The organism is Enterococcus sp. DIV1726a (genome assembly GCF_051710985.1).
Taxonomy (GTDB): domain Bacteria; phylum Bacillota; class Bacilli; order Lactobacillales; family Enterococcaceae; genus Enterococcus_B; species Enterococcus_B hirae.
Genome location: NZ_JBIOLS010000001.1, coordinates 2,677,672 through 2,735,342, shown reverse-complemented (window position 1 = coordinate 2,735,342; position 57,671 = coordinate 2,677,672). Strand labels below are relative to the sequence as shown.

The following is a 57,671-nucleotide window of genomic DNA, read 5'->3' as shown; positions in this document are numbered from 1 at the left end:
TACAGAAGTTAATTACGATGTTTCAAAAAAAAGAGGTGGTTCAAAAGCTTCGAGCTGTAAATAATACTGAGGAGTATTATCACATTATTGAAAAAGAAGGATTCGTTTAATAACCATTTTGAGGGGGAGCATTATGTTAGATTTATTACAAAAATTTGTTGATCTCGGATCAATCGTTGTATTGCCAATCTTAATTTTTGTTTTTGGTTTGATTTTAGGAACGAAACCGAGTAAGGCTTTTATTTCAGCATTAACGGTTGGTGTTGGATTTGTCGGGTTGAATTTAGTTATCGATTTATTGACCAATAGCTTAGGACCAGCAGCACAAGCGATGGTTGAACGTTTTGGACTAAACTTAACAACCATTGACGTTGGTTGGCCGGCAGCAGCTGCGATTTCTTATGGAACCGTTTTAGGTAGTTTGGCGATTCCAGTAGCTATCGTAGTCAATGTGTTATTAATTATTGTTGGCTTAACAAAAACACTGAATGTTGATATTTGGAATATCTGGCATGCAGCATTTGTTGCTTCACTTGTCTACGCAGTAACGAATGACTTTGCAATGGGCATGTTGGCAACGGTTATTTATACAATGATGATTTTATTGTTTGGCGATATTTTAGGACCAATCATCAATAAATTCTATGGATTTCCAAATATCACCTTCCCACACGGAACCGCAGCACCCGGGTTTGTTTTTGCCTTACCTTTAAATTGGTTATTCGATAGGATTCCAGGATTGAAAGATTGGCATGCAGATCCAGAAACGATTCAAAAACGGTTTGGCATCTTTGGTGATTCAACAGTCATGGGCTTTTTAATTGGTTTGGTTATGGGGATTTTAGCTGGCTATGATGTTGCGGGAATTGGACAATTAGCGGTGAAAACTGGTGCTGTAATGGTCTTAATGCCTAAAATGGTGGCACTTTTAATGGAAGGCTTAACGCCTATTTCAGAATCAGCAAATTCATTTGTTCAAAAACGTTTCCCAGGAAGAGAATTATATATCGGAATGGATGCCGCATTGTCAGTAGGACACCCAGCTGTATTGTCTTCTTCGTTAATCTTAGTCCCAATCACGATTTTATTAGCAGTGATTTTACCAGGTAACACAACCTTGCCTTTCGGTGATTTGGCAACTATTCCATTCTTAGTTTGTTTGATGGCAGCTGTCTTTGGTGGCAACATTATTCGAACAATCTTAGGTGGGACGATCTACATGGTCACCATTTTATACATCACTTCATGGGTGGCACCATTTTTAACAAAAGCAGCACAAGCGGCAAACTTTGATTTACAAGGACATTCATCAGTAACTGCGATGGCAGAAGGTGGACTGTGGACAACACTTCTATACGTGGGTGGTGCAAAACTATTTGGTTACTTTGCCCTAGTCGGAATTGGTCTGGTTATTACAGGTTTACTATTCTACGTGAATCGCATTTTACCTAAAAGAGCAGCTAAACAAACTGAAGCTTAATACAAAATAGGAGAGATGACAGATGAAAAAATTATTAATTATGTGTGGAACAGGTGTGGCTACTTCAACAGTGGTAACAGGAAAAGTAAAAGAATGGTTGAAATCAAAAGGACTCGAAAATGAAGTGAAACTATATCAATCAAAAGTTGCTGATGAGATTGGCAAAATTGATGACTACGATATTGTGGTCAGTACGACCGTGGTTCCTGACAACATTAAAGATAAAGTAATTATGGGTCTTCCTTTATTAACCGGAATTGGCATTGATGGGTTGTTTGACGAAATTGAAGCGAAGATTAAAGCCTAAAAAATACTTGAAAAGAAGGTAATCAAATGTTAGTTACAACGAAAGAGATGTTTGAAAAAGCGCAAAAAGAAAACTATGCGATTCCGGCAGCAAACTTTTTTGATTTAGATTCTGCAAGAACCTTTGTAGAGGTTGCAGAAAAAATGCAAAAGCCATTAATTTTAGCCTTTGCACAAGCGCATATTGAAGAATGTCCTCTTGAAGAAGCAGCATTAATTGCAACATATTTAGCCAAAAAAGCAAGTGTGCCAGTAGCACTTCATTTGGATCATGGACAAGATGAAGAAATCATCAAGCAAGCAATCGAGCTTGGGTTCACTTCTGTGATGATAGATGCTTCGCAGGATGAGATTGAAACAAATATTCGTCGTTCAAAGGCGGTTGCGGAATATGCTCATGAAAGAGGCGTTGTGGTAGAGGCTGAGATTGGACACGTGGGAACGGGAAATAGTTATGAATTTAAGGAAACCACGGACACCATTTATACCGAAGTGGAGGAAGCAGCACGTTTTGCGAAAGAAACCGGCGTCGATTCATTGGCAGTTTCGATAGGCACGGCTCATGGGCAATACAAAGGAACACCGAAAATCAGCTTTGAGCGGTTGGAAGAAATTAAAAATGAAGTTTCAATTCCATTAGTGTTGCATGGGGGCTCATCATCTGGTGATGAAAATCTCCACAAATGTGCTGTTTCAGGGATCAATAAAATTAATATCTTTACTGATTTTATCACAGCAGCAATGGATGTAATTAACGAAGAAAAACCTGAGGATTATTTTACACTTAAACGATTAGCGAACCAAGCGATTGCGGATACGTTATCGCATTATTACGAAGTATTTGCAACAAAATAGAGGAGGGTTCTCATGAGAACAGTAAGAAAACCATTTTTTGTGGTTAATCCTAAATCTTATTTGTATGGTGAACAGGCATTGGAACTAGCAAAAACAGCGGATCAATTAGCTGCAGCATACGACATCGATATCATTTTTACTTGTCAACATGTTGATGTTCGGCTGATTAAGGAAGAGACAACGCGGTTGATTGTGAGTGTTCAACATATCGATGGGATAGTCCCTGGTAGAGGGATGGGACACGTTTTACCTGAAGGCGTTGTAGCGGCTGGAGCAGAAGCGACCTTCCTTAATCACACAGAACGTCCTTTATCGGTTAGTGAGCTGTGTGATGCCGTCAAGCGAGCAAAGGAACTTGGTCTATTGACTATTGTCTGTGCGAATTCTTTAGAAGAGGCGAAGCTCGTAGCTTCCTTGAAACCTGATGTAATGGTTTGTGAGCCTACGGAATTAATAGGCACAGGTCAAGCAAGTGACATTTCTTATATGATTCAAACCAATGAAGCTGTACGCAAGATGGATCCTGAAATTTTTGTTCTGCAGGCAGCAGGGATTTCAACGGTAGCAGATGTTCGCAAAGCACTTGATTCGGGGGCTGATGCAACGGGTGGAACCAGCGGGATTGTTTGTGCCAAAGATCCTGTGGACACATTGAAAGCGATGATTGAAGAAGTAAGTAAATGGAAAAAGGAGCAATCGACAAAATGATAACTTATACTGAGCAACTTGTTTTGACTTCAAATGGACAGCGAGTGACGTATCATAATATTACCGAACAAGTAAAAGAAATTGTGGCAAAAAGTGGGATAAAAAATGGCATTTGTCTTGTTCAGTCGCCACATACTACTTGTTCAGTTATTTTTGAGGAATTCATGCACGATTTGGATTTTAATGGGGATGAATTTTTACAGGTTGATTTAAATCGGATTCTTGATCGGATCATTCCTCGAGAATTAACGGAAAATACCGATTATCGTTATCCTGGTCCGAAGCATCTTGATTTCTTGCTGTCCTTAGATGATCCAGACTATGCTGGTGATGCTGGAACGATTTTAAATGGAGATGCACATATCCGAGCATCATTCTTCGGAGCAAGTGAAAATTTCATTGTCAAAGAGGAAACATTAATGACAGGAGCTGTCGGCTCGATTTATTTCATTGATTTTGATCAAAACCGTGTTAGAAATCGAAAATGCCATATTTTAGTAATGGGTGAATAGAAAAGTAATAAGAAACAAACATTTGGGAAACTAATTGAATGATCACACCTATAAAAATTAATACGAAAGATAATAGTTAGTTCATTCCGTTTTTTTGGTTAAACTACTAAAATTCATCATAGAAAACACTATAGGGAAACAAAAACTATTTAGTTTAGAAAAAGTATAGCCAGTTATCTGATCGGTAAATAAGATCATTGGGAAGACCTTGCTTAAGGCGTTCTTCTCAGTGATCTTAATTTATTGTTATTTAAATCCATCCTTGCTTTATTGCAAAATTTATCGCTTCAATTCGTGAACGTGATGCTGTTTTGCTTAGAATAGCAGAGATGTAATTACGTACAGTTCCCTCACTCAAAAATAGAGTTTGGGCAATTTGTTGGGTGCTGATGCCGGTTTTTAACAACGTTAAAATTTCAAGCTCTCTTGGGGTTAAAGGGTTTTTTTGAGTAATGAATGATTGAATAACCAATTCAGGTGAAAAAATCGTATCACCCGCCATGATTGAGCGGATCGAACGAATAAGTTCTTCACTGGGACTATCTTTTAGCATATAACCGTTGACATTGTTCTGTAAAGCTTGCTGAAAATAGTGTTCTTGCGCAAAGGTAGTCAGAACCATAATTTTCACATCCTGTTTTAATAAACGAAGCTGCTTAGCAATTTCCAAGCCAGTCAACTTAGGCATTTCAATGTCTAATAAAACGATATTTGGTTTCAATTTGATGATGTCAGATAATGCCGTATCACCATCTGTTGCAGAACCAATAACTTCAAAATCTGTTTCAAGATTCAAAATCATCGTTAATGCAGTGTTCAATAATTGTTGATCCTCTGCCAAATACAATTTAATCATGCTCATTCTCCTTAGGCAACGAAATGACAATCTTTACTCCTTGTGTTCCAGTGATCGTCAACTGTCCTTTTTCAGTTTGAATCCGTTCTTTCATTCCGCTGATTCCATAGCCGGTTGATTTTAGTTGAGTGAATCCTTGTCCATTATCTTGAATGGTAATAAAATAGGTGTCTATATTCTCGGTAAAATCAATCATCGCAATACTAGCTTTGCTGTGACGAATCATATTTGTGATGGCTTCTTTAATAACTGCGGATACTGTATGTTGAATGTTCGTCGGCCATTTTTCGGCTAGTTCCTCTCCTACAGAATGAAGCTGAATATTGGTAAGAACTAAATTTTTTTCTTCTTCTAGCATCGTTTGGGCAATTGTTCGCTCTTGTAAATTTGAAACGATCCCACGAACTAATGATAAGTTTTTTCGGGAAGTCTCAGCAATATCATGTAATTCATTGGTTGCTTGGCGTGAATCAATTGCTATTAATTTCTCCGCTAATTCAGCCTTTAATGAAATGATGGAAAACGCTTGGCCTAAATGATCATGGAGATCACGAGCAATACGATCTCGTTCATTTTGGCGCACAACTGCTTCTAAACGTTTATTTTGTTGGTTGAGGCGATAGATCCGCCGATAAGATTCCCCTACCGACTTAGCTGCTAGTGGTGTAATAATAGCAGCTATGATAGTGATACCTACATTAATGTAACTGGATGAATGGGTGAAACGAGTGGTCCACAACATAGCGCCAAGACTAATCATGACGCTTACATAATAACCAGTCAAATAATGATAGAATAAACGTTTGGTTACTGGCAGGGAGCCAATCTCCCAGGCAACGAAAATAAAGAGATAGCCATTTTTTTGAAAGATACCAAATAAGCAGGCAATCAATAATTGAAGGAAAACATCCCATGTTAAAAATTTATGAACTTCATAGCCATCTCGGTAAGCTTTTAAAAAAATAACTAAAAGTAATATAAATAACCAGTCAAACCAAGAATTAAGGGGGAACAATGAATAGATCGTCGGTATTAAAAATACTAACCAGAAATAAGGTGCAATGCCGAATCGTTTTGGGAAAAATATGTGCTTTTCGAAAAAACTCATATGGTAGAAACCTCACTTTTACTTTGAAAAAAGACGACTACTTTGAACAGTACGAATAAAATAATCGTCCAAACTAAGAGTACCCCAAAACTAACAAAATTAAAACGTTGATAATTGATAAATCTTCTTAAAATTACAGCTGTTTGATAAGTTGGTAGCCAGTGTCCAACCTTTTGTACCCATGGGGGCATTATGCTAAGTGGCCACCATAGTCCGCTTAAAATTGCCATGGGAAAAACGATGAGATTACTAAGCAAATTTACTACGTTATCTGAACCTAATAGAGAGATGATCATTCCAATCAATATAAGTGGGAATGATAACAATGGAACGAGGAATAAAAGACCTATTAAATGAAACCAATTAATTGTTAGCTGATTTACTAAAAGTCCAGTCATTATTAGTGCCAAAACCGAAAGTATATTTAACGATAGAAAGACGATTAACATTGATAGATAATATTGTGATTTTGAAACTGGACGTAGTGCTACAAATAAATCGAACTTTCTAGTATGATCTTCTAACAGAGTATGTGCGACTGTCATAACAGAACTAATCAATGAGCTATACACAATCATACTAATCATATAAGCGATATTCCATGTTTTCGAAGCTGCTGGTTGTGTTATTACCTGGGTAAATATAAGGTAAAAGCCTGTTGGCATGGCGATACTGAATAAGAGGAAGCGCAAGTTACGGAATACGATGCGTTTATAGTTGATTTGAACTTGAAACAAGAATTTTTTCATTTACCGCTACCTCCAATTACTTTTTGAAATAAAGAAGCCAACGAATTTTGCTGAATGGCTAATTCGTCTAATTGATTAAGATAAGGAATTAAAGCTTCCATCACTACGTTTGGCTCATCAGTGATTAATTGAAGATGCTGATTAGTTTTTAAACATTCTTTAACAGCTGAAATGGATGTGAATGTTTCTTTTGGTAATGGAGTGGTAAATTGGATGGTTATATGACCACTTTTTTTCCGCAATGATTTCAAGGTACCATCGTATACTAACCTAGTATCTTTTAAAATAAGGATTCAATCTGCAATCTGATCTAGTTCCTCCAGATAATGGTTAGTGATAAAAAAAGTCTTTCCATTTTGCTTCAAACGGTCAATACTTTCCCAGAATGATTGTCGACTATTACTATCCATTCCAGCAGTCGGCTCATCTAAAAAAATTAGTTGAGGGTTTCCTGCCATAGTTGTTGCAAAAGTCAACCGACGTTTTTGTCCGCCAGACAATTGATCTAAGTAACACTTCTCTTTTTCTTTTAAGTTGGCTAAGCGAATCAAGGCTTCATAAGATAATGGGTTGTGATAGTAACTACGAGCAAGATTTAAACACTCTTTGACGGTGACTCGTTCGAGTGATAAGTTTTGTTGCAACATTACACCGACTTTGTCACGGACTTTCCTGATATCTTGGGTTCCCATCACATAAGTAGTTCCTGAATTTGGTTGAATCAATTGGTTAAGTAGATTGATCAGAGTGGATTTTCCTGCACCATTTTTTCCTAATAGTGCGACAGTCTCTCCGGGTGCAATCTGAAATGAGATGTTATCTAAAACGGTTGTCCTGTTATACACCTTCGATAAGTTTTGTACATCGATTATTGGATTCATATTCTTTCCTCCTGCTGATGTTATCTTAGCTATTTTTTGAGTTGTAAAACAGTCATGGATGTCATCAGTTGGACATGACAATTGTCATGTCTAAAGAACACAGAAATGTAGACTGCTGATTGAATAGTCAAAAAGTTGTTATTATTAATTAAGAAGTGGAGAAAAGCTAAAACTACCTTGTTGATTGTTCATTATGGAAACTCTTTTCACTTATATCTACTATTAAATTTCGCTAATTTTGATGTGGGGGAGGACTTTTGTTACTTGGCAACCAACTGATTTTTTTTTGGAAGTTTGTGATTCATGGGGCACGTAAATTACTTTTATCAGACGTTCTACGGTATAATAAATGACGAACATGTTTCATTCATTTTCCTCTTACAACCAATTGAAAGCGTTTGTATTTTTGATTCAAGAAAGATACTTAGATGCTTGGAGTATACTTTCGTTGATATCATTGATTGGAAAACGATACCTGATGCGCTTGTCACTAAAGTTTTTCCTGACAAGTGTGCATTTGGTGGTGTTCTAACTTCGTTTACTAAAGCAATTGAAATAAATTTGAGATGAAAAAGGAGCGGATAGGATGGCTTTTCCAGAGAATTTTTTATGGGGCGGTGCATTAGCAGCCCATCAATTTGAAGGTGGTGTAATTGGAACGTCAAAAGGGCTTTCGGTGGCTGACGTGATGACAGCTGGCTCACATGGTGTACCTCGAGTAATTACAGATGGAGTTGTGGAAGGTAATTATTATCCCAATCATGTAGGGATTGATTTTTATCATCGCTATAAAGAAGATATTGCACTGTTCGCTGATCTTGGGTTCAAATGTTTTCGTACATCGATTGCTTGGTCACGTATTTTTCCAAATGGAGATGAGCTGGAACCTAATGAAGAAGGTCTTCAATTTTATGACGATGTCTTTGACGAGCTGTTGAAATATGGGATCGAACCGGTTATTACATTGTCCCATTTTGAAATGCCCTATCATATTGCCAAAGAATATGGTGGATTTATGAATCGTCAAACGATCGATTTCTTTCTTAAGTTTGCAGAAGTGGTATTTGAGCGCTATCAAAATAAGGTGAAATACTGGATGACATTCAACGAGATCAACAACCAAATGAACTATTCAAATGATATTTTTGGTTGGACCAACTCAGGTGTTCATTTTGGCGATTATGAAAATCCAGAGGAGGCGATGTACATTTGTGGCCATCATACGTTAGTTGCTTCTGCTAAGGCGGTTAAACTAGGAAAATCAATCAATCCAGATTTCGAGATTGGGAATATGATTGCGATGGTGCCTATTTATCCATTTTCTTCTCGACCAGCGGATCAAATCTTAGCGCAACAGATGATGCATGATCGTTGGTTTTTCTGTGATGTACAAGTTCGTGGACACTATCCAAATTATGCCCTTAAAATGTTTGAGCGTAAAGGGTACCAGATCGATATAACAGAAGCAGATCGACAAGCACTCGCTGAAGGTACAGTGGATTATATCGGTTTTTCATACTACATGAGTAATACGGTCGATTCGCAAGTCCATCAAGATGTTTCAACGAATGTTAGTGGTGGAAGTACGTACTCCGTAACGAATCCATTTATTAAGGAATCTGACTGGGGGTGGGCGATCGATCCAGAAGGTCTCCGCTATTCATTGAATGCTTTTTATGAGCGTTATGAACTCCCATTATTTATTGTTGAAAATGGGTTTGGTGCCATTGATGTTCTGGAGGCGGATCACACGATTCATGATCCTTACCGTATCGAATATTTACGTAGTCATATCCAAGAGATGGAAAAGGCGATCAATGAAGATGGTGTCGTGCTTTTGGGTTACACGCCGTGGGGTTGTATTGATTGCGTGTCATTTACAACAGGGGAGATGAAAAAGCGTTACGGTTTTATCTATGTTGATCGGAACAATGATGGTTCTGGTACGCTAGAAAGGTATAAAAAAGACTCCTATGATTGGTATAAGCGGGTAACAACCTCTAATGGAACAGAGCTTTAGACGAGCAAACATGTAAATAGACCACAAAAAATCAGCTGGTTGTTTTCAAATCAGCTGATTTACTATTTATTTGTATTAAATTGAAAGAGAGTAAAAAGTTTATGAAAGTTGACCAACCTTATTTATAGAACCGTTTTTATTTTTTCCCATAAGTGATCCAGATCCATTGTTCCGTACTCTGCTTTAGAAATAGCTATCACTGGTATCTGAGGGAATTTCTTTTCAATTTCTTCTTTGGCATAGGCAAACGTTGGGGTTAGTAAAATAATATCTGCTTCCGAGGCGTGTTCGTCTATCTGACTTGCTTCATATATTTTAAGAGCCCAAGATTGATTTTTTTCTCTTAAAAACTTCGCTAATTTCATTTCTAAGAACTGGGTTTGCAAACTACCATTGGTAGAAATAAAATTAAAAGACAGATCAAAAATGACAATAGTTTTCATTTTTTGTTCCGCATATTTTTGAGAATTGTTCATCGAAGTAGTAGCCATTTGTTTTCTTCCTTTCGTTTCACCTATTCGTTATCTCTAGTATACGACAATTATTTTGTAAGCGCTATTTTAAGTTGGTGGAAATAAGTGTGCTTTTTCTTTTAATTTCATTTCATATAGCTACATAGTGAATAAATTGAATAAATATGAATAAACAGCTATTTTATGTTGAACTTTCATTATTCAGCTCATAAAAGGGGTCAAACAATGCTATACTTTATCCAATGGAAAACAGAATAGGAGAAAAATGTATGGATCAAAAAACATTTATTGTGCTATTGATTTGTGGCGTGATCGTTTTGCTCATTGCTCTAGATTTCAATGCGCGTCGAAAATTAAAAGAAAGTGTCCATCAGAAGTGGGGAAGAGTGCCTTATCAACCTCGATTTGATAAAGAAAAAAGTTTAAAGGAAGCGTGGCTCACAGAAAAAGAATTTCGTTCATGGTCAAGTGAAGTGGATGACTTGACGTGGTACGATTTGGATATGTTTGAAGTTTTTGAAGGCATCAACCTGACATACTCTAGTATTGGTTCGGAAGCTTTATATCAACGGCTGAGGAGCTTTAACTTTGGGGAAGATCAACGATTAGAAAAGTTAATTGCTTTTTACCAAGAAAACCCTCAAACAAGAGAAAAAATCCAATATCAATTTGCACGACTAGGGAAAAAAGATGGTAATTTTACGAAGCAATATTTAGCGGATGGCCAAAGTAAACAGATCGGACATGTCGGCTTTTATACTTTTTTAGGTCTCTTACCGATCATTGGTTTAATTTTATTATTATTTGGACAAGTCTTAGGTATCTATCTAGCGATTGGTAGTTTGATTTTTAACACACTTTATTATCAAGTCAAGAAACAGACATTAGAAACTGAGATTAATAGTATGGGTTACCTAGTCTCAACGATCTCAACAGCGAATCAAGTAGCAAAGATTGCTACACCGGTTCAAGATGAATTACGGCAAAATGTTAAACCGTTAAAAGATATTCCTAAATTTGGTTTTTCTTTTCGAGTTAAGAGTGGTTCGGAAGCAGAAATTTTATTTGATTATGTCAATATGATGTTCATGTTGCCGTTTATTTCTTATCACTTTGTTATTAGTAGGTTAGAGAAAAAAACGAAAGAAGCAATGAAGGTTTGGGAATTATTGGGAGAAATGGAAGTAGCGGCTGCGGTTCTCAACTACCGTACCTACATGCCTATTACCTGTCAGCCAGAATTTACGGATAATGGCGTAGAGGCAGAAGACCTCTATCATCCTCTCTTGAAAGAAGCGGTAGTGAACCCGGTAGATTGGCATCAGAACATCTTAGTGACGGGCTCGAATGCTTCAGGTAAATCTACTTATGTAAAAAGTATTGCGATCAATTGTATCTTAGCACAGACGATCCAAACAGCCCTCGCAGAAAAATTCACCTTGCAGCACGGTCACGTACTGACTTCTATGGCGATCGAAGATGACTTGTTTGCAGGAGATAGTTATTTTGTTTCAGAAATCAAATCGATTAAACGTCTACTAGATCAAGTGGAAAAAGGGGAAAGATGTTATTGTTTTGTGGATGAGATTTTAAAGGGAACTAATACGATCGAACGGATTGCTTCTTCTGCAGCAGTAGTAAGATGGTTGGCAGATTACCCTTCACTAGCTTTTGTGGCAACTCACGATATTGAATTGACTGAGATCTTGAAAAATGAATGTGAGAATGTCCATTTTGAGGAACAGGTCACAGCAGAAAAAGGAATCAGTTTTGATTTTAAATTAAAGCAAGGTCCAGCAAAAACCAGAAATGCGATTGCATTATTGAAAGTCTTAAATTATCCGGAAAAACTAGTTGCGGATGCAAAAGAAGCAGCAACATTTTTTGATCAACATCGAAAATGGGAGATTTTTGACTAAAACGTACGGACTTAATATGTCAGGCTTGAATGGTCTGTCGCAAACTCATTTTAAAGCAAAAAAGGAAGAAAGCGTACCTTTTCCTGATGGAGAAATCATGCTTTCTTCCTTTTTGGACATGGATAAAAGGATTCGATTTATTTTAGTAGAACAACTGATCGAAAGAAGATGAAATGATTGATTTTATATTGGATGCTCGAATACATAAAATTCTATTTTTATTTTGAAAACTTTATTCATTTTCTTTCAATCATTCCATGTTACAATAGAGAATCAGATGGAAAAAAGGAGATCGTTAAAAAAATGACACAGGCTCTTGAAATAAAGAATTTAAAAAAAGTATACGCAACGGGAGTTGAAGCGTTGCGAGGGATTGATTTAACGGTGGAAGAGGGCGATTTTTATGCCTTGCTTGGTCCTAATGGTGCGGGGAAATCTACGACAATTGGGATCATCACTTCACTTGTGAATAAAACTTCTGGTGAAGTAAAAGTGTTTGGTTATGACTTGGATACTGATTTGGTTCGTGCCAAACAACAAATCGGATTAGTACCGCAAGAATTCAATTTTAATCCTTTTGAAACAGTTCAACAGATCGTAGTGAATCAAGCAGGATATTATGGTGTTTCACGACAAGAAGCAATCAAGCGTAGTGAAAAATACCTTAAGCAATCCAATCTATGGGAAAAAAGAAATGTTCGTGCACGCATGCTTTCTGGTGGGATGAAACGGCGACTGATGATTGCTAGAGCATTGATGCATGAACCGAAACTATTGATTTTAGATGAACCTACTGCAGGTGTAGATATTGAACTAAGACGTGAAATGTGGGAGTTCTTGCGAGAATTAAATGAACAAGGTACCACGATTATTCTAACGACTCATTATTTGGAAGAAGCCGAAATGTTGTGTCGGAATATCGGGATTATCCAATCAGGTGAATTGATTGAAAATACAAGTATGAAATCATTACTTTCTAAATTACAATTTGAAACGTTTATTTTTGACTTAGCACCGTATGAACAAGCGCCAGTTCTACAAGGGTACACTAGTACGTTTGAAGATGATCGGACCCTTGCTGTTGAAGTAGAACGGGATCAAGGGGTCAACGGAATCTTTGATCAATTAAGTGAACAAGGGATAAAAGTGCTTTCGATGAGAAATAAATCGAATCGCTTAGAAGAATTATTCTTGAAAATCACGGAAGAAAATGGTCATGTGGAGGAAAAAAATGTTTAGTCTTTATTTTACAGCTTTAAAAAGTTTAGCCATCAAGGAAACCAATCGCTACTTGCGGATTTGGGTCCAAACACTGGTTCCACCAGTGATTACCACCTCACTTTATTTTGTGATCTTTGGGAAAATGATTGGCGGACGTATTGGTGATATGGGTGGATTTTCCTACATGGAATTTATTGTTCCAGGGTTGATCATGATGTCCGTTATCACTAGTTCTTATTCCAATGTTTCGTCCTCATTTTTTTCTCAAAAATTCCAGAAAAATATTGAAGAAATTTTAGTTGCGCCCGTTCCCACACATGTGATTATTTGGGGATTTGTGATTGGTGGACTGGGACGTAGTATCTTGGTCGGGGCGTTGGTAACGATGATTTCGCTATTCTTCGTTCCGCTAAATGTCTTCTCTTGGGGCATCGTGATTGTTACTTTGCTGATGACCTCGATTTTATTTTCACTAGCGGGTTTGATCAATGGTATTTTCGCACAGTCGTATGATGATGTGTCGATCGTGCCGACCTTTGTCCTTCAGCCATTGACATACCTCGGTGGTGTCTTTTATTCGATCTCTATGTTGCCACCAATCTGGCAGGCAATTTCTAAAGTTAATCCGATCGTTTACATGATTTCAGGATTTCGTTATGGGTTCCTTGGAACGACAGATGTACCCATCATGGTTTCGATCACGATTCTTGTGTTATTTAGTTTAGTGCTTTATTCACTATGCTGGTATTTAATCAATAAAGGTAGAGGGTTAAGAAGCTAGAGTTTGTGGAATGATCAAAAAAACTTATTCTATTTTCTACAGAAACGGATTGACTTGATCAAATTTTTGGTAATAGACAAGAAATAGTTGAGTCTAGGATAGATGCTTATCCTAGACTTTTTTTGTTCGATTAAAGGACTTCCTCATACAAATTTAGACGATCTACTCTTAAATTAACTAAATATAATATGTTAAAATGATAACTAAACTTTAGTTTTTAGTGTTTTATCTAGTATAGAAAAATAAAAAGGGGATATGGAATGACAATTGAATTTCGCGAAACGACGTTAGCTGATGTGCCAGCCGTCATGAAAATCATTAATGAAGCAAAACGGTTATTAGCTTCCGCTGATAGTCCGCAATGGCAAAATGGTTATCCAAATGAAGAAACGATCAGGCAAGATATCGAAAAAACATGGTCTTATGTTTTGGTAGTCGATGGAATCATTGCTGGAACATTAGCCTTACAAAAAACACCTGATAAAAATTATCAAGAAATCTTTGAAGGAAGTTGGGAAAAAGCTGATGCGCCCTATACAACAATCCATCGCATTGCACTAGCTGATGCATTTCGCGGACAAAAGCTGGCTTACCGACTCGTTGAGTATGCAGAAGCAGAAACAAAGGCCTTAGGAATGGCACAAGTAAGAGTTGATACGCACAAAAAGAATACTAGTATGCAACGTATCATGGCTCATTGTGGGTTTGAGTTACGTGGTATCGTCTATGTCGACGATGAAATAGACAATGAACGATTGGCGTATCAAAAATTGCTTTAGTAAAGGAAGCAGTGGTTTTGCTTCTTTTGTTGATTCCTAGTATAATGACTCTGTTTTTTAGAATAGCGAACGAAGAGTATTACATGGCGAAACTACAATGAAATGGAGAGTTATCAGTGAAAGAAAATTTTTGGGCAGAATTACCGAAGCCCTTTTTTATATTAGCACCAATGGAGGATGTCACAGATGTGGTGTTTCGACATGTTGTGCAGGCGGCAGGAGCGCCCGATGTGTTTTTTACAGAATTTACAAATTCCGATAGTTTCTGCCATCCTGATGGTAAAGAAAGTGTCAGAGGTCGCTTGACATTTACCGAAGATGAACAGCCGATGGTTGCTCATATCTGGGGTGATAAACCAGAATTTTTTAGACAAATGAGTATCGAACTAGCAGAAATGGGTTTTAAAGGGATCGATTTGAATATGGGATGTCCGGTTCCTAACGTTGCTGAACGTGGGAAAGGGAGTGGCTTGATTCTTCGTCCGGAAGTTGCAGCGGAACTAATCGAAGCAGCGAAAGCAGGAGGATTACCTGTAAGCGTCAAGACAAGAATCGGCTATACAGAACAAGAAGAGTTGGAAGGTTGGTTGAGTCATTTATTGAAACAAGATATCGCCAATCTTTCTGTTCATTTACGTACGAGAAAAGAAATGAGTAAAGTAGATGCTCATTGGGAGTTGATCCCTCAAATCGTAGCATTAAGAGATCAGCTTGCGCCACAAACGTTGCTTACGATCAATGGCGACATTCCTGATCGGCAAACGGGCTTGGAATTAGTTGAAAAATATGGTGTAGACGGGATTATGATCGGTCGTGGGATCTTTAAAAATCCTTTTGCTTTTGAAAAAGAACCAAGGGAACATTCAGCAACTGAATTGATTGATCTTTTACGTCTGCAATTAGATCTCCAAGACCAATATGCCAAAGAAATCCCCCGTTCAATGACTGGGCTACATCGTTTCTTTAAAATCTATGTCAAAGGATTTCCGGGCGCAAGTGACTTACGTGTTCAATTAATGAATACTAAATCGACCGACGAAGTCAGAGCGCTTTTAAATGCTTTTTCTAATCAAGAGTAACCGATGAAAATTTCAAGAATACTGTATTCTGTTTGTATTTTTGAATCTTATAAAAGAAATCAGAGGTAGATAAAACGCCGAATGATCCGAATGAATTTTCGTGATCATTGGGCTTTTTTTTGTAAAAGTAGTTATTTAATGAGAAAATTGAATGGCAAATGAGACAAAACTTGTCACAGTCTCTTCTAGTATCTCTAAAAACGAATAAACGGCGTTCAAGAAGCAACTCCTCAAGAATAAGCGATGATTTTCTAAAATATGAGGAGCTATTTAAAAAAATCCTCTCTTATTCGCTCGGGGCTAAACGCTTCTTTCACAGCCTCTTGCTAAACGGCGTTCAAACATCAGCTCCTTGAAATAAGCCTGAAATTTTCAAAACATGAGGAGCTGTTTCAAAAAATTCTTTCTTATTGTCATCAGAGCTACCCGATGTTTTCACGACCTCTGATTCACGGTGTTCAAAGAGCTGACCTTCGGCGATAAGTCAAAAAATCTCAAAACATGGGAAGCTGTTTCGAGATTTCCATCCTTAATGCTCCTGCGATTACTCGTCGCAGTTTTTACTTGGTGAGCGCTCAGGTCAAAACACTCTTTTCACGACCTCTTGTTCACGGTGAGACAAAAGTAGCATCTTCGGAAAATTTGCTGAAATTTACCAAAAATTTGAGAAGCACCAAGTAGGTAACAATCAACATCAAAAACTAGTTTTTGTGTTTCTTGTCAATTTTCGGAAATTCCTTCTTATTTCTTGATGCTAAACACTTTTGTCTCAACCTCTTTGAGCATATTAGTTTATCACTTGATAAATTTTGCGTTATCATTAAATTTATCAAGTGATAAAAAAGGTAAGTAGGTGATCCCATGAAAAAAATTATTGTCATTGGGGCGGGAGTAGCTGGATTAAGTGCCGCAGTTCGGTTGCAAAAGCTAGGATATGAAGTCACACTGTACGAAAAAGATCGTCAAGTTGGCGGGAAAATGAATCAAATCAAAACGGCAGGATTTACCTTTGATTTAGGACCAACGATTGTGATGATGCCAGAAATTTATCGGGAAGTATTTGAATTTTGTGGGAAAGACCCCGATGACTACATTCCAATGAAAAAAGTTGATCCAATGTTAAAACTGTATTTCAACAAAGAGGAACCAATCGAGTTTTCCAATGATTTAATTGAATTGACAAAGACGTTGGAAAACATTTCGCCAGAAGATACACAAGGTTATTTCTCATTTTTAGCAGATATCTATCAGCGATATACGATTGCAAAAGAAGCCTTTATCACGAAATCATTTCGTGGTTTTTGGGATTTTTATAATCCTAAATCATTATGGGCAGGGATCCGCTTGCGGACATTCAGCGATGCGTATACGTCTATTTCTAAATTTGTGAAGGATGACCGTTTGCGTAAATCATTGGCTTTTCAAACACTTTATATCGGGGTATCGCCTTATCAAGGACCCTCTTTATATACGATTATTCCAATGATCGAATTATTTTATGGTGTTTATTTTATTGAAGGTGGAATGTATACGTTAGCGACTTCATTGGCTCGATTGTTTGAAGAATTAGGTGGAAAGATCGTTTACGAAACATCAGTAGATGAAATCCTAATTGACAATAAGATTGCTAAAGGGATCCGAATCGGGACAGAACAAGTGATGGCTGATGCTATTGTATGTGGCGCTGATTTTCCTTATGCGATGAAGGAATTAATTCCTGATGAAAGAAAACGGGGAAAGTATACAAATAAAAAAATCGCTAAATTTGAATATTCATGTTCTTGTTTTTTGATGTATCTTGGCTTAGACAAGAAATACCCAGAGGAACACTTGCATAGTATTTATTTTGCAGAAGACTTTAAACAAAATGTTGATGATCTCTTTGAACGAGGAAAGTTACCAGATGATCCATCTTTTTATTTGTACCGACCGTCATTGATGGATGATTCGCTTGCACCTGAGGGTCAGGAAGGCTTATATGTCTTAGTACCAGTGCCAGAATTGTCAAAATATGAGAAGTGGACGGAACAAACGATGCAAGCCTATCGCCAAAAAATCATCCGATTGCTCAAAGAAAAGACGATTTTTAAGGATATCGATGAGCATATCGTATCCGAAACATTGATCACGCCCAAAGATTTTTCTGAACGTTTCAATGCTTATAATGGAGCGACTTTTGGCTTAAAACCGACATTGAAACAAAGTAATTATTACCGCCCGCATAACAAATTTTCTGCAGCAGAAAATTTATATTTTTGTGGGAGTAGTACCCATCCTGGCGCAGGGGTACCAATTGTTATGCAAAGCGCAAAATTAGCGGTAGAGGAGCTGTTGAGAGATGATAACCATTAACAATGATCCTTTTCAAGAATACCAAAAAGATTTTGCCTATTGTGAATCAATCATCAAAAAAAATTCAAAATCGTTTTACCTGGCTTTCTCACAGTTGCCTAAACGAAAAGCTCAAAGTGTATATGCCGTGTATGCGTTTTGCCGTCGTGCAGATGATTTGATTGATCGTGACAACAATCAAGCGGGATTGAGGCAGTTAGAACGGCAATTGCTAGATTTTAATGAGGGAAAGGTTCCCAACGATCCAGTCTGGCGTGCGCTATCAGTGGTCTTTGACAATTTCCCCATGGTAACCGCTCCTTTTTTTGATATGCTGACTGGTCAACGAAAAGATGCTGATTTTAAGCAACCAGAAACAAGAAAAGATCTTGAAGAATATTGTTATTACGTTGCAGGTAGTGTAGGTTTGATGTTGCTTCCGCTTTTAACTGAGCGCCCAGCTGACATCGTTGTACCAGCTAAAAAATTAGGAGAAGCGATGCAGTTAACGAATATTTTACGAGATGTTGGAGAAGATTATCAAATGGGGCGAATCTACCTGACAAAAGAAGACATGACTAGATTTGGGGTGGCAACTACCATGTTAAAAGAAAAGCAAGCCCAAACACAATTAGTCGCTTTATGGGAATCACTGGCTAAGCAGGCTGAAAACTTATATGAAGAATCATTTGAAATGTTTCCTCTTATTACAGAAGATTGTCGTCAAGCACTTGCCAGTGCTGCGTTTATTTATCGTGAGCAATTAAATATCGTGAGAAAACAGCATTATTCTTTATTTGATAATAAGAATAAAGTTAGTCATTATCGAAAAGTACAGCTTTTAAAAGAGGTCAAAAGTTATCTCAAAAGCTATTGAACCGTCTGATTATTAAAGAACCGAATATAAATTCAATATTGTTGTTTTCAAACGATCATTAGTTGAAAAAATTGAAAGCAATGAGCCCGAGACCAAAAAGGTTGTCGGGCTTTTTATCACTGTTTTGTTACATAGGTCTTTCTATGCGAGAAAAATTTTCAGATAAAAATAAAGATTTAGCGGAATATTTTAGAACTTGTCGTATATTATTCATGACCAAGGTAATAGTTTTACCAACTAAATGCTAGGAGGATGGAAGAATGGGACCAATTGCAGTTACGCCTGATCAATTAAAATCACAAGCGAAGATCTATCAGCAATCAGCGCTCCAAATACAAGAGGCTATCCGAAAAGTAAATACGATGAACCAGCAAATTGCTCATAATTGGAAAGGACAAGCTTTTCAAGCATATCTTGATCAGTATCACCAGTTAGAAGGTAGCGTTAAACAAATGACACAATTATTTGAAAGTATTTATGAGCAACTCAACAACTATGCGAATACCGTCTCAGAACGGGATCGTCAAGATGCTCGGAATTTTGGGTTGCTATAGCGTTTATCAGTAAAAACCAATCTTCGTTTGACTTGTACCCATTAAAGCAGCAAATGTCAGTTGTTTTTTAGCTATTTTCATTTGGTTTTTGTTTTGATTCCTTGACTTTGAATGTAAAAAATAAGCCATACATGAAAAAAGGGGTAACTCAATGAAACAGGGAATAGTCATTGATATTTGTTTGCAAATCGAACAGCAAACGATCGACTTGCAAATACCTAGGGAAATAACCATTAGGCGCTTAAAGGAATTATTTGTGAACGCACTTCAGGTTTCTTCGATCGTGCTACCGGCTGCGTTCGATTTAGAAGTGACAAATAAATCAATACGATTGAATGAAGAATTTCTTTTATCAGATTATCCAATTAGTCATGGTGACCAACTGTTAATCAAGCCACGTATTCTTAATGGTGGTGACAACAAGTAATTGAAGAACGAAAAGGATGTATTTGAAAAAGAAGGTATTAAAATAACCGATGAACGAGTGGAAATTCAGCTACAAGCGAATCAATATGCGCTGGATCAGATCGAACAATATACATTTTTTTTAAAACCTAAAAGAAATTTACTGGCAGGTGACGTTAGCCATTTATCTACAGAAAAATTAATTATTCAATACAAAAAAACAAGTCAAATGAAGTGTTTCTCACAGGTTTTGATTAAATTAGATTTTTACCAACGATTATTGCTTGCCCAAAAAGTCAATCAATTGTGTGATTTTATGAATGGACCGATCCAACCATTGTTTCATCCCGATAATTTGTTTCTGTTTGGAGAAGAGATTTTTCTTGCACATCGAGGGTTTATGCAAGTTATCGCTCCATATACGGTCACTGAAAATGATTTTCTGAAGCAATATCGGGCACTGGTGTTTGCTATCTTATATCCTAATTTGAGTTATGAGAGTTTAAATGGAGGAAGTGAAGGATTAACAGATGACTTGTCGAAATTGCTCCATGGAGCAAAAAATGTAACAGAAATCAATCAGATTATTAGCGACCAAATCGAAACACAAAAGGAGATTCGAGCGACAGAATTACGTGTGGTCAGTAGGAAAAATTACTTTATTTTTAAATGGGGTAGCCTTTTATTCAGCTTGTCAACCATCCTTTTTGCTTTATTAACAGGAAATTATGCGTTTTATCAATTACCACAGATAGAACGGAGCGTGGATGCACAAGCAAAATATATAGCCAAGGATTATGCAGGTGTTTTAACGGCTTTAGCAGATGTATCCCCCAGTTTGTTTTCTCAAAGTATCAAATATATAGTGGCTGTTAGTGTCATTCAATTAGATCATTTAACTTCATTAGAAAAAACAGCTATTTTAAATCAATTATCTCAAGAGTCAAGTGAGAATCGTTTGCTTTATTGGATTTACATTGACAGAAATAATCTCCAACAGGCATTGGATATCGCTCAAAACATTGGAGATGAGCAGTATCTTTTGCATGTCTATACTAAGTTATATCTGACAGTAAAAATGAACGATCAAATGAGTGGTGAAAAAAAGCAAAAATTACTAAAAAACTATCAAGAAAAAATTAGTCAATATAGCAAAAAGCCAGGAGAGAATAAATCTGAAAATCCCACAAAATAAGACACTATGCACCGAAAATCAGATGAATATCAGTCTTTCCATCCTTTTTGATCTCTTTTATTTTGGGGAGATGTTTATTCATGAAGTATTTACTCAAAATGATAAAGAGCTGGTGATCGCCGGCAAAAAAATCTGTTATATCAAACAGCATATAAATTTTTCAGACTCTTCGATCAAAGATGATCCGAGGTTTCTGATATTAAAGCATGAAACATTGCAGAGAAAGTGGATCGATCCACCGAAGCAATTGATTGATATTTCATGTGCAACAACCTCTGCCTTGATGATTGAATCAGATGCAATGATTGCGATAGATTATCAGGATAATAACTATCAATTGAGTATATATCCTAGTAAAGCACCCGTTTATTATAACCAGCTACTTGTAACAAAAGGTGTATTTACTTTCCAAGTAGGTGATCAGATCGTAGTGGATCAGTGGATTATCGAAAGGCGGGAAAAGCAGTGGCAGATCATCGGTTTAGGTCAAGCGATCCAATTAAATCCATGGGTACTTTCTGAAGTCCCTTATATACCTGAATATCCTAAGCACTTCCCCTTTTTTAGAAGAAGCCCTAGAATCTATCTGGAAGAGCCAAAAGTACAAGTGGAGGTTCGATTACCGAGACACGAAGCAGCTCAGGAGAAACAATCCTTTTTTAAATTGGTTCTCCCCTCTTTAGGCATATTTATCTTAAGCGGAATGTTTCTGTTTTTTAGCAATCGAAACCTTCTTCTGATACTAGGTATGTATGGACTTAATTTATTGACGTCCAGTATCTCTACTATCAATTATTTATTAAATAAAAAGAAAATAAAACGAAAAAAAAGTGAACAAAAAATAACTATCCAACAATATAGAATCAAAAAAGCTTTTGAATTAAACAGGTTACAGCAAAGACAAAAAGAAGTTTTACAGTACATGTATCCTTCTAATAATCAATTAGCACGAATGACAAAGGAATGTCATCCAAGAATCTATGAACGTCGACCAAAGGATAAAGATTTTTTAACCGTTCGCTTAGGAATAGGCGAACGTCCATCCAGTTTTAAAATTGTTAGTTCTCATTTGGATGAGGATCAATGGAACGATGAAGTTCTATCCGATTTTATTCGTCCTTATCAAAAATTAAAGAACGCACCTATTGCGATTTCGTTTGCAACTCAGTCAGTGGGGCTTGTCGGTCCATCGAATGTTTTGCAGGAAGCTCTTCAATCTTTACTATTTCAAATTTCTGTCTTGCACTCTTACCAAGAGGTTGAGTTTATCACTCTTCTTCAAGAAAAAGAATATGAAAAAACATGGAAAAATTGGCGTTGGTTACCACATCATACGTTGCGATCCTTTCCACTTAAACAAAGAGGGCTCCTATTCAATTTAAAAAATCGAGAGTTGGTTTTGAGTGCATTTTATAAGATCCTTTCTAAAAGGAAGCAGCAACTACAACATGCTGATTATCAGAAGATAGCTTTTAAACCAACTTATGTTTTTTCAATTATCACAGAAGAAGGCTTGTGGGAGCATGAAATCAGAGAGTTTTTAACGGAAGAATTAAATCGGTATGGTGTCGTAGTTATTTGGGCGAAGGAATCTATCGATCAGTTGCCTGAAACTGTAACGACGTTAATAGCGTATCAAAGTCAAGATATTGCTATGCTGATCAATCATAAAGAACAACACATTAATCAACCATTTACACCTAATCGTTTACCAACTAGTTATCCACTTGAACAAGCAATTTTTCGCTTAGCTAACTTATTCCATGAAGAAATTGAAAATCAAAATCTGCCAGAAAAAATCAATTTATTAGAGCAATATCAAGTTCAGACTGTTGAGGAGTTAATGATTTCTAAGCGCTGGTTGAACGCAGAGCCAAGTAAGACATTGCGTTCATTGATCGGCTGGCAGAGAAAAAATCAGGGGATCTACTGGGATCTCCATGAACAGGCACATGGACCTCATGCTTTAATTGGTGGCACGACTGGTTCAGGGAAGTCAGAATTTCTGATTACTTATTTAGTGGGATTAGCCATCAATTTTTCTCCTGAAGATGTAGGGATTCTAGTGATTGATTGGAAAGGTGGTGGCCTCGCACAAACAGTAAGTAAGTTGCCACATTTTATGGGTGCGATCACTAATTTAGACCGAGTTGGTACGTCCCGTGCATTGATCAGTATCAAAGCGGAGCTGGAAAAGCGACAAAGGTTACTTGCGACCTATGAAGTAAACAACATCAATGAGTATATGCAGTTATACAAACAACGAAAACAAAGGAACGTTTCTGCGTACCCTGATCAGCCGCTGCCTCATCTTTTTCTAGTATCCGATGAGTTTGCCGAATTAAAAGTCAATGTGCCAGAATTTTTGGAGGAGCTGACTTCAGTAGCGCGGATTGGTCGTTCACTTGGCGTCCATTTAATTTTAGCTACCCAAAAACCAGCCGGAGTAGTCAACGACCAAATCGAGGCGAATAGTAAAAGTAAAGTGGCATTGAAAATGGCAAGTGTTCAAGACTCAAAGGAACTTTTACAAACAACAGATGCAGCTTATGTGTCAAGACCAGGGAGGGGTTATCTTAAGGTAGGAGAAAATGACGTCTATGAATTGTTCCAAAGTGGTTATACAAAAGCACCCTACGCACCAAACCAATCTCTTGAAGATGAACGGATCGTTGTTGTGAATGAATTTGGTCAAAAGGAGGTCCTCTTTGCTCCTACAGAAAAAGATTCGAGGAAAGCAGCGGGCAGTATAGTTACGCAATATGAGGCAGTCAGAAGGTTGATTGTACAAACTTTTCAACAATCAACATTCAGCCAACCATCACAACCTTGGTTACCAGAATTACCAACGTGGTTAGTAATGCCTGTCTTTAAAGGAAATGAACGGAATACATTAAAGGTTCCCATAGGCTTGTTAGATGTACCTCACGAGCAAAAGCAAAGTCATTATTACTATGATTGCGAGAAAAGTAGTCATACCGTTGTATTCGCTAGTTCTGGATATGGAAAATCTACGTTACTACAAACAATTGTTTTAAGTCTTGCAAGACAAAATACTCCAAATCAAGTATGGTTTCATCTAGTTGATTTTGGTACTAATGGCCTTTTACCGTTGAAGAAGTTGCCACATGTCGTTGACATCGTCACTTTAGAAGAAGAAGAAAAAAGACAAAAAATGTTTGTGAGAATCAATCGATCATTGGCGGAGAGAAAACAACTGTTTAAAGAAAAGGGTGCCACAAATCTCTACCAATACCAAGAAAAAACGAGCATCCAATTACCGATCATTTTTATTATATTAGATAGCTACGAGAGTTTGGGGATAGAGGATAAACGAAAAGATTCCATCGATGAAACAATCGTGCATTTACTAAGAGATGGTGCAAGTTTAGGGATTTATCTTATTCTATCTGCAAATCGTGTCGGGAGTATTCGCCTAAATATGATGAGTCAATTTGCAACAAAGCTGTTTATGTATTTACATGATGAAAGTGAAATCAAACAAGTGCTGGGAAGAGAAGCGATTGTTGCGTTGCCTATTAAAGGAAGAGGGCAAGTGATGCTTGACCGACCAACGATATTACAATTTTATTTACCCACTAATGGTCAAAATGAATCAGAAATATTCGAAAAAATGGCAGAAGAAATAACAAATATAGATCAAGACTGGGTAGGAAAACGTCCTGAAAAAATCCTGATGGTGCCCGAACGGTTAACGCCAAAAATTTTCAGTCAGTTTGTGCGCAATAAAGAAAAAGACTTGGTGTATCTAGGTTTGAATAAGCAAACAGTTGAGGTGGAATCATTTGCATTTTTTCTTGGAAAGCAGCTAGGTTTATTTTTTACTTCCAATGTAAAATTGCAGAGGATGTTTTCATGGTGGCTATCACAAATGATGGATGTGGAAGAAAATGTTATTTTAATCGATGTTTCTGGAACATTGGAGCAAATAAAAAACGAAGTGACTTCGTATTTTAGCTTGCATGATGTCGCAAAACGAAGTGAGAAATTTACTCATTTCTGGGATGAACTGTGGTTCATGCCAAAAACGAGAAAAATCGTGGTTCTTAATGGACTGGCTGATTTCGTGGAAGAAATGGGGTTACTCTCGGGAGAAGTGGGCAAGTTATTAAATAGAGGAAATTCGTGTTTTCAATTCATTTTTATTGATCTGTTAGCGAAAACTGGCAACTTTTATGGTGGAATGACTCAAATAGTAAAAGAAAATGTTTCTCAGATCCTTTTTGATGGGAGTCTCCAAACTCAAGGATTTGTTGATGATTTTACATTTACAAGAGAAAATAACCCAAATAATAAAAATAGTTTTTACAGTTTAAAGGATGGAAAGTTGGAAATCATAGTAGTTCCTGTCGAAGAAGAGTGAGGGTAAAAATGATACCGCTCTAAAAATAATGTACCCGAACAAGAGGGCACGGGTGCAAGGGTTAGCTCCAACAACAGAAGGAAGAATTTTTTGTAATAGCTTCTCAAGTGTTCGAAAATTCATGCGATTTCGAGGAATTAATTCTGGAATGTCTATTTGGTAAGAAGGTATGCTCACCATTTATTCATTTTTACACCTAAAAGAGTCTGGGAAGTCCTTTTTTGTCCCAGACTCTTAACGGTAATTTTTTTGAAAACTTCTTCTTATTATTGAAGTTTAAAGCGTTTTTTTCTGTCTTTGGCAAAAAACTCAGGATCACTCGTAAATAACGTTGGCATAATAAATAGTTACATTTTTTTTTCGAGTAATTTTAATTCTTGGATCATTGCTTTTTTTCGCGGGTATTTTTCTTTTAATTCTTTGATCAACAATTGAACTGAGATCATGCTGTTTGGTAAAGTAGCCATTTCTTCAATATATCTCACCAGTTTATGATAATGATTCCGAGTAGTCATAGTGTGGGCTATTTTCCGCAATTCATATTCATATTTCTGTAATAGTGCTTCGGGAGTCTGTTTTTTTAAAATATTGAAATAACGATTAGCTTCTTTGATTCCAGAGGTCTCTAACACACGATTCAATAATAGATCATAGCATTTTTCCTGTGAATAAAGTAAGCCAATGTCTTGATGATTATGTAATTCTTGGAACAAACGGTTTCGCAACGATATCCATTCATCTTTTGAACAAGTTTTTTTCAATTGGTGAACTAGATTCATATCTAATGCATCATTCTCAATCAATAACTTAAAAACTTGATTTATGTATGCTTCTTTTTTTCCTAATTTATAATAGAGTTTTTTTAGAGAATAACGATGAAGTTGAACGAGATCAGGAGATTGACGATCCAAAAGCAGACTCTCCTGTAATACTTTTTCTGCTTCTTTGTATATTCTATTTTTAAGTAAGTAATTAACATATTGTGTCCTGATAGTAGGGGAGTGCCAGTTTTCTTGGATAGTATGTTGAATTTTTTGCTTGGAATAGTTTAAGTACTCCATTTGTTTAACAGATAAAATTTGTTTCTTTTTTTTCAATCCTCTTTTTTTGTCTGCGGGTTCTTTCTTCAACGAGGAAGCAGATTGTTTCTCATAGTATGCTTGATATTTATTAATATCAAAAGAAGCATCTGAATAAATATATTGTTGAAAACGTTTTGCTAAGTGGTCATTTTCCTTTAAAATCATCTTTAAAAAAGGACGGATTTGTGAATCTTCCGCGTAGGAAACCAAATATGCGCTGTTATTTGCATCTTTCTTTTGTAAGTATTTATTGTATTCGAATAAAACGGCTACTAAATGGGGACAATGATCGTTCGATAAGCAGGGGCAGCTACAAACCATTTTTTCTAAATAAAAGTGGTCAACGAGGTCAATGATTGCATGATAGTTTTCATTACTAGTAATGTTGGCAATAATCTGTTTTTGCTTAACCTTAAAGTTTTTTACCTGTTCCCCAATAAAATAGGAGTATCCTAAATCTATTGTAGTTTCTAAAAAATATTCTTTCCAGTTGTTCACCTAATCTCCTCCTTTATATTAATTCTTACTTAATAAGTTTAACGGATAAATGAATGAAAAACAGTATTTTTTTGTTGATACGTAAGTTATTTAATTTTAATATAAATGGCTATTTTTAGGTATATTTTTTATAGTAAAATAATTACCAATTGTTGTTTAAAGAAATTTTTTTATTCTTTCGTGATTGTGAGGGCGTTTTTCAATTTCTAATACAGCAATTTTGTGTATCAAAGAGTCTAACGTGATATGTGACATTTCTTCCTCTACTTTTGCTTGGAGTTGGGTATAGCTTGCCGTCAATGTTTCTTGAATATTCGCACCAACGATACAATTTGGGTTTGTTTTCGGATCCACTTGAATGAGATTAGTATTTCCTTCAATACTTTTATAAATATCTAAAAGTGAAATTTTTTCAGGAGAACGAGCTAAAGAAGGTGCAGCTTTTCCGACTTGCGTAATAATCAAATTCGCTTTTTTTAGTCGGCTCATGATTTTACGGACATTAGCTGCACTGGTTTCAATACTTTTCGCAATCATCTCACTAGATAACATATCGCTATCTTGAAAAATTGCTATGTAGGCTAAGATGTGGATCGCATCGCTCAATTGTAAAGAATATTTCATACTATCCCATTCCTTTCGACGTTTATTCTTGACTTATTTTAACATACTCTTTAAGATAATGTTGTAACTTAAAAATGTACAGGTTTTATTTAAAAAATTTATCAATGTGAAAAAAGGAGTGGTTAGAATGAATTATCTCATTACTGGAGCAACTGGTGGTTTTGGTAACTATGCTATGGAGTACTTAAAACAGCTCGTTCCTCAGGAAAATATCTATGTGTTGGCGCGGAATGAAGAAAAGGGGAAAACACTTGAAGAAAAGGGTTGGAATGTCCGTTTCGGAGATTATGCTGATTATTCTTCTATGAAAAATGCCTTACAGGGAATTGATCGCTTGTTGTTTGTGTCTGGTGCACCTGGTAATCGGCAAGCTGAGCATGAAAATGTTGTGAAGGCCGCAAAAGCAACTGGTGTTTCTTACATTGCTTATACTAGTTTTGCTGATGCCGATCACTCGACCAGTATTCTAGCGCCAGATCATCAGTTTACAGAGAAAGTAATTGCTGATTCTGGAATCGCACATACTTTTTTACGTAATAATTGGTACTTAGAAAATGAATGGCCACTCATTGAACTTGCCTTAAAGAATGGGCGCTTTATTTATTCAGCAGGTGAAGGTAAAACTGGCTGGGCATTAAAACGAGAATATGCCGAAGTTGCAGCAAAAGCACTAGCGAACTTGAACTTTCCAGAAGTTCTTGAATTATCGGGTCAACCGATTACGTATAAAGAACTAGCTAAAGAATTAAAAGAAGTGACAGGCAAACCTATTGATATCGTGGCTACCAATGATCATGAGTTCATCAAAAATTTAGAGGAGGCTGGTTATCCTGAATCTGCTGCACAAATGTTTGCAGCTATTCAAAAAGATATCAAGAATAATCAACTCGATGTTTCCTCAAAAGATTTTGAACAAGCTTTGGGACATCCACTTGTCTCTTTAAAAGATGGACTAGAAGAATTGTTGAATCACTAGTTGTAAAAAGCGGTTGAGACAACGTTATTAATTTTATGAAACAAGGGTAAATTCTCGCAAGTGACAAGAAGTATAAAAATAAGGTTTTTACGGTTGACACTTACCTGCTTACTGTTTCTTATTGAGTTTATTGCTGAAAATTTAGTCAGTGAAAACCGTGAACAAAAGGTCGTGAAGCATCGTTTAGCTCTGATAACCTTAAGAAAGATTTTTTGGAACCAGTTTTTTGGTTTGAAAAATTCGGACTTATTTCAAAGAGTAGCTGGTTGAACACTGTTTATTCGTTTTCACACCTATTTAAAGAGTCTGGGATCAGGCTCTTTTTTTGCATTTAAGTGATAAGTAGAAGATTGACTTTTTTGAATGTAATAAAAAAAACACTTACGAGAAAATGAGAAATATGCTACGATACTTTTCGTGACAAATTTAAAGGAGTGGTATAGTTGCCTACAAACAAAAAAGAAGGAATTATTTTTACATCACTAATGTGTTTTCTCATGGTCTTAGGAATGAGTGTGTATAATCTCTGGCTTCATGGGGATTTATATTTTTCAAATCTATTGATTGGTTTAGTTCCAGGATTCATCGTGGCTTTTATTCTAGATGTCTTTATTGTTGGTGTGATTGCGAAAAAAATAGCTTTCAAGTTGCCAGTAAATTCAGAAAGTAAATTTCAAATGATCGTAACGATTTCTTGTCTGATGGTCTTAGGAATGGTTACCTGTATGTCGTTGTTTGGTGTTGTGATTGAGCAGGGAATACCTGACCAATTACTTTCAGCGTACCTTACTGCATGGAAAATGAATGTGATTGTTGCATTGCCTTTGCAATTACTAATCGTAGGTCCCATCTCTCGATTGGTATTAAGCACGATCCAAAACTAAAAAGATCTTTTAGATTATAAAAAAAGAGGATGCGACTTGTATAGCATCAAGAGATAAAAGAACTTGCCTAAAATTGCGTATACGCTTATTAGGAAGTTTCGTTTATTTTTTGAATGAGCTACTTCAGTCACATGCTCTTTTTTTTAAGAACAATTAATCAAAAAATGTTTGCATCATTTCACGAACCTGTGTACACCATTGTAGTTCTTGCTGGCAAAGTAAAATTCTTCGTTGAATAACGACATAACGTCCAAATTCTTCTTTTTTATTTACTGAAAGATCTGCTAGTTTTGATTGGTTTTTTTGCATGATTTTGTTTAATTGTTGTTCTCTTGTAAATAAAAGACCCGTCGCTGTTGTTTTATCTAAGGTAGAAAAAGCGTACAGTTTGGCTAAAAATTCATCTTTTTGAGTAGGAGCAGGGGTCTCTTCTTTGATCCATTCTTCTACGATCGCTTTTCCTTCATTGGTAAGGGTATAAATTTTTTTCTGCGAATGTTCTTCGATTTCCATGACAGAAATATAACCTTTCTGGTCTAATTTAGCCAGTGTCGTGTAAATCTGACTGTGGTGAGCTTCCCAGAAAATGGTGATTAATTGTTTTAGTTCATAACCGGAACGAGGTTTAGACAAAAGAACGCATAATAAGATATAGGCTAAAGTATTCATACGATACCTCCTGACTGATTTTCTCTTATTATAGCATATTTTTTATTTTTGTTTTTACATGTGCATATTGACATGTAAAATAAATCATGTATGATGCTAGATAGAGAAAGGAATGGGGAATTTGGAGAATCAAATAGAAATCAAAGAAGAACTAACAGAGAAAGGACAGGAACAAAGTAAAGGAAAGAATTCAGCGTTAGTAGTCGCTGCGACTTGTATGTTTGCATTTATGGGAGTCGGCTTAGTAGATCCCATTTTAAAAACGATTGCTGCTCAATTAGATGCAACACCTGCCCAAACGACATTATTATTTACGAGCTACATGTTGGTAACGGGAGTAGTGATGTTGTTTACAGGTTTTTTATCGAGTCGAATTGGTTTGAAAAAAACATTGATGGCAGGTTTGGTTATTATTGTTGTATTTGCTGGCTTAGGTGGATTATCCAATGATATTGGTACATTGATCGGATTGCGTGCTGGTTGGGGTGTAGGGAATGCTTTATTTGTTTCAACAGCACTTGCGACTATTGTAAGTATTTTAGTGGGGAACACTGAAAAAGCTATTATGATGTATGAAGCAGCACTAGGCTGTGGGATGGCTGTTGGACCATTAGTTGGTGGTATACTAGGAAGTGGCTCGTGGCGGTATCCTTTTTATGGAGTAGCTACGTTGATGTTTATTGGCTTTTTAGCATTGGCAATCCTTCTTCCAGAGGCAGGAAAACCACAAAGGAAGGTTGGTTTTTGGGAAGGGGTCAAGGCATTAAGTAATCACAAATTGCGTTCAATTGGTTTGATTGCCTTATTATATAATTTTGGTTTCTTTACGTTACTTGCCTATGCACCATTCTTATTAGTGGGGTATAGTGAATTAGAGGTCGGTTTTGTTTTCTTTGGTTGGGGCGTTTTATTAGCAATTGCTTCGATTTTTGTCGCACCAGTACTAGAACAAAAATTCACTACTTACCGAACGATTTTAGCAGCGTTTGTTTTCTTTATTATTTGTTTGGCGTTACTAGGTGCCGGTTCAACTATCCAAATTTTAGTGCCAATCAGCATTGTACTTTCAGGTTTTTTCCAGGGGATCATCAATACATTATTGACAACGATTGCTATGGAGATACCAGGTTTACCAAGAAATGTGGCTTCTTCAAGTTATAGCTTTGTTCGTTTCTTTGGTGGGGCATTAGCGCCATTTATTGCAGGGATCATTGGCGAAAAACTAGGTGAAAGTTATGCTTTTTATTTTGCTGCGATCATTGTCGTAATTAGTGTCTTTTGTATTATTCATCATCAAAATTATTTTGTAACAGATGAAGATCAATAAAAATGAGGTTTTGAAAGAAAGAATAAAAACCGAAAAAATAGTTAATGATGAATCAATAAAACCTTGAATTTCACATACTGTGTTTCAAGGTTTTTTTTCTGTTATTTGTGACGTTCGATCTACAGTTCTGGTAACTGGTATCGTGAGAGGATTTATTTTTAACATGTGTTTCAACGAAAAAGGTCAATGAATACACTGTTTTTGTCATAAATCATGTTATGATGAGAATAAGACACAGCCAGTAAAAAGTGAGGAAAAGCGATGATTGAAGAATATTTCAAAGAAGTAGGTATCACGTTGGTTGAACTTCCCATCGAGTTGGTGGATGATCGACCCGTTTATGGTGGTTATCTAAAAGAGCTGCCTGTAATCAATGCGACAGGAGAATCTCGAAAAATCATGCACCAGAAACTAGCGAGTATGTATCAAGCCTATCGTGAACAACTACTTACAGATATGGAAATAGAAAAAGAAAAAACAATGAATCTGTCGACAGAAGAATTGTTAAGATATTATGATGGTGAGACATTCGATGGGTTTGCTATTTTTTCTAACGATAATGAAGATCATCTTGGCTAAAATAAGCTATTATCGACTTAAAGTTACGCTAAATGCGTTTCTTTTAGTCGATAATAGCTTATTTCAATCATTGTAGTTATGAGGCATTCTAGTTAAAGCGCTTGGGTAAGTTATTTTTGTTTAATTGATATTTGAAAGACAAATGGAAAATCCCGGCAATCAATAAAGTGATCGTATAAGCAATCGAATGGTGGAACGCTAGATTGTAATTGATCACAGCTAAAATGCCTAAAGCGAGCATATAACTAACATGTAGCCTTTGAACAATGCCTTTAGGACCAATTTTTTGAAGATAAACTTGCCATTTTTCCTGAGTGGGATTAAAATTTCTTTTTTTTATTTGGAAAAAAGTGGCTAAAATCATCACTCCTATAAAGGCAGCGATGTTTAAAGAAATCAAGTATACTAAAAATATCGTGAAAATTTCGAACATAAAAGTAACCTTTCTAACTAAAAAACTTTTCAAGAATCAAAAAATAAAGAAAAATTTTGTCATATTTTTATTGTGAAGACTAAAATGTTTCGTGTGAAACATTTTAGCGGATTTGACCTTCGCCGTAAATGATATATTTCGTAGAGGTCAGTTCATTCAATCCCATCGGACCTCGAGCATGTAATTTCTGAGTAGAAATACCGATTTCAGCACCAAAACCAAAAACAGCTCCGTCAGTAAAACGAGTTGAGGCATTCACATAAACCGCAGCGGCGTCCACTTCGTTCAAGAAACGTTGGCTTGCTTGGTAACTATCCGTAACGATGGCTTCAGAATGTTTTGTATTATGGCGATTGATATGGTCGATCGCTTCATCTAAAGAATCAACGACTTTCACAGCCAGAATATAGTCTAGATATTCCGTATCCCAATCAGCTTTTTCTGCAAGGGTTGCAGTTTCTAAATATTCCATGGCACGCGTATCTGCACGTAGAGAAACCCCATGTTCTACTAATGCTTTTTCAATAACAGGTAAAAAGAAAGGGGCGATCTCTGAATGGATCAACAATGTTTCTGCAGCATTACAAACAGATGGACGAGAAGCTTTTGCATTGACGATGATATTCGTTGCCATGGTCAACTGAGCATCTTTATCGATATAAATATGATTGTTACCAGTGCCAGTCTCAATGATTGGGACTGTGGCTTGTTCCTTCACTCTTCTGATCAAATTTGCGCCGCCTCGAGGAATCAACACATCTAAGTACTCTGTTAATTTCATTAATTCAGCAGCCGTTTCATGAGATGTATCGTCCACAAATTGAACAGCGTAAGGAGACAGGCCAGCATCAGTTAACGTTTGTTGCAGAAGCTTCACTAATAATTGATTGGAAAAGAAAGCTTCCTTTCCGCCTCTAAGAATAACGGCATTTCCTGATTTAAAAGCCAAGCTGGCTGCATCAGTCGTCACATTCGGTCTAGATTCATAAATGATTCCGATGACACCAAGTGGGACACGTTTTTTTCCAATCAGTAACCCATCAGCATTCTTCCACATTTGTTCTACTTTTCCAATTGGATCCTCTAATGAAGCGATTTTACTGATTTCTTCAGCCATATCATGGATACGCTCAGGCGTTAATCGTAAGCGGTCAAGCATCGTTTCGCTCATCTGATTTTCGGTTGCTTGCTCTAAATCTTTCTGATTGGCTTCAAGTATCGCTCCTTGATTTTTTTTGAGCATCAATGCCATCTGTTTGAGAAGGTCATTTTTCTGTTCTGTACTCATCAAAGCAAGAGTTTGGGCGCTTTGTTTTGCATTTTTTCCAAGTTGATTTAAATCAGTCATACGTGTTCCTCCTTAAATAAGGTTCCAAGTTCTTTACCGGCTAAAAGATCGAAGATAATGGTAGGATTTTTTCCGTTTGCCAGGATCATTGTACTGTTGGCTTCAAAAATACGTAATGCTGCTTGTAACTTACTAGACATTCCTCCTGTTCCAAAGGTGCTGCCAGCACCACCCGCTTGTGCCATTAAACACTCGTCAATGACCGAAACGGTTTGATACATCTTTGCGTCTGGATTTTTTGAAGGATCGGCGGAATAAAATCCGTCAATATCAGATAAAACAATTAATAAATCTGCTGTGATCAATTTTGTAACGATCGCAGATAGTTGATCATTATCACCAAATTTCGTTGTATGTTCAAGTTCATCGACTGCTACAGTATCATTTTCATTAACGATCGGGATGGTTCCCATTGCTAATAACTGTTCAAGTGTGTTGATCACATTGACTCGACTTTGAGGAAAATCGATCACATCCCGAGTAACGAGGATTTGAGCTGTTTGCTGATTGTAAACACTGAAACGTTGATTATAAATGTTCATCAATTCTGCCTGTCCGATCGCAGCGATTGCTTGTTGTTCCGGGATCGTTGTGGGGCGTGTAGCTTGATTCATTTTGTGCATCCCGACACCAACAGCGCCGGATGAAACTAATACGACTTCTTTCCCTTGATTCCGAAGATCAGACAAGACAAAGGCAAGCTGATCAATCGCAGCGAGGTTGATGTTTCCATTGGGATAGATTAAAGTACTCGTTCCCACTTTAATAACAATTCGTTTGGCTTTTGTAACTTCTTTTCGCATGTGACACCTCTAACTAAATACACGTTTTGATTTCGTTCTATTCTACTTGTTTTACACCATAAAGTCATGTATAAAATTTATTTTTTTATGACAGCAGTATTTTATTCATCTTAACATAAATTAATGAAGAATTTTTTAAGTCGTCCTTTTGGTATCATGAATATGGTAAAATAAATATAGTCTATTTTGGGAGGAAATTCGGTGAGAAAAAGAGGATTTGAAGTTATTTCAACATATGCACAACAAAAGATACAATTACCTCAACGAGCAACTCATCATGCTGCTGGATATGATTTTGAAGCGGCAGAAGAGATTGTTATTCCAAGTATTTGGAAAGCTGGATTAAAACAAGGGATAACAGCTCTTTCAGAGGTATTGAAAAATGAAGAAACAACAGTCGACGAGAAAAAATTAAAACCAGTTCTTGTTCCTACTGGAATCAAAGCCTATATGGGAGAAGATGAATTTTTACAGTTAGCCAATCGTTCAAGTAATCCGTTGAAGCGTTTTTTAGTTTTAAGTAATGGAGTAGGTGTCATTGATAGTGATTACTATAATAATGATGCAAATGAAGGGCATATCATGTTCCAATTTACTAATTTTGGTTTGAAGGATGTTGTCATCAAAAAAGGTGAGCGAATTGGACAAGGAATTTTCTTGCCATTCTTAAAAGCAGATCAAGACCAAACAGAACAGGCCCGTAAAGGCGGCTTTGGTTCATCAGATGTATAACCATTCAAGGTTTATTTAATTCAAAAATAATTATTTAAAGGAGGCGGGACAATGGCAAAAAAAGCGAAAGTCCAGTTTGTTTGCCAAAATTGTGGTTATGTTTCGCCTAAATTCTTAGGGCGTTGCCCAAATTGCGGGAAATGGAACACGATGGTCGAGGAAATCGAGCAAGATACGACTGACCGTAGAACACGAACAAGTTTGACTGGAGAAAAAGCCAAACCAACGAAAATTGCAGAAGTGATTCCTAAAAAGGAACCACGAGTCAAAACAAAATTAGATGAATTGAATCGAGTTTTGGGCGGGGGCGTAGTTCCGGGGTCAATGATTTTGATTGGTGGCGATCCAGGCATCGGTAAATCCACATTACTTTTACAAGTATCCCAACAATTAGCTGATATCGGCGGGAAAGTATTATATGTTTCTGGAGAAGAAAGTGCAGAACAAATTAAATTACGTGCCGAGCGTTTGGGCTCAATCAATACAGAATTTTACTTATATGCTGAAACTGATATGAATGAAATTAGCCGTGCCATCGAACAGATTTCACCAGATTATGTGATCATTGATTCGATTCAAACGATGGCACAACCTGATATTACGAGTGTAGCAGGGAGTGTCAGTCAAGTGAGAGAAACGACCGCTGAGTTGTTGAAAATAGCGAAAACAAATGGGATTGCGATTTTTATCGTAGGACATGTAACGAAAGAAGGCTCGATTGCGGGTCCACGTATGCTTGAACATATGGTTGATACTGTTTTGTATTTTGAAGGAGAACAGCATCATAGTTTTCGTATTTTGAGAGCAGTAAAGAATCGATTTGGTTCAACAAATGAAATTGGTATATTTGAAATGCATGAACATGGATTAGAAGAAGTTGCGAATCCTTCCCAAATCTTTTTGGAAGAACGATTAGAAGGAGCAACAGGCTCAGCGATTGTTGTGGCGATGGAAGGTACCCGCCCAATTTTAGTGGAAATCCAAGCACTGGTAACACCAACAATGTATGGAAATGCTAAACGAACCACTACTGGCTTAGATTTTAACCGAGTATCATTGATCATGGCAGTTCTCGAAAAACGAGCAGGCTTACTGTTGCAGAATCAAGATGCTTACTTAAAAGCAGCAGGTGGGGTAAAATTAAATGAACCAGCCATTGATTTAGCAATTGCTGTGAGTATTGCTTCCAGTTACAAAGAAAAAGGGACACAACCGACAGAATGTTTTATTGGCGAAATCGGGTTGACGGGCGAAATTCGCCGTGTCAGTCATATTGAACAGCGTGTCAAAGAAGTACAAAAGCTGGGTTTCACAAAAGTTTATTTGCCAAAGAACAATCTAGGAGGGTGGAATCCTCCGACTGGCATTGAAGTCGTAGGTGTCGCTACCTTGGCGGAAACGTTAAAACGTGTCTTTCGTTAAAAATAGTAAAATTAAAGAAATGGAGGAAAGAGTATGCAAAAACGTGTCATCACCTTGCTGATGATTATTGTCGGTGCCAGCTTAGGTATTTCTTTTTTACCAATGGCTTGGCAGACAATTGGTCAGCAAACAAATGGATGGCTGAATAATACATTTACCAATAGCCTGTTAGGTGCACTTATTTTCTTTTTATTGTCTTTGCTATTGGCAAAACATATCTCAGCGGTTATCAAGCAAATTGAGGAAAAATTAAGTGAGGTTAGTTTAACTTACCTATTGTTTGGTGCAATTGGTGGGATTATCGGGCTAACTTTAGGTGTAATTATTTCAACGCCACTATATAATTTGAAAATTCCGTTTGTAAATAGTGTTCTTCCCATCTTATTAATGGTTATTTTAGGCTATTTAGGATTCAGGATGGGAACCACTCGAATCGATGAATGGAAAAAAATCTTTGGTTCAAGAAACAAGAAAGTGGAACAAGAAACACCTAGTCAAGTGGAGAGCCAAATACTGGAACGAAAATTAGGCGAGAACTTTCATAAATACAAGATCTTAGATACTAGCGTGATTATTGATGGACGAATCTATGACATCACCAAAACTGGTTTTTTAGAAGGCACACTGATGATTCCGAATTTTGTGCTTTATGAATTACAGTATATTGCTGATTCTGGCGATAGCCTAAAACGTGTTCGCGGACGCCGCGGGCTGGATATCCTCAATGCTTTGCAAAAAGAAGAAGGAATCTCTGTTGAAATGTATGACGGTGATTTTGAAGATATCACTGAAGTGGACAGCAAATTGATCAAATTAGCGAAACTTTTAGATGGTGTCATCGTGACAAATGATTATAACTTAAATAAAGTCTCAGAGTTTCAAAATGTACCAGTGTTGAATATCAATGCTTTAGCGAATGCAGTAAAACCGGTAGTTATTCCAGGTGAAAACATGAATGTTTTAGTCGTAAAAGCAGGAACAGAACGTCAACAAGGGGTTGCTTATCTCGATGATGGCACCATGGTGGTCGTGGAAGATGGACAGCATTATATGAACGAACATATCGAAGTGGTTGTTACAAGTGCCTTACAAACAGCTGCCGGGCGGATGATTTTTGCAAAACCAGCCCATGCAGGTCGTGGGATCGATAATAAAGACAATAAAAAAGAAACTGAAAAAAGTAAACATGCTTAACGAAAGAAAAATCGGAATATGAGTATAAAAAGTAGCCAACTGGTAAGGAAATTCAACCAGTTGGCTTTACTATTTCCCATATTAAAGGTAAAATTTGTGCTGAGTGGCTTTCATTTTAATGAAAAAGCCTTTAAGAAATATGAGGATGTAAAACAGAACATGTTTTTCGTGTTTTGTCTCATATTTTAAAGTCTAGTTTGAAAGAAGAGGAAGAAAATGACGAAAGTACGCGTACGCTATGCACCAAGTCCAACTGGGCACTTACATATTGGGAATGCTCGAACAGCATTGTTCAATTATCTATTTGCTCGCCACAACGATGGAGACTTTATTATTCGTATTGAGGACACAGACCAAAAACGAAACATTGAAGATGGTGAAAAGAGCCAATTGGAAAATTTGGCTTGGTTAGGTATCGATTGGGATGAATCTCCTGAAAATCCTGGAGAATATGGTCCTTATCGTCAATCTGAAAGAAAAGAAATTTATCAGCCTTTGATTGATCAACTTCTTGCAAGTAATCGGGCATACAAATGTTACTGTACAGAAGAAGAGTTAGAAGCAACTCGTGAAGAACAACGTGCACGTGGAGAAATGCCTCATTACGCGGGTACTTGTGCAAATCTAACACCAGAAGAACAAGCAGAAAAAGAAGCGCAAGGGATTGAACCAGTGATCCGATTCCGTGTACCACGTAATACGGAATATGCGTTCAAAGATATGGTCAAAGGGGATATCACCTTTGAATCAGATAATATCGGTGGCGACTATGTCATTCAAAAACGTGATGGTATGCCAACATATAACTTTGCTGTAGCTGTAGATGATCATATGATGAAGATTACTCATGTCTTACGTGGGGATGACCATATTGCAAATACACCTAAACAATTGATGATCTATGAAGCTTTTGGTTGGACACCACCAACATTCGGTCACATGACATTGATCATCAATACAGAAACTGGGAAAAAACTAAGTAAACGTGATGAATCGATTTTACAATTTATCGAACAGTATCGTGAATTAGGTTACTTACCAGAAGCAATGTTCAACTTTATTGCATTATTAGGTTGGTCACCAGTAGGCGAAGACGAGATTTTCAACCAAGAAGAATTGATCAACATGTTTGATCCAAATCGTTTGAGTAAATCACCTGCAGCCTTCGATGCGAAGAAATTACAATGGGTGAATAACCATTACATGAAAGAAATGGATTTAGATAAGTTAACAGACATGTGCTTGCCTTACTTGATCGCTGACGGTCGAGTACAAGAAAATCCTGATGAAAAAACGATCGAATGGGTCAAAAGAATCGTTAGTCTGTATCAACCACAAATGAGTTACGCAGCTGAAATCGTAGAAGCTTCTTCCTTATTCTTCAATGAACATCCTGTATTGAACGATGCGGCTAAAGAAGTATTAGCAGGCGAAACTGTTCCACTTGTTCTTAATGCGTTTAAAGCACAACTAGAACAAATGGAAGTCGTGGATGCCCCAACCGTAAAAGCAGCGATCAAAGCTGTCCAAAAAGAAACTGGCGTTAAAGGTAAAAATCTTTTCATGCCGATCCGAGTAGCTGTTTCAGGACAAATGCACGGACCAGAATTACCAGATACGATCGAATTGCTTGGTCGTGAAAAATCATTAGCACATTTAAATCAAGTCATCAACTAAACACGATGAACAGAAAGAAGTAAGTAATCATTGATCTCAAGAGAGGTGACGGGCGGTGGAAGTCACTGATCGATGTTTACTGAAATGCCTCTGGGAGTGGTTTCGGCGAGTGAAATAGACACATCTCTTTGTGACGAATTTCAGGTAGTCGAGAACGTATAAGCTTACGTTAACAGCTAGAGGTAATCATATCTGATTATAAATAAAAGTGGAACCACGCCAATTAGCGTCTTTTAATAAGGAAACTTGTTAAAGGCGCTTCTTTATTTGTCAGAGAACTACATAAATTATTGAGAGGAAGGAGCGATGACGATGGGGTGGTTTGCCCGAGCGGTAGAGGCAGCTAAAAAAAATGACCCAGCTGCTCGTTCAACATTAGAAATCGTTTTGACATATCCAGGGTTTCATGCCTTATTTTGGCATCGGGTGTCACATTACTTATATCAGCATAAACTTTACTTGCTGGCAAAAATCAATGCACAATTTTGGCGATTTATAACAGGAATCGAGATACATCCTGGAGCCCAGATCGGACAAGGTGTTTTTATCGATCATGGGATGGGGATCGTGATTGGAGAAACCGCAGAGGTCGCTGATGATGTAGTTCTTTTTCATGGAGTTACGTTAGGTGGTACAGGTAAAGAAACGGGCAAAAGGCATCCCACAGTGAAACAAGGGGCAATGCTTTCTGCCAATGCTCAAATATTAGGACCGGTCACGATTGGGAAACATACGAAGATTGGTGCCGGTGCAGTCGTTTTAAAAGACATTCCAGATTATGCTACAGCCGTGGGGGTTCCTGCAAAAGTAGTACGGATTAATGGAGAAAAAGTGAGGAGATCAGAATGATAAAAATTTACAATACATTGACTAGACAAAAAGAGGAATTTGTACCGATTCAAGCAGGAAAAGTCGGTATGTACGTGTGTGGTCCGACTGTTTATAACTATATTCATATTGGAAATGCCCGCAGCACGATTGCTTTTGACACGATTCGACGCTACTTTGAATATCGGGGATATCAAGTCGATTATGTTTCCAATTTCACTGATGTAGATGATAAAATCATTCGTGCTGCTAATGAATTAGGGATCACGGCGCCAGAAGTAGCCAACCGTTTTATCCAAGCATTTGAAGAAGATACCAAGGCGTTGAATGTGGAGCCAGCTACTGCGCATCCTCGTGTGATGGAACATATGTCAGATATTATTTCTTTCATCCAAGTATTGATCGAAAAAGGTTATGGATATGAATCAAATGGCGATGTCTACTACCGTACAAGAAAATTTCCAACCTATGGACAACTTAGTGATCAATCGATTGATGAGTTAGAAGTGGGCGCGAGTCAACGGACGGGAGCAGAACAAAGTCAGAAAGAAGATCCGCTTGATTTTGCACTATGGAAAAAAGCAAAACCTAATGAGATCTCTTGGGATTCTCCATGGGGACCCGGACGTCCAGGATGGCACATCGAATGTTCCGTTATGGCAACGAAACATTTAGGGGAAACAATTGATATCCATGGTGGTGGGCAAGATTTAGAATTTCCACATCATGAAAATGAGATTGCCCAAAGCGAAGCAAAAACGGGAAAGAAATTTGCCAATTATTGGATGCACAATGGTTACGTCACGATTGGCGATGATGATCAGAAAATGAGTAAATCATTAGGTAACTTTATTACTGTCCATGAAATGATCCAAACGGTAGATCCACAAGTGTTACGCTTCTTCATGGCAACAACTCAATATCGCCGACCGATTCGTTATAGTGAGGCAACGATGAAGGAAGCAGCGACAAACTTGCAACGCTTAAGAAATACATTTGATAATCTTAAATTCCGCCTAGCAACAGCAGAAAAATCTCTGGCGGATGACACAAAGTATTTAGCTGAGCTTGAACAAATCGAACAACGCTTTATTGAAGAAATGGACGACGATTTTAATGCTGCGAATGGAATTACCGTCGTTTATGAATTGGCAAAATGGTTAAACACGTATTTGGAGAAAACAACTGTTTCAGCGGATGTTCTAGCAAAAGGGGAAGCATTATTTACCCAATGGTTGGCTATTTTTGGTATTTTATTTACATCTGAGGAATTACTTGATGAAGAGATCGAGCAGTTGATCGAAGAACGTACGCAAGCAAGAAAAAATCGTGATTTTGCCCGTAGTGACGAAATCCGTGACCAATTAAAAGAAAAAGGGATCTTGCTTGATGACACACCGCAAGGAACTCGTTGGAGAAGAGAAGCATGAAAGACTATACACAATTAAACGGACTAGCTTTAGCTTATGTAGGAGATGCCATCTATGAGATCTATATTCGTGACTATTTGATCGAACAAGGGGCGACTAAACCGAATAAACTTCATAAAGCAGCCACGAATTATGTTTCAGCAAAAGCACAAGCTTATCTGATTAAAGAGATGCTAGAAGAAAAATTGATGACACCAGAAGAAGAAACTTTTTATCGTCGTGGTAGAAATGCCAAAAGTCATACAAGTGCAAAAAATGCAGATGTCACAACTTATCGAATTGCCACAGGTTTTGAAGCTTTGATGGGGTATCTGCATTTGACGAAACAAACAGAACGTTTAGAAGAATTAATTGAATGGTGTATCCAGAAAGTCGGTGAAAAAAATGGGTAGAGAACAAAAAGAACGTCATTATAACAAACGTAAAAAAGCAACGAAACAGCCAATGAACGCTTCATCACAGAAAAAATCGCAAAAAAAGCGAAACCATTATGACACTTCCTATGAACCTGTAGTTGGGGAGAAAAAAGAGGAAGCAATCGAAGATAATTTTGTCTTTGGTCATCATGCAACAGTAGAAGCCTTACAACAAGGTAGAGGGAATAAATTATTTTTACAAGAGGACTCACGGGGAGAAAAAACCGAAGAGTTAAAGAACATTGCTAGAGATCAAGCTGTACCAGTTAAATGGGTACCAAAACAAAAATTAGATACATTAAGTGATCATGGTGTACACCAAGGAGTAGTCTTAGCGATTACCCCGTATGAATATTTATCCTTAGACCAGCTTCTTCAGCAAACCAAAGAAAAAACAGAAACACCTTTCTTTGTCATTTTAGATAGTATTGAAGATCCTCACAATTTTGGTTCGATCCTACGAACAGCGGATGCAAGTGGGGTAGACGGCGTAATCATTCCTAAGCATCGGGCGGTAGGCATTACGCCAATCGTCACAAAAACCTCTACTGGAGCAGTCGAACATGTACCTGTAGCACGAGTGACCAATCTTGTTCAAGCAGTCCAACAACTAAAAGAGGCCGGTTTTTGGGTTTTTGGGACAGATATGGATGGTACAAATTTCCAAAAATGGAATGCAAAAGGCGCTATTGCTTTAGTGATTGGTAATGAAGGACGAGGAATGAGTCCTGGATTGAAAAAAGAAATGGACGAACTTTTGACCATTCCAATGGTCGGTCACGTTCAAAGTTTGAATGCGAGTGTTGCTGCTGGATTGTTGATGTATCAAGCTTTTTCTCAACGTCAAGGAGAGTGATCAGATGAAAAAGCAGCTCCTAATTGTTGATGGTTATAACATGATCGGTTCTTGGCCAGAACTCGTTTTGTTGAAAAAACAAGAAAAGATGGCGGATGCTAGAGAAGCTTTGTTGCATCGTTTGTCAAATTATGCCAAATACGAAGGAATTGAAGTGATAGTTGTTTTTGATGCACAATTGGTTCCAGGCATTCAGCAAAACTACAAGAAATACCAATTAGAAGTCGTCTTTACAAAAGAAGATGAAACGGCAGATAGTTATATTGAACGTATTGCTGGCCAATTGAATGATCGTTTAACGCAAGTAACTGTTGCCACGAGTGACTTAGCCGAGCAATGGATGATCTTTTCACAAGGGGCTTTGCGGACTTCTGCCTATGAATTATATAAAACGATCCAGAAAACAGAGAAAAACATTGCACAAGATAATATAAATATGCAATTTGATAATTTTCGTCGTAATTCGCCTTGGAGTAAAGAACAATTAGAAAAATTGTCCCAAAAGTTAGACGATTTAATGCGAAAAGATAGATAACACAGTTATATGATTAGTCAATCGGATGATTGATGGTAAGATTCCTCCATAATCGAAAGAGATGGAGGAATTATTTTATGTCTGAGGAGTTATTGCGCGCCGCACGTGACGGTGATGAAGAAGCATTCGCTATCCTATATCAAAAATATTTTCCACTTTTATTACGTTTAAAAAATATGTACTACCTAAGAAATTATGTGTATGAAGATTGGGAACAAGAAGCAAGGATCGCCTTATACCAGGCTTTAAAGACTTATGAAAATAACAAAGGCGTTAGCTTTGGCAGCTATTATAAAAGCATTATCAGTAATCAAATTTATTCATTATTAAGAAAACAAAATGCCTTGAAACGCAGAGACCAAAAAGATGAATTATCGATTGATCAGAAGGTTGAAACAGAAGGTCCGGACTTTTTAGCAGAAATCACTACTCAAGAACCACTTGCGATGCAACGATTACTGTTAAATGAAGCCATTGAAGATTGTGAAATCAAATTTTCAAAAAAGGAAGCAAAAATATTTTATTATTATATGCAAGGAACCGATTTCAAGAGGATGGCAGAGGAACTTTCAATGGATGTCAAACAAGTCAAGAGTGCGTATAGCCGTGTGAAATTTAAAATAAAACAACATCTCAAAAATTATCATGAGGAATAATTTATAAAATTATTAATGTTTTTCTTATTTGTTTTTATTGCATTTCTTTTTTTTATATGGTAAACTTGAAAATTTTTAGAAAGTGTGGTATATTGGGTAATGAGGTGAACTGTATGCCAACAACTTTAGCTACAATCAAAAAAGATTTAGAAGGTCGTATCGGCAGCCCAATCATGCTGGTTGCTCAGACAGGAAGAAAGCGTCAAACAGAACGCCGAGGCGTTTTAACAGAAACCTATCCTTCAGTATTCGTTGTTGATTTGGATCCTGAAGAAAATTCTTTTGAACGAGTATCGTATAGCTATTCAGATGTACTTACTCGAACAGTCGAGATTGAATTTTTAACTGAAGCAGTTTAAAAAGCAAGCGAGCCTAGTTTTTTATAAGGTTCGTTTGCTTTTTTGTTTGGAAATAGGTATGCTGAAAAAAAGAGAATTGGAGGCACTTTCAAATGGAACATTATGTAAAAAAATTTGCAGATTTGACCACTCAAGAATTTTATGAGATTGTCAAAGAACGCATTGCTGTTTTTGTCGTAGAACAAAATTGTCCCTACCAAGAAGTGGATGAAATTGATAGCCAAGCTTGGCATACGTATTTCAAAGATGAAGCAGGGAAAATTTCTGCTTATACACGTATTTTTGAAGAAGATGGAACCATTCATTTTGGACGAGTGTTGGTCAATAGTGAGCATCGTAAAGAAGGGCTGGGACGTAAGATCGTGCAACGTACGATTGAAATGATTGAAGCGAATTACCCTCAAAGACCGATCGTTATTGGGGCACAAGTTTATCTTCAATCTTTTTATGAGTCATTTGGATTCGAAGCCATTTCAGATGTTTATTTAGAAGATGATATTCCCCATATCGATATGAAAAAATTGAGCTAAAGTGATCATGAAGATTAAGTAGCGCAATACAAAAAAGAACAGTTACAGTGAAAACTGATAGCTGTTCTTTTTTGTGTTATTTAGTTGTCTTTATTTTTCAGTTGTCTGATCAACTGTAGCTTGTGTAGTTGGTCGTCCGTTGTTTTCTGCTGTTTGTTGTGCAAGTAGATCACGAATGTCGCTCAAATAATCTTCAGCAGTTGGTTTGGCAGGTGCTTCTTCTGTTTCTTTTTCAGGACGTAATCTTTTAGCGTGGTTGGCTGCTTTCACCACTAAGAATAAGACAAACCCTGTAATAATAAATGTTATGATTGCACTAATAACATTGCCGAAAGCAAACGTAACTCCTTTAGTAGGTGACCAGTCCAAGATAGAAAGGGCGCCTTCCAAATCAGACGTGCCAGTAATCATCGCTACAACCCAGCCTACAAGAGGTGTGATCAAACCTTGAACGATCTGATTGACAATGCTAGTAAATGCACTCCCGATAACAACCCCAACGGCTAAATCTAATACGTCGCCACGCATAATAAACTCTTTAAATTCTTTAATCATTTTTCTCCTCCTCTCACTTATCCTTAGTATAACGAAGAATAAAAAAATATAAAAACGACATGCATTTATGGCTAAGGTCTGTCGTTCAAGTACTTATATGCTATACTAGAAGGTGACTCTTAAGTGATGCAAGAGAGAATTAAAGCAGTAAAAAATAGTAGCCACATATTCTTTTATCCTCCAAGATAAAATCAACCATGTCGGAGAACGAACTGCTAATAAAGGAGCATGTACTATGACATATCAACTGGCAGAAGGTGTAAACCTCCACGTCTTGCAAACAAAACAATATAAAACGGTTCGTATCTTTGTTCGCTTTACTACGCGTTTAAAAAAAGAAGTCATTACGAAACGTTCCCTTTTAAGTAGCTTGTTAGAAACGAACAGTTTAAATTATCCTGACCAGACTCAGTTAAGTGCAAAATTGGCGGATCTTTATGGTGCTAGTTTTGGAACGTCCGTGAGAAAAAAAGGCAATCTTCACTGGTTGGATGCTAGCATCAACTTTGTCAATGGCAAGTATATCAACGATACCAGCATTTTAAACCAAGCTGTAGCTTTTTTGAAAGAAGTTCTCTTTTATCCAAACATTACGGGGAAAAAATTTGATCCAGCCACTTTTGCTTTAGAAAAAAACAATTTGAAACTTTATTTAGAGAGCTTAAATGAAGACAAGCAAACGATGGCTTCACTGGCGCTTCAAGAGTTGTATTTTGATCAGTCGGAGGCGCAGAAAATACCAAGTTTTGGAACAATCGAAGATCTAGATGAACTCACAGCTGAAGTGTTAGCTGACTATTATCATCAGATGATCACAGAAGATCAGATCGATATCTTCGTAGTGGGAGATGTCTCTCCTGCAGAAGTCCAAGCAGCTTTTAGTGAATGGGCATTTCCAGAGCGAGAAAGATTACACCCGGAAATTTTTTATAGCCAACCGCAAGAAAATATCATCAAAGAACGACAGATCGAAGAACCAGTGACTCAGGCGAAATTAAATTTGGCTTATCAAACCAATGTCTATTATGACCAACCGGATCGTTTTTCATTGATGGTCTTCAATGGATTATTTGGCGGTTTCCCACACTCTAAATTATTTATGAATGTTCGTGAAAAAGAGAGCCTAGCTTACTATGCTTCCAGTAGCATTGATACTTTTCGTGGATTCCTAAGTGTACAAACAGGAATTGATGGACGTAAACGTAACCAAGTATTGCATCTGATCCATGAACAATTAGAAAGTCTACGAAATGGGGAAGTCACAGAACTTGAATTGACACAAACTAAGGCCATGTTACGAAACCAATATCTATTATCATTAGATGCCCCGCAAGTAGCTGTCGAGACTGCCTATTTAGAGAATTGGTTGCCAGAAACGAAATTAACAGCTGACGAATGGTTAAAACGGATGGAAAAAGTAACGGTCGAAGACATCCAAAAAATAGCTCGACAAATCGAGTTGCAGGCAATTTTCTTTTTAGACGGAGGTACAACAAATGAATAAAACAGAATATGATCAAATCAACGAAACACTGTACCATGAAGTATTACCAAATGGTTTGACTGTTTATTTATTACCTAAAAATGATTACCATAAGACATATGGTTTATTTAGTACAAATTACGGTTCGATCGATAATGAATTTATTCCATTTGGTTCAGATAAAAAGATAAAAGTTCCAGATGGTATTGCCCATTTCTTGGAACATAAATTGTTTGAAAAAGAGGATGGCGATGTCTTTCAATTATTTGGACAACAAGGGGCCTCAGCTAACGCGTTTACCAGTTTTACCAAAACAAGTTATTTATTTTCAACGACAGATCAAGTTGAAAAAAATTTGACGACTTTACTTGATTTTGTCCAAGCACCTTATTTTACGGAAGAAACTGTTAATAAAGAAAAAGGGATCATTGGACAAGAAATACAAATGTATGAAGATGATCCAAATTGGCGGATGTTTTTTGGCATTTTGAATAATTTATACCCTGAACATCCTTTGCATATCGATATAGCTGGCACAGTTGAAAGTATTGAAGCAATCACTGCTGATGATTTATACACCTGCTATCGGACATTTTATCAGCCAAGTAATATGGTCTTGTTCGTAGTAGGAAAATTAGAGCCGGAAAAGTTGATGGAATTGATTCGAACCAATCAAAATGCTAAGGATTTTCCACCAGCTCAAAAAATCAAACGTTATTTCCCTGACAATAATGGTGATATTATTGCGAAAAGCTCAATGCGCTCAGCAATCACTAGAGATAAGTTTGTCTTGGGAATCAAAGGGCTAGATGTTTTACCAGCAGAAGGGAAGGAATTATTGAGATACAAGACCGCTCTCAATCTTTTATTCCAATTGTTATTAGGGAATACTTCTCAAAATTATTTGAAAATGTACAATGATGGTTTAATTGATGACAGCTTCGGTTTTGAATTTAGTTTAGATCGAGAATTTCATTTTGCTGACTTTAGCGGAGACACGGATCAGCCAGAAAAAGCAGCTGAAAAAGTGAAAGAAATTCTTCTGCATTTTGAAGAGGATCAAGAACTGTCTGAAGAAAATCTAACATTGTTGAAGAAAAAGATGTTAGGACAATATTTCCAAACATTAAATTCACTGGAATACATTGCAAACCAATTCACGCAAAGCCTATTTGGGGATCAAACATTATTTGATTTACCAGAAATTATTGAATCCATTCAATTAGCAGATGTATTAAAAGTAGGTCGTTCTTTTATCAAAGAAGAAGCGTTCAGTGAGTTTTATATGCAGCCAAATGTCTGATATAGAAGTAGAGACGACGAATGGGAAAGTAGTTAAACTCTTAAATTTCGTTATAGAGTGCATTCAATGTTACCCTAGGATAACTTCGTTTATGGTATTCTTAAGAAGATAAAGAATAAAAATGGGCGTTGGTGTATGGCGTGTTACATTCTTAACGAAAAGGAACAATTAGACGACTAGCGTTTATACAATTGCTGGTTAGAATAAAAAGACTGGAGAAGATGAACGAGTGGCTTTTGAAACCATCGGAGAAACATTAAGGCAAGCTCGCCTAAATAAGAAAATATCTTTAGATGAATTACAGCAGATTACGAAAATTCAAAAACGTTATCTAGAAGCAATCGATAATGATGATTTTGATCAACTACCTGGAAAATTTTATGTTCGGGCATTTATTCGTCAATATGCAGAAGCTGTCGGTGAAGATGGCGATCATTTAGTTGATGTATTTGATGGGAAAAGCAAATTATCAGCTGGAGAAGTTGTCGCACGTCCTGAACCAGAAACAGTGAGTGGTTCGAGAAAAGCGATGCATCAGGAAGAAGCCAATCCAAGTAAGTTTTGGACAAGTCTACCGGTTATTTTACTTGGTTTAGTCGCTTTAGCAATTATTACTGTTGTGGGTTATATGACTTGGCAGGATCGAAAATCTGACCCGATTATTGATACAACGGCAACTTCAGTTTCGGTTGACGGTGCAATTACACAAACGACATCTAGCACTAAGAAAGAGCGTGAATCCTCTTCTTCAACAAGTACGACAACCACTTCAACAACACAAGAAGAGAAAAAGATGGCGATTACGGCTGGTGAAGACACAGGTAGTACGATCGCAGTGAATGTTACGGATGCGAAAAAACCTGTTACACTTGAATTTGCAGCGACTAACCGAATTTGGATCGGTGTATTAGTGGATAATGCCTATGTTTATCAAGGGACATTAGCAGCAAATGAAACACAAAGCACGCAATTACCGGAAACGGCAACCAATGCAACGATTCGATTAGGAGCTGCAAGTAATGCAACGGTTAAGATAAACGGGGAAGAAATCCCTGTTAATCCAGGAGCGAATAATCAAAATCCTAAAAATGTCACATTGACACTACAGTATGCAGAGTAAATCGCTTATAAGTAGAATGATGTGAAAAAAGAAAACAAGATAAGTACCTGGGAAGGCAGATTCATCTTAGGTGCTTATCTTTTTTCACGACTGCTGATAAAAACTGATCATTATCGGTGGAAAGTTTAGAACGAGTCACGTAGAATAGGGAAGAAAGGAGTCGATAGTGTGAATTTACCAAATAAATTAACTGTACTTAGAATTTGTATGATCCCGATTTTTATTTTAGTTGTCGGATTACCCTTAGATTGGGGACAAGTAACCGTAGGAACAACATCACTTGCTGTGACGCAATTAGTAGGAGCGATTATTTTTGCTTTAGCAAGTATTACCGATTGGCTCGATGGAAAAATTGCTCGTGCCAGAGGATTAGTCACCAATTTTGGAAAGTTTGCTGATCCATTAGCAGATAAAATGTTAGTGATGACCGCTTTTATCATGTTGGTGGGGCAAGGTAAGGCACCAGGATGGGTAGTTGCGATTATCGTTTGTCGAGAACTAGCTGTTACCGGTCTGCGACTATTGTTAGTCGAAGATGGGGAAGTCATGGCAGCAGCGTGGCCAGGAAAAGTAAAAACGGCTACGCAAATGGTGGCTATTATTTTGTTATTCATCAATAATATTCCATTTAATCTGATCAATTTACCGATGGATCAAATCATGCTGTATGCTTGTTTGATCTTCACGATTTATTCAGGTGTTGATTATTTTATGAAAAATAGTGGTGTGTTCAAAGGTTCGATGTAAGATTCCTTACAAAGATGTACCATTTCGATAATTCGTCTTACCCCAAAATAACATTTTATATTTTGGGGTAAGACGAATTTATTTATGCTGATTCACGTTTCAATCATTTATTTGATCGCCATTTTTCTAAACTAGCTAGATGCATAGCTATCTTATGATGAAGATGAAAATGATGAAACTCTTTATCAGAAAATGAGCAAATGATAAATGAAACGTTTAGCAAATGGCGTATACTATTAGTAGATAAAAAGAGATTGAGAAGAGACCAAAACAGGCCAACGAGAATTCGTCTGTTGTAATGAAGGAAGCGAAAAAATGAAATCAGAAATCATAGCAGTAGGGACAGAACTTTTACTAGGACAAGTAGTCAACACGAATGCCACGTTTTTATCCGAACAGTTAGCAGACCTCGGGATTGATGTGTATTATCAAACGGTGGTTGGTGATAATCCCGACCGCTTAGAATCATTACTCCAATTAGCAGAAACCAGAAGTGACTTGATCATTTTATGTGGAGGGTTGGGACCGACAGAAGACGACCTGACGAAAGAAGTTACTGCGAAACATCTAGGGGAAGAATTGATCCAAAACACCGAAGGCTATAAAAAATTGTTAGCATTTTTTGAAACGACCAAGCGTAAAATGACTGAAAACAATTTACAACAATCACAAATCATCGATGGGGGGATTGCTTTACCTAATCGCACAGGCTTAGCATTAGGTACGTTCTATCAAACAGCAGACCATGTCTATCTCTTGTTACCTGGACCACCGAGTGAATTAAAGCCAATGTTCATTGAACAAGCTCGCCCATTATTGGAGCAAAACTTTCCATCTGAAGAAATGCTGATCTCAAAAGTTTTACGTTTTTACGGTATCGGGGAATCCCAACTAGTCACAGAATTAAAAGACTTGATTGAAACACAGATCAACCCAACGATTGCCCCTTACGCAAAACCTAACGAAGTCACTTTACGATTAACTGTGAAGACCAAAGACAAACATGCAGGAAACCAAGCCTTACTTGCTTTGGAAGAAAAAGTATTGGCGAGAGTAGGTGAGTACTTCTATGGATATGGTGATGATAATTCATTGCCTAAAGTGGTCGTAGAATTATTAAAGGAAAGAAACCAAACAATAACTGCAGCAGAAAGTTTGACTGCTGGAGCCTTTCAATCAGCTTTGGGAGAGATCTCTGGTGTTTCTCAAGTCTTCCCAGGAGGCTTCATTACCTATTCTTTAGAAACTAAAGCAGAATTTTTACACATCGATGATGCACTATTGAAGCAGCATGGAACCGTCAGCCAAGAATGTGCAGAACAAATGGCTATCCAAGCACGTAATTTAGCAAAAACAGATTATGCGATTTCGTTTACTGGAGTGGCTGGACCAGATACCTTAGAAGGACAGCCAGCTGGAACAGTTTGGATCGCGGTTGCAACAAGTGAAGGGGAGGTCATTTCGCAGAAATACCAATTTACCAGAGACCGTTCTCATATAAGGAATAGCGCAGTAATGCAAGGATTTGATCTCATTAGAAGACAACTATTAAGAAAAAAATAAATGCGAATATTTGTTCGGTTTTTTCTTGCTTTTTGTCATTAAAAACGATATGATTAGTACAATGAAATGTCGCACTGATTTGTGAATATAAGGAGGATTATCGTATTGGCAGATGATCGTAAAGCAGCCTTAGATGCTGCGTTGAAAAAAATTGAAAAGAACTATGGGAAAGGCTCGATCATGAAACTTGGCGAAAAAATCGACCAACAAGTTTCGACTATCCCAAGTGGTTCTCTTGCATTAGATGTTGCTTTAGGTGTTGGTGGTTACCCACGAGGACGTATTATTGAAGTATATGGTCCTGAAAGTTCAGGTAAGACAACCGTTGCCTTACATGCAATCGCTGAAGTACAAAAAAATGGCGGGACAGCCGCTTTTATCGATGCTGAGCATGCCTTAGACCCACAATATGCTCAAAAATTAGGGGTAAACATTGACGAATTACTTCTTTCACAACCAGATACTGGGGAACAAGGACTAGAAATCGCTGATGCGCTTGTATCAAGTGGTGCAGTAGATATCGTAGTAGTCGATTCGGTTGCCGCTTTAGTTCCGCGTGCTGAAATCGATGGAGAAATGGGTGACTCTCACGTAGGGTTACAAGCTCGATTAATGTCACAAGCATTGCGTAAACTATCTGGGTCGATCAATAAAACAAAAACGATCGCTATTTTCATTAACCAAATTCGTGAAAAAGTTGGAGTGATGTTCGGTAATCCTGAAATCACACCTGGTGGACGTGCATTAAAATTCTATGCAACGATTCGTTTAGAAGTGCGCCGTGCGGAACAATTGAAACAAGGAACAGACATTGTTGGTAACCGTACGAAGATCAAAGTAGTTAAAAATAAAGTAGCGCCACCATTCAAAATTGCTGAAGTCGATGTGATGTATGGGCAAGGAATTTCTCAAGAAGGAGAATTGCTTGATATGGCGGTTGAAAAAGATATCGTTGATAAAAGTGGTGCTTGGTATTCTTACAAAGAAGATCGTATTGGACAAGGTCGTGAGAATGCAAAAAATTACATGTCCACTCATCCCGAAATGATGGCAGAAGTTTCTGCTTTAGTCCGAGCGGCTTATGGGATCGGTGAAGATGTAGAAATACCCGAAGAAACGCAAGCAGAACTTCCTTTAGAGGAATAAGACGAAGTAAGAATAGACATAATCGAATAACTATTCAAAGGATGTTTGAGCATCGAGAGAACTCGCGTCGTTCAGAGAAAGTGTTTTCCTTTGATATGTTGTCGATTGAATCTAATAAGCCGAAATTTTTTAAAATTTCGGCTTATTTTTTGTCTTTTAAGTAGTCATTTGACTATACTTTCTCCTAAAACATAATGGAAAATGGGGATGTTTAAGCAGTGATTGACTACATCGACAGAAAGGGACTATTCTACTTAAATGAAGGGATAACATGTTACTTAAAAGTCATTTTTTGTTCTTAATTTTCATTAATGCAAAATTATTTGTTCTTAATATGTTTTGGTTATTATTTAATATTATCTTTTATTCATAAAATGACCTTTAAATGAAAATCGAGAAAGCCGTTTCTTATGTATTTAAAGTTGACACTACGGGGTACAAACATTAGAATAAACTTGTGCATGTTTTTGTACACCTATGCATAAAGCATATTAACAAGTTTAGAGTACTTTATCATAAAAGTTATATAGATGATAAAAATGAAAAAGATAGTATGGAGGTGGATTTTATGGTATTCAATATTCTCCTCGCTATCATCGGTTTAATTGTCGGTCTTGGTTTAGGGTTTATGGTTGCAAAGTCACGTCATGAAAAAGAAATTGCAGGTGCTCAATCATCAGCAGCTGGAATTATTGATAGTGCAAAGAAAGAAGCAGAAACTCTAAAAAAAGAAGCATTGTTAGAAGCTAAGGAGGAAAACCAGAAATATCGTTCTGAAGTGGAGAGTGAGTTGAGAGAAAGCAAGTTAGAATTAAAATCTCAAGAAAATCGTTTAATTCAGCGTGAACAAACGTTGAATCGTAAGGATGACTCATTGGAAAAACGTGAGACCTCACTTGAAAGCAAAGAAGAAGCACTTAGTTCAAAACAGCAATTGATTGAAGAGCGAGAAAAAGACGTTGAAAAGTTGATTGAAGAACAACAAAGAGAATTAGAAAAAATTGCTGGTTTATCTAAAGAAGATGCAAAAGATGTCATCATGAAATCAACTGAAGAAGAATTGAATCATGAATTGACGTTAATGGTCAAAGAATCGGAACAACGTGCAAAAGAAGAAGCAGATCGTAAAGCCAAAAATCTTTTATCGTTAGCGATTCAGCGCTGTGCGGCAGACCAAGTATCTGAAACAACTGTATCCGTAGTAACTTTACCAAATGATGAAATGAAAGGACGCATCATTGGTCGAGAAGGACGAAATATCCGTACACTAGAAACATTGACTGGAATTGACTTGATCATTGATGATACACCAGAAGCAGTGGTCCTTTCAGGTTTTGATCCAATTCGTAGAGAAATCGCTCGGATGACTTTAGAAAAACTGATCCAAGATGGACGGATCCATCCTGCACGAATCGAAGAAATGGTCGAAAAATCGCGTAAAGAAATGGATGAACGAATCCGTGAGTACGGGGAAGAAGCGGCGTTTGAAGTTGGTGCGCATACCCTTCATCCAGATTTGATCAAAATCATGGGTCGTCTTCATTTTAGAACTAGCTATGGACAAAATGTTTTGAAACATTCAGTAGAGGTTGCTAAATTGTCAGGTATACTAGCCGCTGAGTTAGGCGAAGATATCCAATTAGCTAAACGAGCTGGTTTGCTTCATGATATCGGGAAAGCATTAGATCATGAAATCGAAGGTTCTCACGTAGAGATCGGCGCAGAGTTAGCTGCTAAATACAAAGAAAATCCTGTAGTGATCAATGCGATTGCATCTCATCATGGAGATGTTGAAGCAACGTCAGTTATTTCTGTCTTGGTAGCTGCTGCAGATGCCTTATCCGCTGCACGACCAGGAGCTAGAAGTGAATCCTTGGAAAATTATATCCGTCGCTTAAGAAGCTTAGAAAACATTTCAAATAGCTTTGCCGGAGTAGAATCTAGTTTTGCTGTTCAAGCTGGACGAGAAGTTCGGGTTATGGTAAAACCAGAAGAGATCTCTGATTTAGATGCAGTTCGTTTAGTACGAGATATTCGTAAACGAATTGAAGAAGAATTAGATTATCCAGGGCATATCAAAGTCATCGTTATTCGTGAAACGCGTGCGACAGACTACGCTAAGTAAAAAATAAAAGAACGTTACGATTAGTTAGGATAATCGTAGCGTCTTTTTTGTTTTAAACCACTATTTAATCAAGCTTGATCGTTTTAACATTATTTTGATAAGAGGTTGAGCAGCTATAAACATGGTGTGTTAACTTTGAGTTCTAAATTAGCTTCTTAATAAGAAGTAGGCATAATCTAACTAGAGACGATTATTCTATCATTAAAGTAGATCAAAATTATTCTTAATGACTACTAGAAAATCAAACTAGGATGAAGAATAGTTAGGAAATAAAATTTGTTGCATTAGTGTACATTTTGTTAACGAGAAATAAAAGTTGTATAAACTAGTAATATATTGATCTATGAGTTTGAAATCAATTTTATGTACAATTTTTTACTAGGATTTATTGGGTAGAAAGATATAGTTTTTGTTCTTGAAAACACAAGTAATTGATTCTATATGATCTAAATATAGATGAGGTGGGGTAAGCAGATGGATAATTATGAGTTGTTGGAATACAATTTAGCAGAATTTATGACTTCAGATATGCAAGAGGAATTTTTACAATTTTTTCATTTTCAGAATATTAATGAATTTAAGGAACAGTATGTTCATTCAAAAAAACTGCTAAAAGATCAGAACGAAGAGATGTTGAATGAACTAAAAGAATGGAGACAAGTTGATTCAATTGAAAAATTCTCGCAACAAGTAACAATAAAGCTAACTGAGCAATATTTTATGAAGTACCCAAATCTAATAAAATACAAAAATGTTAGCAATAACATTAATGAAAACCTTTGCAAAGATATTCATGAGATTCTTTTGCGAACGATTGTTTATGACTTTAATCTATTAAAGTCACAGTTACAAAAACTCTCTGTGAAAAGTTATATTAGAAATTATTTATCTAATGAGAAATACGTCACAGGTTTGTTTCAAAGATTTCCTGTTTTATTCAATTTAATAGATAAAAAAATCAAAGAAACAATCTGTTACATTTCTGAAGTTATCCAACATGTAGAGTATGATTCAAAGGAAATTAACGAATTGTTTAGTATTCAACTTGATCAAGAAATAGGAGTTGAATTTTCTTTGGGTGATCCGCATCTGTCAGGAAAATTTCCACTCGTGATAACAGGTAAAAAGAATAAAATTATTTATAAACCACGAAGTAATTACAATGATTTATTATTTGGAGAATGCGTTGCTTTATTTAATAAAAATAATTTTAACAAACAACTAGCACAAATAAAATTATTGAATCGTAAAACGTATTCTTGGTCAGAATTTATTGTAAGTGATCCTTGTCAATCAGAAGAAGAAGTTCAAGATTTCTATTATAAAATGGGGGCAATTATTGCAATTCTTTTCTATTTAAATGCTTCGGATATTCATCTTGAAAATCTAATTGCAAGTGGTGGTTCACCCATGCTCATTGATTTAGAATGCTTGTTTAACAATTTAGATCGTATGGAAGCATTATCTGTAAATGATAAGATACATGAAATTTTGACTAATTCTGTTCTTAATTCTGGAATTGTACCTATGTACAACGAATTTTTTAAAGATGATATTTCGGCTTTAGGAAGCCATGAAAACTTATTCCAACGTTTTTCAGTACCACAATTGATTGTTTCAGAAGATGATTTAGAAATTAAATTCACTGAAAATTCTGATGAATTTAAATATTCATATTCTAATGTTCCGATGTATCATGGACAAAATTATCGTTTTTTAGACTATAAGCAACAGATCTATCAAGGATTTACAGAAACATTTCATCTATTTTTGGATAAAAAATCAGAGCTGATTGATATTGTTGAGCGCTATAAAAATGATATTACTATCCGACATTTAATAAAACCAACAGCAACTTACAGTAAAATAGCGACTTTAAGTTATCATCCTAGGTTCTTGACAGCACCGTTTGATCGCTTGTTATTTGTCTATTCTCAAATGGCAAGATTTGGTTCTACACCATTTCTTACCTATGAAATTGAGGACATACTAGAGGGGGATATCCCTTATGTTTTTTCAAAACTTAACTCAAATACACTTAACATTTCAAAAAAAATGACATTTACGAATAACAGTCGTATAGATTTCTTAACACTATGGAAAAAAAAGATCCATTCTCTTAGTGAGAAAGATTTAAACTACCAATTAAATATTTTGCAAAAAAGCTTTGGAGATAAAAATATTACGTTAGAAGATCTTTTTATAATTGGAGAAAAAAATGATGAGATCAAGACTTTAGAATCTTACATCCATAGTAAAAGGATAGTACACAATAAGCAGGTGACGTGGCTTCATACC

At 36.8% G+C, this 57,671-nt stretch carries 56 protein-coding genes and 1 other annotated feature (2 of these 57 only partly in view); of the genes, 43 read left to right on the top strand and 13 right to left on the bottom strand.

The annotated features are described in order from the left end of the window. The 6 genes in view from IGJ27_RS12440 to IGJ27_RS12415 are tightly spaced (at most 26 nt apart) and all read left to right on the top strand, a layout consistent with a single transcriptional unit that may run on beyond the window. Positions 1–110, top strand: the end of a protein-coding gene (locus IGJ27_RS12440) for a PTS sugar transporter subunit IIA (protein ID WP_063627663.1). It extends 352 nt beyond the left edge of the window; the window shows 110 of its 462 coding nt (coding positions 353–462); the start codon falls outside the window, past its left edge; its stop codon occupies positions 108–110. Between the two features lie 23 nt (positions 111–133). Beyond that, positions 134–1,480 (top strand): PTS galactitol transporter subunit IIC, encoded by a 1,347-nt coding sequence (locus IGJ27_RS12435; protein ID WP_010720674.1) that lies wholly within the window; start codon positions 134–136, stop codon positions 1,478–1,480. Between the two features lie 22 nt (positions 1,481–1,502). Beyond that, complete coding sequence (locus IGJ27_RS12430) at positions 1,503–1,787, top strand: PTS sugar transporter subunit IIB (protein WP_010720673.1); 285 nt, start codon at positions 1,503–1,505, stop codon at positions 1,785–1,787. A 26-nt stretch (positions 1,788–1,813) separates the two neighbouring features. After that, positions 1,814–2,641: a class II fructose-bisphosphate aldolase gene (locus IGJ27_RS12425; RefSeq protein ID WP_081128970.1), complete on the top strand. Its 828-nt coding sequence runs from the start codon at positions 1,814–1,816 to the stop codon at positions 2,639–2,641. Between the two features lie 12 nt (positions 2,642–2,653). Beyond that, positions 2,654–3,349, top strand: coding sequence for a triose-phosphate isomerase (locus IGJ27_RS12420; RefSeq protein WP_178306298.1), 696 nt, complete (start codon positions 2,654–2,656; stop codon positions 3,347–3,349). Then, positions 3,346–3,861 carry a YjbQ family protein gene (locus tag IGJ27_RS12415; protein ID WP_034700170.1) on the top strand — a complete coding sequence of 172 codons (516 nt, stop codon included), beginning with the start codon at positions 3,346–3,348 and terminating at the stop codon, positions 3,859–3,861. Before IGJ27_RS12420 ends, IGJ27_RS12415 begins: the two co-directional genes overlap by 4 nt. A 250-nt stretch (positions 3,862–4,111) precedes the next feature. Here the strand turns inward: IGJ27_RS12415 and IGJ27_RS12410 are convergent, their stop codons facing one another. From IGJ27_RS12410 to IGJ27_RS12390, 5 genes are read right to left on the bottom strand one after another with little or no spacing between them, the layout of a single operon-like run. After that, on the bottom strand, positions 4,112–4,717 hold the full coding sequence (locus IGJ27_RS12410; RefSeq protein WP_010737241.1) for a response regulator transcription factor: 606 nt from the start codon (positions 4,715–4,717) through the stop codon (positions 4,112–4,114). Next, positions 4,710–5,825 carry a sensor histidine kinase gene (locus IGJ27_RS12405; RefSeq protein WP_034700105.1) on the bottom strand — a complete coding sequence of 372 codons (1,116 nt, stop codon included), beginning with the start codon at positions 5,823–5,825 and terminating at the stop codon, positions 4,710–4,712. Before IGJ27_RS12405 ends, IGJ27_RS12410 begins: the two co-directional genes overlap by 8 nt. Next, entirely contained in the window at positions 5,822–6,574 is a 753-nt protein-coding gene (locus tag IGJ27_RS12400; protein WP_178306299.1) for an ABC transporter permease, read from the bottom strand. Before IGJ27_RS12400 ends, IGJ27_RS12405 begins: the two co-directional genes overlap by 4 nt. Next, on the bottom strand, positions 6,571–6,825 hold the full coding sequence (locus tag IGJ27_RS12395; RefSeq protein ID WP_256733893.1) for a hypothetical protein: 255 nt from the start codon (positions 6,823–6,825) through the stop codon (positions 6,571–6,573). The genes IGJ27_RS12400 and IGJ27_RS12395 overlap by 4 nt, the downstream gene beginning before the upstream one ends. Positions 6,826–6,867: 42 nt before the next feature. Continuing rightward, positions 6,868–7,455, bottom strand: coding sequence for an ABC transporter ATP-binding protein (locus IGJ27_RS12390; protein WP_256733894.1), 588 nt, complete (start codon positions 7,453–7,455; stop codon positions 6,868–6,870). 586 nt (positions 7,456–8,041) lie between these two features. Between IGJ27_RS12390 and IGJ27_RS12385 the strand changes: the two genes are divergently transcribed. Next, on the top strand, positions 8,042–9,475 hold the full coding sequence (locus tag IGJ27_RS12385) for a 6-phospho-beta-glucosidase (protein WP_034866477.1): 1,434 nt from the start codon (positions 8,042–8,044) through the stop codon (positions 9,473–9,475). Positions 9,476–9,597: 122 nt separating this feature from the next. On the opposite strand, the gene IGJ27_RS12380 is transcribed toward IGJ27_RS12385, so the two are convergent. Continuing rightward, positions 9,598–9,966: a hypothetical protein gene (locus tag IGJ27_RS12380; RefSeq protein WP_178306300.1), complete on the bottom strand. Its 369-nt coding sequence runs from the start codon at positions 9,964–9,966 to the stop codon at positions 9,598–9,600. 251 nt (positions 9,967–10,217) lie between these two features. On the opposite strand from IGJ27_RS12380, the gene IGJ27_RS12375 reads away from it, so the two are divergent. From IGJ27_RS12375 to essC, 12 genes are all read left to right on the top strand, one after another. After that, on the top strand, positions 10,218–11,867 hold the full coding sequence (locus IGJ27_RS12375) for a MutS-related protein (protein ID WP_053765964.1): 1,650 nt from the start codon (positions 10,218–10,220) through the stop codon (positions 11,865–11,867). Then, a complete protein-coding gene (locus IGJ27_RS12370) occupies positions 11,860–12,039 on the top strand; it encodes a hypothetical protein (protein ID WP_053765963.1) in 180 nt (59 codons plus the stop codon). The genes IGJ27_RS12375 and IGJ27_RS12370 overlap by 8 nt, the downstream gene beginning before the upstream one ends. Before the next feature lie 131 nt (positions 12,040–12,170). Beyond that, complete coding sequence (locus IGJ27_RS12365; RefSeq protein ID WP_081128991.1) at positions 12,171–13,106, top strand: ABC transporter ATP-binding protein; 936 nt, start codon at positions 12,171–12,173, stop codon at positions 13,104–13,106. Beyond that, on the top strand, positions 13,099–13,869 hold the full coding sequence (locus IGJ27_RS12360) for an ABC transporter permease (protein WP_010720659.1): 771 nt from the start codon (positions 13,099–13,101) through the stop codon (positions 13,867–13,869). Before IGJ27_RS12365 ends, IGJ27_RS12360 begins: the two co-directional genes overlap by 8 nt. 260 nt (positions 13,870–14,129) lie before the next feature. Further along, positions 14,130–14,648: a GNAT family N-acetyltransferase gene (locus IGJ27_RS12355; RefSeq protein ID WP_081128962.1), complete on the top strand. Its 519-nt coding sequence runs from the start codon at positions 14,130–14,132 to the stop codon at positions 14,646–14,648. Between the two features lie 116 nt (positions 14,649–14,764). Beyond that, on the top strand, positions 14,765–15,727 hold the full coding sequence (locus IGJ27_RS12350; protein ID WP_010720657.1) for a tRNA dihydrouridine synthase: 963 nt from the start codon (positions 14,765–14,767) through the stop codon (positions 15,725–15,727). An 861-nt stretch (positions 15,728–16,588) separates the two neighbouring features. After that, positions 16,589–18,079 (top strand): phytoene desaturase family protein, encoded by a 1,491-nt coding sequence (locus tag IGJ27_RS12345; RefSeq protein WP_178306301.1) that lies wholly within the window; start codon positions 16,589–16,591, stop codon positions 18,077–18,079. Beyond that, entirely contained in the window at positions 18,066–18,935 is an 870-nt protein-coding gene (locus tag IGJ27_RS12340; RefSeq protein ID WP_010737250.1) for a phytoene/squalene synthase family protein, read from the top strand. The genes IGJ27_RS12345 and IGJ27_RS12340 overlap by 14 nt, the downstream gene beginning before the upstream one ends. Before the next feature lie 260 nt (positions 18,936–19,195). Further along, positions 19,196–19,489, top strand: coding sequence for a WXG100 family type VII secretion target (locus tag IGJ27_RS12335; protein ID WP_010720654.1), 294 nt, complete (start codon positions 19,196–19,198; stop codon positions 19,487–19,489). A 151-nt stretch (positions 19,490–19,640) separates the two neighbouring features. Beyond that, the gene (locus IGJ27_RS12330; RefSeq protein ID WP_010720653.1) at positions 19,641–19,916 is read left to right on the top strand and encodes an EsaB/YukD family protein; all 276 of its coding nucleotides are present in this window, start codon (positions 19,641–19,643) and stop codon (positions 19,914–19,916) included. After that, a complete protein-coding gene (essB, locus tag IGJ27_RS12325; protein ID WP_178306302.1) occupies positions 19,917–21,089 on the top strand; it encodes a type VII secretion protein EssB in 1,173 nt (390 codons plus the stop codon). Between the two features lie 70 nt (positions 21,090–21,159). Further along, entirely contained in the window at positions 21,160–25,473 is a 4,314-nt protein-coding gene (gene essC / locus IGJ27_RS12320; protein WP_306172380.1) for a type VII secretion protein EssC, read from the top strand. A 347-nt stretch (positions 25,474–25,820) separates the two neighbouring features. Here essC and IGJ27_RS12315 read toward each other — a convergent pair whose 3' ends face one another. After that, positions 25,821–27,053 (bottom strand): SWIM zinc finger family protein, encoded by a 1,233-nt coding sequence (locus IGJ27_RS12315; protein ID WP_178306304.1) that lies wholly within the window; start codon positions 27,051–27,053, stop codon positions 25,821–25,823. Between the two features lie 156 nt (positions 27,054–27,209). Then, entirely contained in the window at positions 27,210–27,677 is a 468-nt protein-coding gene (locus IGJ27_RS12310) for an Rrf2 family transcriptional regulator (protein ID WP_178306305.1), read from the bottom strand. A gap of 127 nt (positions 27,678–27,804) precedes the next feature. On the opposite strand from IGJ27_RS12310, the gene IGJ27_RS12305 reads away from it, so the two are divergent. Beyond that, positions 27,805–28,653, top strand: coding sequence for an SDR family oxidoreductase (locus tag IGJ27_RS12305; RefSeq protein ID WP_178306306.1), 849 nt, complete (start codon positions 27,805–27,807; stop codon positions 28,651–28,653). A 443-nt stretch (positions 28,654–29,096) separates the two neighbouring features. After that, complete coding sequence (locus IGJ27_RS12300; protein WP_010720646.1) at positions 29,097–29,537, top strand: DUF2798 domain-containing protein; 441 nt, start codon at positions 29,097–29,099, stop codon at positions 29,535–29,537. Between the two features lie 153 nt (positions 29,538–29,690). On the opposite strand, the gene IGJ27_RS12295 is transcribed toward IGJ27_RS12300, so the two are convergent. Then, positions 29,691–30,206, bottom strand: a complete 516-nt coding sequence (locus IGJ27_RS12295) for a PadR family transcriptional regulator (RefSeq protein WP_178306307.1) — start codon at positions 30,204–30,206, stop codon at positions 29,691–29,693. Positions 30,207–30,318: 112 nt separating this feature from the next. Between IGJ27_RS12295 and IGJ27_RS12290 the strand changes: the two genes are divergently transcribed. After that, the gene (locus IGJ27_RS12290; RefSeq protein WP_053765955.1) at positions 30,319–31,533 is read left to right on the top strand and encodes an MFS transporter; all 1,215 of its coding nucleotides are present in this window, start codon (positions 30,319–30,321) and stop codon (positions 31,531–31,533) included. Positions 31,534–31,794: 261 nt separating this feature from the next. Continuing rightward, a complete protein-coding gene (locus tag IGJ27_RS12285; protein WP_010737260.1) occupies positions 31,795–32,112 on the top strand; it encodes a hypothetical protein in 318 nt (105 codons plus the stop codon). 88 nt (positions 32,113–32,200) lie between these two features. On the opposite strand, the gene IGJ27_RS12280 is transcribed toward IGJ27_RS12285, so the two are convergent. From IGJ27_RS12280 to proB, 3 genes are all read right to left on the bottom strand, one after another. Next, complete coding sequence (locus IGJ27_RS12280) at positions 32,201–32,545, bottom strand: hypothetical protein (protein WP_010720642.1); 345 nt, start codon at positions 32,543–32,545, stop codon at positions 32,201–32,203. A 103-nt stretch (positions 32,546–32,648) separates the two neighbouring features. Next, on the bottom strand, positions 32,649–33,893 hold the full coding sequence (locus IGJ27_RS12275; RefSeq protein ID WP_034700060.1) for a glutamate-5-semialdehyde dehydrogenase: 1,245 nt from the start codon (positions 33,891–33,893) through the stop codon (positions 32,649–32,651). Continuing rightward, positions 33,890–34,696 (bottom strand): glutamate 5-kinase, encoded by an 807-nt coding sequence (gene proB / locus IGJ27_RS12270; protein WP_010720640.1) that lies wholly within the window; start codon positions 34,694–34,696, stop codon positions 33,890–33,892. The genes IGJ27_RS12275 and proB overlap by 4 nt, the downstream gene beginning before the upstream one ends. Before the next feature lie 201 nt (positions 34,697–34,897). On the opposite strand from proB, the gene IGJ27_RS12265 reads away from it, so the two are divergent. The 12 genes from IGJ27_RS12265 (at position 34,898) to IGJ27_RS12210 (ending at position 45,331) form a co-directional block, all read left to right on the top strand. Further along, positions 34,898–35,428 (top strand): dUTP diphosphatase, encoded by a 531-nt coding sequence (locus IGJ27_RS12265; RefSeq protein ID WP_178306308.1) that lies wholly within the window; start codon positions 34,898–34,900, stop codon positions 35,426–35,428. A gap of 51 nt (positions 35,429–35,479) precedes the next feature. Next, positions 35,480–36,850 (top strand): DNA repair protein RadA, encoded by a 1,371-nt coding sequence (gene radA / locus IGJ27_RS12260; RefSeq protein WP_178306309.1) that lies wholly within the window; start codon positions 35,480–35,482, stop codon positions 36,848–36,850. A 33-nt stretch (positions 36,851–36,883) separates the two neighbouring features. Continuing rightward, positions 36,884–38,044, top strand: a complete 1,161-nt coding sequence (locus IGJ27_RS12255) for a PIN/TRAM domain-containing protein (RefSeq protein ID WP_010720637.1) — start codon at positions 36,884–36,886, stop codon at positions 38,042–38,044. A 216-nt stretch (positions 38,045–38,260) separates the two neighbouring features. Beyond that, a complete protein-coding gene (gene gltX, locus IGJ27_RS12250) occupies positions 38,261–39,721 on the top strand; it encodes a glutamate--tRNA ligase (protein WP_010720636.1) in 1,461 nt (486 codons plus the stop codon). Continuing rightward, positions 39,718–39,958, top strand: a binding site (T-box leader). It overlaps the preceding gene by 4 nt. A 75-nt stretch (positions 39,959–40,033) precedes the next feature. Further along, a complete protein-coding gene (epsC, locus tag IGJ27_RS12245) occupies positions 40,034–40,570 on the top strand; it encodes a serine O-acetyltransferase EpsC (RefSeq protein ID WP_010720635.1) in 537 nt (178 codons plus the stop codon). Then, positions 40,567–41,979, top strand: a complete 1,413-nt coding sequence (gene cysS / locus IGJ27_RS12240; RefSeq protein ID WP_053765951.1) for a cysteine--tRNA ligase — start codon at positions 40,567–40,569, stop codon at positions 41,977–41,979. Before epsC ends, cysS begins: the two co-directional genes overlap by 4 nt. Then, on the top strand, positions 41,976–42,371 hold the full coding sequence (locus IGJ27_RS12235; RefSeq protein WP_010720633.1) for a Mini-ribonuclease 3: 396 nt from the start codon (positions 41,976–41,978) through the stop codon (positions 42,369–42,371). The genes cysS and IGJ27_RS12235 overlap by 4 nt, the downstream gene beginning before the upstream one ends. Beyond that, complete coding sequence (gene rlmB, locus IGJ27_RS12230) at positions 42,364–43,251, top strand: 23S rRNA (guanosine(2251)-2'-O)-methyltransferase RlmB (RefSeq protein ID WP_178306310.1); 888 nt, start codon at positions 42,364–42,366, stop codon at positions 43,249–43,251. The genes IGJ27_RS12235 and rlmB overlap by 8 nt, the downstream gene beginning before the upstream one ends. Before the next feature lie 4 nt (positions 43,252–43,255). Then, complete coding sequence (locus IGJ27_RS12225; protein ID WP_034700055.1) at positions 43,256–43,786, top strand: NYN domain-containing protein; 531 nt, start codon at positions 43,256–43,258, stop codon at positions 43,784–43,786. Positions 43,787–43,863: 77 nt separating this feature from the next. Further along, positions 43,864–44,442 carry a sigma-70 family RNA polymerase sigma factor gene (locus tag IGJ27_RS12220; RefSeq protein ID WP_034700053.1) on the top strand — a complete coding sequence of 193 codons (579 nt, stop codon included), beginning with the start codon at positions 43,864–43,866 and terminating at the stop codon, positions 44,440–44,442. Between the two features lie 113 nt (positions 44,443–44,555). Further along, positions 44,556–44,801: a Veg family protein gene (locus IGJ27_RS12215; protein WP_005875105.1), complete on the top strand. Its 246-nt coding sequence runs from the start codon at positions 44,556–44,558 to the stop codon at positions 44,799–44,801. Between the two features lie 92 nt (positions 44,802–44,893). Further along, positions 44,894–45,331, top strand: coding sequence for a GNAT family N-acetyltransferase (locus IGJ27_RS12210; protein WP_178306311.1), 438 nt, complete (start codon positions 44,894–44,896; stop codon positions 45,329–45,331). A gap of 90 nt (positions 45,332–45,421) precedes the next feature. Here IGJ27_RS12210 and mscL read toward each other — a convergent pair whose 3' ends face one another. Next, positions 45,422–45,886: a large conductance mechanosensitive channel protein MscL gene (gene mscL, locus IGJ27_RS12205; protein ID WP_010720627.1), complete on the bottom strand. Its 465-nt coding sequence runs from the start codon at positions 45,884–45,886 to the stop codon at positions 45,422–45,424. Between the two features lie 235 nt (positions 45,887–46,121). Between mscL and yfmF the strand changes: the two genes are divergently transcribed. The 8 genes from yfmF to lanM form a co-directional block, all read left to right on the top strand. After that, positions 46,122–47,390, top strand: coding sequence for an EF-P 5-aminopentanol modification-associated protein YfmF (yfmF, locus tag IGJ27_RS12200; protein ID WP_160231917.1), 1,269 nt, complete (start codon positions 46,122–46,124; stop codon positions 47,388–47,390). Continuing rightward, positions 47,383–48,672 (top strand): EF-P 5-aminopentanol modification-associated protein YfmH, encoded by a 1,290-nt coding sequence (gene yfmH / locus IGJ27_RS12195; protein ID WP_178306312.1) that lies wholly within the window; start codon positions 47,383–47,385, stop codon positions 48,670–48,672. The genes yfmF and yfmH overlap by 8 nt, the downstream gene beginning before the upstream one ends. A gap of 229 nt (positions 48,673–48,901) precedes the next feature. Then, complete coding sequence (locus IGJ27_RS12190; RefSeq protein WP_010720624.1) at positions 48,902–49,792, top strand: RodZ domain-containing protein; 891 nt, start codon at positions 48,902–48,904, stop codon at positions 49,790–49,792. A 168-nt stretch (positions 49,793–49,960) separates the two neighbouring features. Beyond that, positions 49,961–50,539: a CDP-diacylglycerol--glycerol-3-phosphate 3-phosphatidyltransferase gene (gene pgsA, locus IGJ27_RS12185; RefSeq protein ID WP_010720623.1), complete on the top strand. Its 579-nt coding sequence runs from the start codon at positions 49,961–49,963 to the stop codon at positions 50,537–50,539. A gap of 315 nt (positions 50,540–50,854) precedes the next feature. Continuing rightward, a complete protein-coding gene (locus tag IGJ27_RS12180) occupies positions 50,855–52,102 on the top strand; it encodes a competence/damage-inducible protein A (RefSeq protein ID WP_081204242.1) in 1,248 nt (415 codons plus the stop codon). A 105-nt stretch (positions 52,103–52,207) separates the two neighbouring features. Next, positions 52,208–53,248, top strand: a complete 1,041-nt coding sequence (gene recA, locus IGJ27_RS12175) for a recombinase RecA (protein WP_010720621.1) — start codon at positions 52,208–52,210, stop codon at positions 53,246–53,248. A 568-nt stretch (positions 53,249–53,816) separates the two neighbouring features. Further along, positions 53,817–55,373 carry a ribonuclease Y gene (rny, locus tag IGJ27_RS12170; protein WP_010720620.1) on the top strand — a complete coding sequence of 519 codons (1,557 nt, stop codon included), beginning with the start codon at positions 53,817–53,819 and terminating at the stop codon, positions 55,371–55,373. 474 nt (positions 55,374–55,847) lie between these two features. Next, positions 55,848–57,671, top strand: the 5' portion of a protein-coding gene (gene lanM, locus IGJ27_RS12165) for a type 2 lanthipeptide synthetase LanM (RefSeq protein WP_161298821.1). It continues 1,080 nt past the right edge of the window; only the first 1,824 of its 2,904 coding nucleotides appear in the window; it begins with the start codon at positions 55,848–55,850; the stop codon falls past the right edge of the window.

Bases quoted from the DNA above. Each gene is read 5' to 3' on its own strand.
- IGJ27_RS12435 (WP_010720674.1), top strand. From the start codon at position 134: ATGTTAGATTTATTACAAAAATTTGTTGATCTCGGATCAATCGTTGTA.
- IGJ27_RS12430 (WP_010720673.1), top strand. From the start codon at position 1,503: ATGAAAAAATTATTAATTATGTGTGGAACAGGTGTGGCTACTTCAACA.
- IGJ27_RS12425 (WP_081128970.1), top strand. From the start codon at position 1,814: ATGTTAGTTACAACGAAAGAGATGTTTGAAAAAGCGCAAAAAGAAAAC.
- IGJ27_RS12420 (WP_178306298.1), top strand. From the start codon at position 2,654: ATGAGAACAGTAAGAAAACCATTTTTTGTGGTTAATCCTAAATCTTAT.
- IGJ27_RS12415 (WP_034700170.1), top strand. From the start codon at position 3,346: ATGATAACTTATACTGAGCAACTTGTTTTGACTTCAAATGGACAGCGA.
- IGJ27_RS12410 (WP_010737241.1), bottom strand. From the start codon at position 4,717: ATGATTAAATTGTATTTGGCAGAGGATCAACAATTATTGAACACTGCA.
- IGJ27_RS12405 (WP_034700105.1), bottom strand. From the start codon at position 5,825: ATGAGTTTTTTCGAAAAGCACATATTTTTCCCAAAACGATTCGGCATT.
- IGJ27_RS12400 (WP_178306299.1), bottom strand. From the start codon at position 6,574: ATGAAAAAATTCTTGTTTCAAGTTCAAATCAACTATAAACGCATCGTA.
- IGJ27_RS12390 (WP_256733894.1), bottom strand. From the start codon at position 7,455: ATGAATCCAATAATCGATGTACAAAACTTATCGAAGGTGTATAACAGG.
- IGJ27_RS12385 (WP_034866477.1), top strand. From the start codon at position 8,042: ATGGCTTTTCCAGAGAATTTTTTATGGGGCGGTGCATTAGCAGCCCAT.
- IGJ27_RS12380 (WP_178306300.1), bottom strand. From the start codon at position 9,966: ATGGCTACTACTTCGATGAACAATTCTCAAAAATATGCGGAACAAAAA.
- IGJ27_RS12375 (WP_053765964.1), top strand. From the start codon at position 10,218: ATGGATCAAAAAACATTTATTGTGCTATTGATTTGTGGCGTGATCGTT.
- IGJ27_RS12365 (WP_081128991.1), top strand. From the start codon at position 12,171: ATGACACAGGCTCTTGAAATAAAGAATTTAAAAAAAGTATACGCAACG.
- IGJ27_RS12360 (WP_010720659.1), top strand. From the start codon at position 13,099: ATGTTTAGTCTTTATTTTACAGCTTTAAAAAGTTTAGCCATCAAGGAA.
- IGJ27_RS12355 (WP_081128962.1), top strand. From the start codon at position 14,130: ATGACAATTGAATTTCGCGAAACGACGTTAGCTGATGTGCCAGCCGTC.
- IGJ27_RS12345 (WP_178306301.1), top strand. From the start codon at position 16,589: ATGAAAAAAATTATTGTCATTGGGGCGGGAGTAGCTGGATTAAGTGCC.
- IGJ27_RS12340 (WP_010737250.1), top strand. From the start codon at position 18,066: ATGATAACCATTAACAATGATCCTTTTCAAGAATACCAAAAAGATTTT.
- IGJ27_RS12335 (WP_010720654.1), top strand. From the start codon at position 19,196: ATGGGACCAATTGCAGTTACGCCTGATCAATTAAAATCACAAGCGAAG.
- IGJ27_RS12330 (WP_010720653.1), top strand. From the start codon at position 19,641: ATGAAACAGGGAATAGTCATTGATATTTGTTTGCAAATCGAACAGCAA.
- essC (WP_306172380.1), top strand. From the start codon at position 21,160: ATGTTTATTCATGAAGTATTTACTCAAAATGATAAAGAGCTGGTGATC.
- IGJ27_RS12310 (WP_178306305.1), bottom strand. From the start codon at position 27,677: ATGAAATATTCTTTACAATTGAGCGATGCGATCCACATCTTAGCCTAC.
- IGJ27_RS12305 (WP_178306306.1), top strand. From the start codon at position 27,805: ATGAATTATCTCATTACTGGAGCAACTGGTGGTTTTGGTAACTATGCT.
- IGJ27_RS12295 (WP_178306307.1), bottom strand. From the start codon at position 30,206: ATGAATACTTTAGCCTATATCTTATTATGCGTTCTTTTGTCTAAACCT.
- IGJ27_RS12290 (WP_053765955.1), top strand. From the start codon at position 30,319: ATGGGGAATTTGGAGAATCAAATAGAAATCAAAGAAGAACTAACAGAG.
- IGJ27_RS12285 (WP_010737260.1), top strand. From the start codon at position 31,795: ATGATTGAAGAATATTTCAAAGAAGTAGGTATCACGTTGGTTGAACTT.
- IGJ27_RS12280 (WP_010720642.1), bottom strand. From the start codon at position 32,545: ATGTTCGAAATTTTCACGATATTTTTAGTATACTTGATTTCTTTAAAC.
- IGJ27_RS12275 (WP_034700060.1), bottom strand. From the start codon at position 33,893: ATGACTGATTTAAATCAACTTGGAAAAAATGCAAAACAAAGCGCCCAA.
- proB (WP_010720640.1), bottom strand. From the start codon at position 34,696: ATGCGAAAAGAAGTTACAAAAGCCAAACGAATTGTTATTAAAGTGGGA.
- radA (WP_178306309.1), top strand. From the start codon at position 35,480: ATGGCAAAAAAAGCGAAAGTCCAGTTTGTTTGCCAAAATTGTGGTTAT.
- IGJ27_RS12255 (WP_010720637.1), top strand. From the start codon at position 36,884: ATGCAAAAACGTGTCATCACCTTGCTGATGATTATTGTCGGTGCCAGC.
- gltX (WP_010720636.1), top strand. From the start codon at position 38,261: ATGACGAAAGTACGCGTACGCTATGCACCAAGTCCAACTGGGCACTTA.
- epsC (WP_010720635.1), top strand. From the start codon at position 40,034: ATGGGGTGGTTTGCCCGAGCGGTAGAGGCAGCTAAAAAAAATGACCCA.
- cysS (WP_053765951.1), top strand. From the start codon at position 40,567: ATGATAAAAATTTACAATACATTGACTAGACAAAAAGAGGAATTTGTA.
- IGJ27_RS12235 (WP_010720633.1), top strand. From the start codon at position 41,976: ATGAAAGACTATACACAATTAAACGGACTAGCTTTAGCTTATGTAGGA.
- rlmB (WP_178306310.1), top strand. From the start codon at position 42,364: ATGGGTAGAGAACAAAAAGAACGTCATTATAACAAACGTAAAAAAGCA.
- IGJ27_RS12225 (WP_034700055.1), top strand. From the start codon at position 43,256: ATGAAAAAGCAGCTCCTAATTGTTGATGGTTATAACATGATCGGTTCT.
- IGJ27_RS12220 (WP_034700053.1), top strand. From the start codon at position 43,864: ATGTCTGAGGAGTTATTGCGCGCCGCACGTGACGGTGATGAAGAAGCA.
- IGJ27_RS12215 (WP_005875105.1), top strand. From the start codon at position 44,556: ATGCCAACAACTTTAGCTACAATCAAAAAAGATTTAGAAGGTCGTATC.
- IGJ27_RS12210 (WP_178306311.1), top strand. From the start codon at position 44,894: ATGGAACATTATGTAAAAAAATTTGCAGATTTGACCACTCAAGAATTT.
- mscL (WP_010720627.1), bottom strand. From the start codon at position 45,886: ATGATTAAAGAATTTAAAGAGTTTATTATGCGTGGCGACGTATTAGAT.
- yfmF (WP_160231917.1), top strand. From the start codon at position 46,122: ATGACATATCAACTGGCAGAAGGTGTAAACCTCCACGTCTTGCAAACA.
- yfmH (WP_178306312.1), top strand. From the start codon at position 47,383: ATGAATAAAACAGAATATGATCAAATCAACGAAACACTGTACCATGAA.
- IGJ27_RS12180 (WP_081204242.1), top strand. From the start codon at position 50,855: ATGAAATCAGAAATCATAGCAGTAGGGACAGAACTTTTACTAGGACAA.
- rny (WP_010720620.1), top strand. From the start codon at position 53,817: ATGGTATTCAATATTCTCCTCGCTATCATCGGTTTAATTGTCGGTCTT.